Below are 57,671 nucleotides of genomic sequence, written 5' to 3'. Positions count from 1 at the left end.
AACTCAGCCACAGATAAGCAAATAAACTATGTCGTTTCACCCTCATTCCTCACACCGTTAACGGTAAATTACACCAAAAAGTAAATACTGTGAGAATAAGTAAAATTACTACTTATGTCAAACGACATCGTGTCAAACTATCCTAAATTAATCCTCAATTATGGGAGAGAAACAAGATACCCAACTTATTTGAGAAGTCGGGTATCTGAACAACAGGATTTTTCATTAATCCATGTAAAATCTCACCAAAATGTATCCTATTAACCTTGACAATTCATCATTTAAATTTCTCTGGGTACAAGGCTTGAGCTAATATTTTAACTCCTTGAGCAAACCTGACACCGGATGTACTGTAGCTGTAATCAATAACGATGAATTTATCTTTTTGAACTGCACTAATTTTTCCATAGGCGGGATTTGTGAGAAATAATTGTCGCTGTTCTTTCGCAGGCGACCAACTCGCATCACTGAGAATAATTGTTTCGGGATTGTGGTTAATTACATCTTCCCAATTAACTGTTATATAAGTACCATTCGCTTTTTCTTGAAATATATTCCTACCACCCGCCAATGACAACATTTTATTTGGTAAACTATCAATAGTAATTGTATAAGGTGGACTTTCACTGGCGTACCAAAATACAGATTTAGGAGGATTAATTTGTCCTAGCTTTGTTTGAGTATCTTGAAGTTCTTGTTTTAAATTGTTAATTAATTTAACAGCGCGATCGCTCACTCCAAAAATCTGACCAATTTCTGCAATTTCATTGTAAATATTCTCTAGCAATTCCCTTTTATTCGGACAAACTTCGATAGCACCTTCCGCTAAATAGGAGTTAATTCCTAAACTCAGTAAATCTTTACGTCCACTAACTGCATCCTTACCGAAAGCACCAGGAAATGAACCATAGACGAAATCTGGTTCAGCACCTAATAAGACTTCTTTTGAGGGATATTTATCGGCAATGACAGGAATTTGCGAGTAGGTTTTTTGGTATTCTGGCAGAATGCGATCGTCTAAATAAGCTGTACCAACCATCTGCGTCTCTAAACCCAACGCTAACATGATTTCAGTTGCAGGTTGGTTGAGAGTAACTACTCTTTTTGGTGGTTGTTTGTAGGTAATAGTAACACCACAATTCTCAATCGTCACTGGGGTAAAATTAGCAGTTATAGATGGCAAATTTTTGGGATTTTCTAACCCCATTTGACAAGCAGCAATGATTACTAATAAAGTAGTCACAAAAAAAATTGTATAGCGATTTCGCCGCCAAGTAAAACCAGGAAGTTTCATAATTAACCTCCTTAAAAGTCAAATGACACTGTTCCTTGGACTGTAAACGGTGCGGCGGGGTAAATAAAGTAACCATCTAAAGTGTAATATTTGACATTAGAAATGTTTTTGAAGTTCAACCCAATTTTATAGTTATCCCGACGATAGAAAATAGCAGCATCGGCTCTGACATAAGAAGGTAGCGTTAAAGTGCTGGGTAATCTAGTTTCTTGTTCTCCTACAAAAGCAAGTCCTAATCCCAACCCTAAACCTTGCAAATTACCGCTTTGAAATTGATAGGTCGTCCACAAACTAGCACTATTTTCAGGTACACCATACAATCTACTACCAACAGGAATACTCTCGTCTTTTGTCACCACAGCATCGGTGTAGGCGTAGTTAGCAATAATATTCCAACCTGGTAAAATTTGTCCTGTAATATCTAACTCTACCCCTCGGCTTCTTTGTTCCCCTGTGGTGATACTAAAATTGGGATCAATGGGGTCTGGAGTCAATACATTTTGTCGAGTAATTTGATAAAATGCCAAAGTAGCCGAAAGTCGGTCTTTAATCAAATCTTGCTTGATTCCCACTTCAAATTGTTCGCCAATTTCTGGTTTAAACTGCTCATCTGTGCGGCTTCTAGCAGAATAATTAGGAGCAAAAGAGTTTGACCAAGAAAAGTAGAGCGAAGTTGTTTGACTAGGCTGATAAACAATACCAACTCGCGGGGAAAAGCGCGAATTTGACTGTTCATTAATGGTCGTGTTGGTTACTGTATTATTTCTAAATAATTCATTGTTGTCAAGGCGACCACCGGCTAATACTTTCAGGTTAGGGAGAACTTCGATTAAGTCTTGGATGTAAATAGCTATATTGTTTGAACCATATTCTCTACCAAAAGTCGGTGAGGAAGGAATGATAATATTTGCATCATACTGTGGGTTAAAAATATCAATTCTGATATCATTGCCAGTCGTAAAATTGTAATTAAATTTATATCGAGAAAATTCTATACCAAATAGCAGATTATGACGCAAAGAACCTGTTTTAAACTTGCCAATAATTTCATTTTGCAGAGTTAAATTATCATTTACTTCATCAGATGCACTAGGGCTAGTATTCGCAGTTTTCCGGTCATCTTCTAGAGCAAATAAGAAGGTAGATTTACTATTTAAGTTAGCCTGAACTAAGTTAAACCCTTGGCGAAATTTCCAGTTATCACTAAATTGATGTTCAAACCTATAAGTAAATGCAGTTGAATTAACATTACTGTCATTAAAATCAGGTTCTCCCAAAAATCTATTTCTGGGGAGTGTTAAAAATTCCGGTTCTGGGAGGAAGCCGTAATTAAAGTTGAAATTATAGTTTTGGTATTCAAATTCTATAGCAAGATTTGTACGCGGGCCGATTTTCCAGGTAAATGCAGGGGCGATAAAAAAACTATCATTTCTTGTAAAATCGCGGAAACTATCTGCATTTTCATAGGCAATATTCAGCCGATAAAGCAGTGATTTATCCTCTGTGAGTGTCCCAGTCAAATCAATTGTAGGGCGGAAAAAATTATAACTGCCATAGGTAATACTAGCGTTATAGTAAGGCTGTTCGAGAGGCTTTTTTGTGACAGTATTGACTACACCACTGGGAATCCCAGAACTAAACTGACCACCTCCATACAAAACTGAGGCTGGCCCTTTGAGGATTTCAAACTGTTCGACGTTGGCGATATCGCGGGGGGTGACATAGCCGAAATCTTGAAACCCATTGCGTAAGTTGCCAAAATTTGTTGTAAACCCGCGAATGCGAAAGCCTACGGAGGGTAGAGAACCATAACCTGGTTCTTGTTGGACACCAGCGACATTATCAGCTAAATCGTTGAGTCTAACTACACCTCTATCTTCAATTACCTGACGGGGGATGACTTGAATAGATAAAGGTAAATCCCGTAGCGGTGCTTCTATTTTAGTGCCGGTAGTGGCGGTGGGGACGTTATACCCATCTCGTTCTCCTGTCACTGTTAGTTCAATTGGTTCTTGATTCTCTGCTGATGGTTGCGTTGCTGGTGTTTCGCTAGTCGGTTTATCTAATATTTGTGGTTGCTGTGGTTGTGATGTAGAGGAAGTAACTGGTGTAACGACAAAAATCAAACCCTCATCGCTGTCATCTAAATCAACTTTGGGGACACCCTCCTCACCTGTTACTGTCACCCGAATACTATTTGCATCTTGATTTGTAACTACTAATTCTGTAATTCCTGTAAATGGTTTTTCTTGACGAAATGAATTTCCATTAGGTAAACTTAACTGCGCGTTAGGAATATCGACAATAAAGTTATTTTCCTCACTCTTATTGGTAACTTGTAACTTATCAGATGCAGGAGTTTCTAATATTATTTCTAAGCTCTTAGGAGTTTGATTGATGCGTACTCCTGTCACTTGAATAACTGGATTTTGTTGCTGGGCGAATAATTCTTTAACGCTTGTGTAAGGAAGCTGTATCTCGCTTAATTGAGGAATGTCTTTGATAGCTATTTCTTGCGAATATGCGGGGAAGGCATTCAAGATTGATATGGTAGAAGTTAGCCATATATAAGCGAATAAACTATCTTGTTTCACCCTCATTCCTCACACCGTTAACGGCAAATTACACCACAAACTAAATACTGTGAGAATAAGTAAAATTACTACTTATGTCAAACGACATCGTGTCAAACTTAACTTGATTTATATTTTCAGGGAAACTTGTGATTTGGCTTTGCTGATGTTATTGTCACTTCTCAATACCATACTAGATGAGAGCAATTTCTAACTGCGATGAGAGTTGTTGTTGTAAATTTTTCAGTAGGTTTAAAGTTTTTTCGTAGTTTGTAGTTGCTCCTTCTTGGGCAAAGTACTCTACAGCCTTTTGTAAATCTGCGATTGCTGCTTGTTCATAACCAAGTTGATGATCAGCTATACCTCGATTCAGATAGGCTTGGGCATTGCCAGGCTGAAGCTGAAGTGATGCTGTAAAATCTCTAATGGCACAAGAGTTATCGCCGCTTCTACCGCAAGCACAACCACGATTATAGTAAGCTCTATAGTCATGGGGATTGAGATGAATTGCCTTGGAGAAATCATCCATAGCACTTGGCAAATTTGATAACTCAAACCAAGCCAATCCTCGGTCGTTGTAAATATCTGCAAGACGTAAAGTAGATGTTTGGGGAATAGTGATTAACGCTAGATTGTAATCAGAGATAGCTTGTTGATGATTCCCCAACATTGCCTGGGCTATACCTCGGTTGTAGTAAGCTCTAAAATCATCAGGCTTGAGAACAATAACTTGGTTATTGTCAGCGATCGCTTGCCTATATTCCCCTAGTCTGTAGTATGCTAGTCCCCGATTGAGGTGGACTTCAATATTATCAGGGGTCAATTTGAGAGCTTGATTGCAATCAGCAATGGCACTTTGATAATCTGCTAATTCTAGATAAGCTAGACAGCGATCGCTATAAGCCGGCGCAAAATCCTTTTGTATCTCAATCGCCGTATTAAAATTTTCGATAGCTTCTTGGTAATTACCATGCAACAATTTCTCTATTCCTGACTGGAGAAATACACTCGCTGCATTTGGCTCTTTCACTGTAGATAATGAGTGTGCAGGTGCAGCGAAAACAAGATATGCAAACGTCACAGCAATACTAAAACTCAAGATGAATCGGTTCATGAAATGAAGAGAAACAACAGCCGATCAACTACACAACTTTATTTTCATGTTCATCCCTAGCATAGTCAAAAGACAACCTGTCAAATAATGTCAAAATTAACGAGTTAAACGCTTCTCTACTTTGACAATTGGTCGTTTGACAGCAGATCATCCATTACTGAGAATTGGAAGATACCTTAAACCAGTTATCAGTCCTAACAGCGTATCGGCGTAGGGTTAGACCCGCCACCAACGCCTTTCACCAATTGGTGTGGTGTTTCGTCAAGGATTTAACTGATAACTGTTTACTGTTCACTGTTAAACGCATAGGTGAAATGATGCAGTTGTCTGCGAAATTAGCGGTATTGACATTAGTCACAATTCCCTGCACCGCAATTCTGGGGAATTATGCTATCGGTTTAGCTTCTACTACTGAAACTCAAGAAGTCACAATTAGATTTAATAGTAAAGTTGCTCAACAACCCTTTAAATGTGACAAAACCTACACTTTAGGTAAACCAGCCAAAGAATTTACTCTCTCTGACTTCCGTTTCTATGTATCTGATATAGCTTTAATCGATGCTAAAGGTAAAGCTGTACCCCTAACCTTAACCCAGGATGGTAAATGGCAATACCAAAACGTAGCTTTAATAGACTTTGAAAACAAATCCGGTGCTTGTAGTAACGGCACAGTAGAAACACGTAATCAAGTGATAGGTACAGTACCTAAAGGACAATATCAAGGACTGCAATTTACTCTGGGTATCCCCTTCAATCTCAATCATGAAGATTCTGTCATCGCCCCATCACCCCTAAATTTAACCTCCCTCTGGTGGAATTGGCGATTTGGTTACAAATTTGCTCGCATTGATTTAGAGAAGCATAATCATACTAGCGCACGCGCGAAACATGATGAACCCAATCATCAAGCACAGGGTTTCCCCATCCATTTGGGTAGCACTGGTTGTCAAGCTCAAACAGGTAATCAAAAACCCTCATCTTGTAAAAATCCCAATACCGTGAAGGTTGTCTTAACTAAATTTGACCCCAACAAAAATATCGTGGTTGCAGACCTAGCCGCGTTGTTAAGCAACACAAATTTAACCATCAACCAACCAAATACCGCTCCAGGTTGTATGTCATCTCCCGATGATGGCGATTGTGTGGGCATTATGACTAATTTTGGTCTCCCATTTGGCGATCGCCCTGCTTCTAAACAGAAATTTTTCAGAGTGGAGTGATGGGAAAATAGAGAATGGGGATTGGGCAAGATGCCTCCCCTGCTTCTTCCTAGCCTTTAACTTGCTCCGAATTCCCAGATGAAATTAATTCGTTTGTTTACCCTCGCAGTAATTTGTCTGTTGTCAATTTGTCTCTCAATGGGGCTAAGTAAAGCATTTGGCACATCACCGACTTCAGAATATGACTGGCATCTCCCAGCTTGGATGCCGAAGCCAATTGTCCCAGCCGATAACCCCATGAGTTCGCCAAAAGTAGAGTTGGGACGGCATCTTTTCTATGAGAAGCGGTTATCAATCACGGGTGAATTCTCTTGTGCGTCTTGCCATATTCAGTCTTTGGCTTTTACTGATGGGAAAACGGTGGCGGTGGGAGCAACTGGCGAAAAACACCCCCGTAACTCCATGAGTCTCGCTAATATTGGCTACAACCCGGTATTAACTTGGGCTAACCCTTTGATGACAAAGTTGGAAACTCAAGCTTTAGTGCCAATGTTTGGCGAACATCCGGTAGAAATGGGTATGGTAGGAAGGGAACAACAAATATTAACAATGCTGCGGGATGACTCCAAATATCGACAGATGTTTGCCGCAGCCTTTGGAGAAAGTCAGGAAGCAATTAGCTTGAGTAATCTGACTAAAGCTTTAGCAGCATTTGAACGTACTTTGATTTCTATGAACTCTCCCTATGATCGTTATCGCTTCGGTGGTGACTCTCATGCTATTTCCAAAGCTGCTCAAAGAGGGGAAAAGTTATTCAACAGCGAACGTCTGGAATGTTTTCATTGTCATGGTGGCATTAATTTTAGCGATTCGGTGATGCACGATCGCCTGGCTTTTGTGGAAATCGCCTTTCACAACACTGGCCTATATAATATTGATGGGAAAGGAGCTTATCCACCAGATAATACTGGTGTTTATGAAATTACTACCCAACCCTCCGATATGGGACGTTTCAAAGCTCCAACTCTGCGAAATATTGCTCTGACTGCTCCCTATATGCACGATGGTAGTATCCCTACTCTAGAAGCAGTTATCGACCACTATAAAGCAGGTGGGAGAACGATTCATACAGGAAAGTTTGCAGGAGTAGGAAGCAAAAATCCTTTCAAGAGTGAATTTATTAGCGGTTTTGAATTAACTGAAGCCGAAAAAAATGACCTGATAGCTTTCCTAAAAAGTTTAACTGATGAAACATTTATTCATAACCCTGCTTTTAGTGATCCCAACTAATTAGGAATCTACCTAACTTTTTATCCCCAATTACTGAAGATAGTTGCCCAAAGTGTTCCTGTTACTCCTACAGCAATTAAAAGGTTAGTGAAAAAATTGCCTAATTCAGCTCCTTGTCCCAGTCCTTTATCGTCTTGACCTGCGGTGAAAAATAATGACCAAGCTTGGTTGACATTAATTGTCTCAAAGTTATTAAAATCACGGCGAAACACAACGGGGCCAATTAAATCTTTTTGGGTAAACGGATTTTACCATCTCAAAGCTCATCTCAGAAAATACTATCTGTTCAGTAGTTATATTTACCTTTCCCCAAGAATGAATCTCTTTGAGAGTAGAACCAGATAAAGCTTCATCTCGCTCGTTAGCCACAGTGACTTGAATCGTATATTTTGTGCATACTCGTGCATCTACGAGGGATAACAAAACTGTCCGGTTAAGGCGGCTTTTTACGGACAGTTCTCTCAACCAAACTTTGTAAACATTTCTAACAATAGGGGTCAGCATCAAGATTTACAAGCATTTTGGCGATGAGGTAAACAGATTTTACCTTCAATCACTTACAATGCTTGGGTATTAGTTCCACAGTGCAACGAAGGGCGATCGCTGCTATGGTTAACAATACTCAGCTTGACAACCTACCGCCAATCAAGTTGATCCACATTCAGGATCAAGCGCCATCAACCCTACAGGGACAATCTAGAAGCAGGGCAAGAAAAACATCTTTACCCACAGACATAAGGTGGATCAAGGTACTGGAGTTTTTACGCAGCACAAATCTTGCGCCAAACAGCCGAAAATTGTACGAACGCGAACTTAAGCGATTCTTGGGATGGACACAACTGCATTATCATGAACTACGCCCACGTCACCTTGGGTTGTACAAGGAGTATCTACGCGACGAAGTAAAAACTGATTCAGGAAAACCCCTGTCAAAAAGCAGTATCAATGCGGGGGTTGCTGCGCTCAAAAGCTTCTTTAAATGGATGTGTTATACATATCCAGACATAATTGCAACTAACCCGACACTGGGGATAAAGCTAGAAAAAGTACCACTGCCACCAGCCCAAAGCTTAACTGACGAGCAGATGGAGCGAGTGTGGTCAGCTTTAGAATTGTTAGGAGAAACAAAACAACGGGACACGGCACTTGTCCACATTCTCAGCCACGGACTCCGCGCAGGGGAAATTGTACAGTTAAATGTTGGTTCATTTGATGGCAAGCTGCTGTTCTTGCCAGATACCAAAACCAATGAACCGCGCTTAGTACCATTACGGAAAGAAAGCCGTGACGTGTTAGAGGCATATTTGCGATCGCGCCGCGAACAGGGGGAAGAACTAAATAGCCTCACCCCGTTGATGATTTCACATCACGCTTCATACAAGGGCGATCGCTTGAGTTACCACGGGATATACTTTGCGGTGGAAAAAATCGGTGAACTGGCTGGCATTGAAGATTTGCACCCCCACCAATTTCGGCATACCTACGCCACGGAGTTGTTACTGTTGGGTGTAGACCCCAGCCATGCACGGAAATTGACCGGGCATCAAAGCGAGAAGGCGTTCAGGCGCTATACTTTGCGGAGTGAACAAGAAGCAGCGATCGCTGCTTATTACAGAGCAATAGGTGAAGAAAGGGAGTAACCCATGCCCAAGCCGCTAGATCCCAAATGCCAACTATGCGCCAAGTTGCCAACATCTAAAGCTAAGGTGCTGCATGGGCCAGAGGGTGATGGCTGCTGGAATCCGAAGGTTTGCCACAATCGTCGTTCCTTCTACCGGAATCGAAGTAAAGATGATTCTCTTGAGATTGAAGCGATCGCTGTTGAGCCGCCAGAAACATATTTTGCCGTACTGTATTTATATAAAGAGCCAGGGGATAAACCCTTGCACGCTTTAGGTGCAGAGTTATGGCTGGGTCAAAAGCCTGTCTGCCGCCTGGAGCCGATTCACTGTTTTGGACTGACGGCTGGTAAGATTCGGGCATACACCGACAAGGTTCTACAGGCGTTTGCGGCGGAGTATAGTGTTACGCTGTACCAGTATAAAGAATTGTTTGAAATCAGTCCGACCCACTGCCCTGTGCGCCCTTGTCCCCTGCACCCTGAGTGATCATCATCTTAAGGGATGTCTACGACAAGGCTTGCGCCTACGCTTTCGATTCACTTGCCTTAAGTTCCTCAAAATGAACCAACTCATAAGCTAAAAAGCTTATACTGTAGGCTATATAAAACTTTTGTTATTGTGATTCTTTGCTCTCTGAAATTACCATGACCAGTACACCACATCAGCCAAGTAGATTAGACCGAATTGAATTACTGGCAATACAAAATACTGAAGCCATAGCAGCTTTAACCAGCAAACTCAACAATCTAACTGACAAGGTAGATAACCTGGCTGATAACGTTAGTGAGCTAACCAGTAACGTTAACTCTGTATTGGCTAGGGATGCAATTTTAAATGATGTACTGTTAGAGTTACGAGATAGCCACGAAGAATTAAAACACAACTTTGAACAACATCAGCAAAACTTTGAGGAAAATCAGCGAACCACTAACGCGGCATTAAACCAACTTGGGGCTATTTTAGTACAGTTAACAAGAATTGATCCTCAAAATTAAAATGGTGAGATAGTACAAACGTAAATTTACAAGGCAGTGCGCCCTTGTCCCTGAGCCATGACCGTTTATCGCCAATTAACAATCTGGGACATTTTAGATGAGATATCCGAAGCCCCGCCCACCTCTTCACTCGCTGCGGTGTGGTCATGTTTAGACACTGAGCTAGAAACTTTATCAGTAGAGGCACAATTAGCGATCGCTGCCACCGCCTTTTCTCAAATCGCAGATATTTTGAAAACTCGCGCCCAGTTATTGTTAGAAGATGTCCGCGCTCAGACTGATACAGATGGGCCAGTCATCAGCACAGATATCTTTGCGGGGCTGGTGCGGACAACTATGCAGCTAGACTTGGATGACTTAATCGAAGAACCACCACCGCAAAGCTTTAGACCACACGGGCCGCATCAATTTACTCATCCTGTTAATAAAAGTGACTCAGTAGCCGCACCTGTGGAGAAAGAGAATGTGCTGGCAATGCTGGATATTCAGACGGTAGAAGATGTCCATCGTCTGGCAGGGGATGAAGATGTAGATAAGTGGCGGGGGGCGATCGCTCAATATTTGATGAATGTGAAAGATGAAATTACGTTGCCGAAGTTACAACGCAAGTTGAAGATGCCGATGGTGGAAGTGTGGCTGGGGTTGCTGCTGGGTGGGTTTGCATTAGAACAGCGTGGGGACTTTTACGATAATGAAAAAATTTGGGTGAGAGGAGATGGTTCTGGGATTTGATAAAGATGTAATCGTGCTTCACATACTACCGACGTTACACTGAAATAAAAATCCATGACTGAATCAGATGCAATCTATCGACACTCAAACTCACAACAGCCAAGAACAGTCTAGCCAGCAATCAGAGAATAGTAATTTTTTCCATGCGATCGGTGTGATCAGTGGAGAGGTTAACATCACAGGTAATTTGCAGGCTACCATCACCATTTAAGGGCGCGAGTACAACTTAAGATGCCAGCCCAAGAATCATCAACTATTCACCGCGTTGAAATATCGGATTAAGAATACAGGCACGATATTTCAAACACTAATCGTATATCCCAAGGCAACGCAAAAGTAAGCTTTCCAAGATGCCATCTTTTGTGAGCATAAAGAAAAACGCAAGAAGTTACGCCTCTGTTCTCTGTGAAAGGAATCCTGCTCTCGCGGCATTTCATCAAAAGTACAGAGAGCAGATGCTTGGAAAAAACAGAAACGTCATTAATTTATAAAAATACCTATAGTTTTTCCTTGCCAGCATTAACTAAAAGTGCGCTCGTATTTAAAACGTTCATGCGAATCACTCCATCTTTTGAGCAGCTACCCCAGGTTTGCTTTTCCTGAGAAAGTTTAACTGGCAGTGTCTGGACACTAAAATAACCATAATAGTATGCAGAACGTTCAAAATTTTTATAAATTATAATTATTTTAGTAGGTTTAAAATTTTTGTTGTATGAGTTTTTACTGCGTTTACTGTAATAGAATCAGAAGTGGAAAGAAACAATCAGAAGAAGGAAAAACAAAAGAGCATTTTGTTCCAACAAGTATTGGTGGTGGTCGCAGTTGGCATATTCCAGCTTGCAAAAACTGTAATGAGTTATTAGGAAAAACTTATGATGATGAATTATATCGATTAAGCTGGATGTTTGAATTTTATAAAAACAGGTCTATTAAGAGAACAGGGCGGGCTATATTACAAAACGGACACAAAATTGATGTTAATTTTTCATATTCGGAAGTATTTTCTAGTCAAAACAGAAATTTTCAATTGGAATGTTATGACTCAGATTCAGGAGAAGAAATCCCCCGAATAGATATTAGAAGAATAGAATTTGAATTAGAAACTAAATCAAAAATTATAAATAGTTACCCTTCAATTTTGAAAATTGCTTTGGGTGGCGCTCACTATTTAAACACAAGATATAAATTAACTAATAAAACTTTTTTTTCAGATTTAGCGTTTGCTAAAATTCGTGAAGAAATTTTGGGAAAAAGAAATTTCAACCCAGGCAGCAATGGTATATCTAGTCCCGTAATATGTGAATTGCTCTCAACTCAAGAATCTGAAAATATTATAACAAGATGTGAAAACGAGAAAACTAAACTTAGGCACATAATTTCCATAGAAAAAGAAGATGAAAACTTAGTAATAAGTGTATGCTTATTTAGTTTCTTTTTTTGGAGAGTTCTTATACCAATGAATAACAATTTAAAGATTTCTAAATTTGAAGACGAACTTATACTACATGAACTAACAGGAACTACAAGACTCATTACATCCTCAATAATGCAACATGAAAGCCCACCCACAATTGTTATTTTAATTAATAAAGATTAATCTTTAATTTCATACAAATGTAAGAATTAAACTCAAGTTTACATTCTATACATTTAGATTTAATTATTCTAGAAAAATCGTTGTATTAGTATTGGAATTAAAAACCCAGTCGCAAGCACTTCTTGTTTTCCTCCAAAAGTTAATCTAATAAGTTGCATAAGACAACCTACAATAATAAATAAAATAACCCATCCGCCAGATACTAAAGCTCCTTGTAACACTAAAAGAAAAATACCTATCTCACGAGCCGGTTTTAACCAAGCAGGAATATTTAACATTACTAATGCTATTATCATGCTTAAAATTACTACAAGCCAGATAGAGATAATCATAGCTGAATCAAAAGGATAACGCCCAGTACCAAGTTGTTGAACAAGTAACCAACTCAACATTGTTTTACCAGTTGTTTCTCCTGATAAGCATATACGCAATGCCCAACCCTCTACTCCAGCGCTAAGTGCTGCTAACCATATACTTCTTGTGTAAGTAGCAGGCAGTAAGCTATTACTTATTAAAGAGAAAGAGAAGCCAGGAGTTATCCAGGTCAAAACTAAAATAAATCCACATCTGATCAATCCTGGTGCAATAAGAACAGGCGATAGAATCTCACCCTTACCAACATCACTCATTAGCAATCGGCATACTCCCATGCTTGCTAGTAATGCTGGGGTTAAATTTGCATCAAAGGCAAATCTATCTGCTATGAAAAAACATATTCCGAACAAGACTGCTTGAATCAAAACTGTTAGCAAATCTGCTGTTAAATTATTACTAATAGATATGACTAGCACGATTACTAATATTACTAGCAAAAATCCTTCTATATATATTGTTGGCTTACCTATTGGTAGAAGCATGAACAAGAAAAAGATTCCCATTCTTAGTAGCATAGCGATTAACACCATACTTCTACTAGGGTTTATTTCTACACCTGCAAGTGTTGTCTGTAAGTCAATAGAAAGCCCCGCTACCTCAAAGGCAGAGTATACCCAATAACTTGTACAGTATGCTGCAACGCATAGAATTATTACTTTGTTTAACGGCAGGTGTAGGGAAATACTTAAACTAATGGTTGCTGCACTAGCTATATAAGGAGATATGCCAAGTTTACTAACAATAGCTGCAATAAAACATATAGTGATGATTAAAGCTAAAAATACCACCTGTTACACTCGCATCTTATTAACAAGTAATTAATTTTTTTTACAATTAATGACACTAGCCCAACCAGTCATTTTGCCATCAGGCGTGCTGACATAAATACTGCCTACCTTAACGACACCACTACGCCAGTCTATACTAAGATGTTCAGCACATACTTTTGTAGCACCACTAACATAGTCTTTTTTTACAACAACTCTATTACGTACCTGTACCCCCCGCCATCTAGATTTCGGAGGTAACTTGGTATTAAGTACATACTGCTTACCATCGCTTGTCTGTACAATACTTGAGTAGTTATCTGATCTCAGTACTATCATTTCGTCTATGTATCCATAATTAGGTAAATGTCGCTCGTATTCATCTAATCTGTTTCTATAAATAGATGAATAGTCTAATTCTGGTACATTCTGAAATATAATACCTAGCAGTCCTGCACAAATAACAAATTCTACTCGCACTTATCCCTCACCCTCGCTTTATATCCATCCCATTTAATGTAGGATGTGGGTTGAGTACAAAGATCAGAATATTTATCAAGATATCCATTAAATATTTGTCCATCTGGAAGTTCTAGTTGAAGACAATAAATACCACAAGTTACTCCGGTTTCCTTGGTTTTAGTTTTATATGTGCCAATTGGTAACTCCCATAAGGGAATGCCTTTAGGATAAGAACGAACCCCACCTTTAATTACAGGACTTGCGATAAATACAATTACAAAATAGCTTATTCCTGCTAGTAGTATTGATACTTTGTCTCTACCATTAGTTAACAAGTTCATAAATTAGGATCTTCGGGGAAGATGATTCAACTATTGCACAAAGTTTATTTTGGTGATATGAGTAGAGCCAATAACTCTTCATCATAGGTGGCTTAGACATAAATCATATCATTTTACAAATATAAATCTACTTTTAATTAATTAATAACTAAATTATTTATTTCCTATAAAATACATAATATTTTATCTATGTAACTATGGAAAACATTAGTTGTAAATCTGCACTTTGCTTGATATTTAACATTTATCGCTCACCTTGTAAACTTGAGATTTAAAAGTGAAGTTTTTCTCCACCACAACTTCATCATTCAAATCTTTTAATAGTAAATTCACGTAAGGTATATTGTTTAAGTTACGAAAATTGATAAGATACTTCTTGTCTAAGCTCATTTAAGCAGGAGCATTACAATGCCTGTAGGACTGCCTGAGTTTGTGGAAAATCCAGAAAATCGTTGCCCAGTAATTTTATTACTTGATACGTCAGGTTCTATGTCAGGACAGCCTATCCAAGAGTTAAATCGTGGGCTTGCTACATTTAAAGAAGATGTCATCAAAGATTCACAAGCATCGTTAAGTGTTGAAGTGGCGATTATTACATTTGGCCCTGTACGATTAGTGCAAGACTTTGTAAACATCGATCAATTCACACCTCCGCAATTGGAAGCAGAAGGCGTAACCCCTATGGGTGAAGCAATTGAATATGCTTTAGATTTATTGGAAACCAGAAAGTCTGCATACAAAGAGAACGGCATTTTGTACTATCGCCCTTGGATATTTCTGATTACAGATGGAGCGCCAACAGATTATTACCATTTGGCAGCACAAAGAGTAAAAGAGGCTGAAGCTAATCGCAGATTATGTTTTTTCACCGTTGGCGTACAGGGGGCTGATTTCAACAAACTCAGACAGATTGCACCAGCAGAGCGTCCGCCAGTGATACTCAATGGATTAGATTTCCGCTCACTGTTTGTTTGGCTATCTACTTCCATGAAACGAGTTTCTAGCGGCAAGATTGGGGAAGCTGTAGCGCTACCTCCTGTCGGATGGGGTCAGATTACCACTTAGAATTTCAAGGATTTATTGTGGGTTGGAAAGCAATTGCTCGTTCTGCGATGGGAACAAGCCATCAAATTCAAAAAATCTCTTGTCAAGACTACGGATGTTATCACATCTTTAATGATGTAATCGTAGGCGTTGTTTCTGATGGTGCTGGTAGTGCTAAGTATTCTGATATTGGTTCAAAATTAGCTGTAAAAACAGTAATTAAGTGCTTTTCGGAAATTAATAAATTTCCTAACAAACAAGAAGAATTAGAAAAAAAATTCTCTCAACCACTATCTACACCTGAAGTTGAACAGTTTTTTATTAAAGTTGTAGCCCAAGTTCTTCAAGAATTAGAAAATCATGCTAATAACGAAAATTATTCCATTAATGATTTAGCCTGTACTCTTTTAGTGTTTATAGCCACTCCATACTGGCTTGCGGCTATGCAAATTGGTGATGGGTTTATTGTTGTACGTCTCCAAGATTCAGATTATCAACTATTATTTGAACCAGATAAAGGAGAATTTGCTAATGAAACAACATTTCTTACCTCAAAAGATGTAATTAAAGAGATGCAAATAAAGGTTATTTCAGGTGAACAAAGTTTCATTTCTGCTTCTACTGATGGGCTAGAGAAAGTAGCAATTCGCTTAAGAGATTGGCAACCTTTTACACCATTCTTTAAACCTTTGGAAGAATATTTGCAAGAAACAGCTAATCCAGAGAGTGAAGATCATTACCTTGTAAATTTCCTTAATTCTGAAAGATTAAATACTCGCACGGATGATGATAAGACTTTACTTCTATGCCTATTTAATAGGAAATAAAATTCAATGGCAGTTCTTATCTGTGATACTAAAAATGAACTAATTACTTTATTGGGGGAACCTATACAAAGCGGTGAAGCACAGGTTTGGCATACAGATCGTCAAGGATATTTAGCAAAGATATATCATTTGCCAACTTCTGAGCGGTTAGAGAAGTTAAAAGTGATGATTTCATCTCCACCCCAAGAACCAAATTCTCACCTGAACCATATTTCTTTTGCTTGGCCTCAATCGTTACTAAAAACTACTCAAGGTGAGTATGTAGGATTTCTAATGCCAGAGATTAAGGGAGCAAAAGAACTCATTGACTTATATAACCCTCAACGTAGAAAAAAGCTAAAACTTGAGATAGATTGGCGTTTTCTCCATACAACAGCACTTAATATTGCTTCAATAATCGAAGCAATTCATTCCTTTGGCTATGTTTTAGGTGATATTAAGCCACAAAATATTCTTGTTAATAACCGTGCTTTACCTTCAATTATTGATACTGATTCTTTTCAAGTTAGACACCTCAATAATAGTAAAGTTTATCGGTGTTTGGTTGGTTCTCCAGGATTTACACCCCCAGAATTGATTGGGAAGGATTTTTCTCTTATAGATCAAACAGAATTGCATGATCGCTTCCGCGTAGCAGTGATAATTTATCATCTTTTATTTGGCGGTGAAAGTCCCTTTGGTGGCAAATGGATAGGCACAGGTGATTTACCAGAAGTCAACGAGTTAATCCGCCAAGGTTTTTGGCTGTATGGCGTAAATAGCCTGATTCAATCAACTAACAGAACTATTGATTTTAATATTATTCATCCAGAAGTTCAGCGTTGTTTTTTGAAATGTTTTAATGAAGGGTATCAAAATCCTAATTTACGTCCCACTGCTAAGGAATGGGTAAAAGCGCTTAGGCTGGCTCTTGATGATTTAACTGTCTGTAGTAAGGCAGATAGCCATTATTACAGTCGAATCTATGGTCAATGCTATTGGTGCGAACGCACCAATAATCTTGGCATTGATATTTTTCCATCAACATCAAAGTCACAAAAATTAATAGAAAAAAAGGAAAAAAATTCACTCATTGGACATTCTAATTGGGTTTCCTCAGTCACTTTTAGTTCAGATGGAAACATGGTTATCAGTGGAAGTTATGATACTACTATCAAAATATGGAATTTAACCACTGAAAAGCAAATTTGTACACTTACTGGGCATACTGATTCTGTCCTTTCTATTGCTATAAGTCCGAATGATAAAATCATTGCTAGCGGAAGTTCTGATAAAACTATCAAGTTGTGGAATTTAGTTACAATGCAGCAAATTTGTACTTTGATAGGTCATACTAAAGGCATTTCTTCAGTTACCTTTAGTCTCAATAGAAATATACTCGCCAGTGGAAGTTATGATACTACTATCAAGCTGTGGAATTTAACTACAAAAGAAGAAATCTGTACCTTGATAGGTCATGCTCAAGGTATTTCTTCAATTGCTTTTAGTCCTGATGGAAATATACTTGCAAGCGGAAGTTATGATACTACCATCAAGCTGTGGAATCTAACTACAGGAGAACAAATTAATACTCTCATAGGGCATTCCCATTTTGTCCTTTCAGTTGCTTTTAGTCCTGATGGTAAAACTCTTGTTAGTGGATGTTATGATGCAACTATCAAATTATGGGATTTAGTAACAGGAAAGCAAACTCGCACTATAACTGGACATGGTGATTCTGTAACTTCTGTCATTATAAGTCCTGATGGAGAAACTTTTGCAAGTGGAAGTTTTGATGAAACTGTTATATTATGGGATCTTGTTACTGCAAAAGAGATTCATAGATTTTATAAACATTATAATAATGTTAATTCAGTTGCTTTTAGCACGAATAGTAAGATTATCGCAAGTGGAAGTGATGACAACACTATTCAAATTTTTCATCTTTCATCACAGAAGTTTAATAATAAAATATCTATAAATAAAAATACATCTAAAAATAACTTAATCACTTTATATTATTATTTTATATATGCTATGTTAACTATTTTACTCCTCATTTGGATATTTTTGTAATAATTTTACTAATACTATTTTCTATAAAAATCTTAGATATAAATGCAAATTTTTAAAAAATATTGTCTACTTTTTGTAATTATTAATAATACTCTTACTTAAATAAGCCAAAAGGCTAATTAAAGGGGGATATTAGCTCGCCTCTAACTCAAAAAATACAAAAAATATTTAATTTGGTAGGGGCTGAAATCCTTTTAAGCTAGACAAAATGCTTTATGATACAAAGGAAGATTCCTTACTAATTTTAAAATAGTATTTAGATAACTATTTATATAGCTCCGTTCAATACCAAATTTTCATGCTTGCCTATAAAAATTTGCCACCAGATAAACACAATAAGTTGGCGCTGATGTAACAGGCTGATTTAATATTTAAAGATTGAACACCTAAGTAAAAAGAGGATAATCAATGCTAGAAAATATATTTAAGACGTTGAAAACTGAGGCTTATGTTGCTCATTTGGAAGGAGGATTACGAGCAATCAGTAATCCCGGTTCACCAGTTGAGATTGTTCCACATCTTATTGATAAAGCGTCTGTAAATATTGACATCTCTAGTTCTTATTATAAGGATATAGATTTCATTGATGAACTAAAAAAATTAAATTTGAGTATATTAGGATTGGACTACTATAACAATATTGAATCTATCGGACAAATGTATCCTCCTAATTGGCGTACATTAAGCCAAATTAACAATCTGGATAATCCTATCAAGCTTTGGGATAATTTATGTATTGAAGGTCATACCAAGCAAGATTATTATCTTGTAGATATTTCTTCAAGAATTAGTTTCGGTTTTAAGGCCTGTGAGACACGGTTGCGTGATTTATCAGAGTGTTATTTTAGAGAACTATATTCTCAATGTCAATATAGAGATTTTAAGAATGGGAGAAAATTCCGGTCTTCAAATACATTTAACATCTATCTTGCTTTACATTCCTTTTTGGTTGAATCTTGTCTTGTAAGAGACTATCTTGCTGAATTTATGCACGTATACATTTTTAATAAATACGGCAAAAATCCAATAACTACAATGGGTTCTTTGATTAAATATGTTTTAAAGAAACTGAATAATTATGATGATTTTAGCTTAGAAATTATTAATATAACAAATGTTGAATTAGCAGCATCTTGGCTAGCAGAGCTTGGTGAATACAGGGATTTAGTTATACACTCTACTCCAATTGATCAAGTAGAAAGTAGCTCTTTTATTGTTCAAAAGATTATTAATATAAATGAGAACCAAGGTGTACCATCTATTGAACTGCCACTGCCAAAGAATCCCCATCACATTTTTAAAAGACGGCGGAAAATTATTGAAAGTATCTGTAAGGGCATAAATTCTAGTTTTGAGGAATGGTTCGTGGAAGTACCTGAAAATACTGATACAAGTGAAACAGTAATAGATGCTTTAAAATATTGCTCGTTTGCTCATGAAAAGCTTATAGAATTTGCAATAAAAGTATTTAATAAACATAAAGAACTAATAGAAATATCTGACTGAATATTAAAGCTATCGCACCCGCTATATTTTCCCAGTAGTGCTTGACTGTACGCTGAATCTCAGAATTTAGACAGAACTGTAGCGTATGGGGTATAGGGCATTTCTCGCAACTGCTGCAAAACTTCCTGAACCTCTGGATGGTTGCTATTTCTCCCATTCAATTAACTGCCCATCCACAACCACATAACCCCACTGCGGACACTTCTGCACCAGCCCCTTAATCACAATCTGCAAAGCGGGGTCATCCTGCCAGCACTCCATCAGAAAATCTAACCCAGGATTTTCTTGGAGTAACCCTGCCATTTTTAACTTTTCCATCCGCCAGGGTCTAGCCTTTGACCTTTTGGCGATCGCCTCACTCGACCATTTGTCCTCATCTGGGATGCTTGGCACGGAACCCGTACCTTCATGACTGGTTCCCGGCTCATCACCCAAATCCTGATTCTCACTCAACAACGGAGCAGGTTGGCTATATTCTGCGGGTTCCTCACTGTGAGTTACCAAATGTTCAAAACCAGGGGCAACAGGCGGGGCGGAAATATGGCCTTCATGACTGGTTCCCGGCTCAACACCCAAGTCTTGTTTCTCATTCAACAACGAAGCGGGTTGACTTTGTACATCATCCACTAGCGTCAGCGTCGTGCAGTCCGTTACCGTAGGTAACTCTTGCTTTTGTTCTTCCACGCTTTCCACGGTCTGAGGCGACGCGCCCCCCAAAGGCGCGTCAGCCGTCTCCTCACCGTGCAAATTTTCCTTTGGCGTGGAAGAACTAACTACCATACCAACACCAACATTAGTTGGTTGTTGGTAGGTAGTTAACGGGTTGTTAGAAACGTTGTTAGGTTTCTGTAACCCTTGCAAATCCTGACTTTTTTGAACATTCTTTTGGAATTGTTTCAAATCAGGCTGGATTGGTTCCACGCCGGGGTGGTTTTGGTTCGGTTCTGCGTGGTTAACTTTCCCCTCGGCGTGGACAGCTTTCTCGTCACAAGAATTAGTTTCGCCTGATGTAGACGACTCCCAATAGAATCGATTGTAGTAACCATGCAAATTACGTACACGATAGCCAATCAACCCAGGTCTACCAGAAGGCAAACGGCCAAACACTTCCTCATACTGAAACAACCCCTGAGCCGTCAACGCCGCACACGCTTTTTGTAGCGACTTGTAGGTGAGACTGGTATCTAATTTGTGAGCAGCCCCACCAAACTGTTCTGCTGCAACCGAGTCCAACCACAACTGCTGCACACAGGGCGCTTGCTGTCTAACCCAGTTGATATCCTCTATCGAGATTTTGCAGTGGGGTCTAATTGATTTTTCGTCTGAGGGTTTTTGGCGGTCGCCTTGCTTATGTCCACCTTTAATCGCTTTTAAAGCTGAAGCCATATTTTCTCCTAATTTTGAGCATGACAATATCGGCGGCGTTCTATCCGTGCCACATCTGTTGAGTGAGATATTTGTGTGTTAGCTGTTATTAGTCCGACAACAGGCGTAACTCGTCTTTGAAATAGCGGTCAGTCTTTTTCGGGCGCTCTTTCCAATGCTCCCAAGCCACCCAGACCTCATCGCCCAAGTCTTCTATAACCTCTCCCCTTGCTACATATAAAGCGCAATACTGATCAGCATGGGCAACGATAGAACCTACTTCTATAACTTTAGGTAATGTGGATTTCTCTAGTGCAGTAATTAACTTAATTTCGTCGGGGGTTAGCTCTGACCAGTAATCTTGTTTGATGACCTCATACTCTTGGGCAACTGTTAAATAATCAATCCATGTACACCCAAGCTTGGACAGCACCGCCCGAATATCGTTAACAGCCTGGGGTAACAATTGCAGTTGCTCGGCACGATAAGCGATCGCGCTTGGTGTCGGTTCACTGCCTAAGATTAACGCCGCAGCTTGCAAGGCTTGGGTGTTGTTCATGGCACTGGCGAGATTACCCAAAGCTATACCCATCAATCTGAGACACTCCTCGGCATTTTCCTTGGGTGCTTCAACTGCCAGCGATCGCAAATCAATAGTCTTATCTAAAGCTTGCTTGACTCTTTTATTTAGTGCCTTAGTCGCCTGCTTGGTTAGAGTATTTCCCCATTGTTGGGTGGGATGTTCTTGTACAGCGTTCTCTAGCTCCTGAATACGCTGTTTTAACTGTTGATTTTCGTATTCCAATTGCTTTAAAGCTTCCATTTCATCAAGCTGTTGCTCTAGCTGTATGTTCTGCTCCTTCTGCTGCTGAAATAGTTGTTGCAGGGATGTCAGTTGTTCTTTTACCTGTTCTTCTGCTCTGGCGGTGGCTTCGGAGAGTAAGCCAATTTTCAAATCTTGCTCCAGCCGTTCCAATTCTTGCTGATGTTGCTGTTTCAATTGCGTGATCGCTTCGGTGTATTCTGGGGGGTATTTGCGCTCGGTAGTAAATGACTCAATTGCGTCATTACTTAAAGAGGTCAAATCATCATTATTAACCAGCAGTTTCTCACCATGAGTAAACGTAACTATCTGCTGGGTCGGGTTCGGTGCGTCTGCCTCAATGGTTCCTTCATCTCCATATCTAGGGTGTGAAGGTAAGGTAACTTTGACCCTATTGGAATTGGGAACCATTGGTTCCTGAACCGGGGCTTTTTGGCGTGGTTGTCGAGGAACCACTTTCTGAGCCGCAGCTGCAAAATCCGATTCACTTGGGGAGGGGTTTTCTTGAACTGCGATCGCTACAGCTTCCCTTAGCTTCTGTGGTTCCTTAACCAGTCGGAGCAAGGGAAGGGCTTGACGCTCATTCTTGATGTGTTGCCCCAACTCGCCAACTGAGTCGATGACTTTCTTTGCCCCTAGCAGTTGGGAGATTCTCCGATAACCACCCCAGGCTGATAACTCGCGCTGGCAGTATTCTTTAAAATCAGCGTAGCCAGCTTCAATGTAAAGTTCCTGATCCCGCATTTGGAGGAGTTCGCCTACAGCCTGCCACTCGAAGCGGTCTAGAGAGGTGAAAGTTTCTTGAATGCTGCTGTTAAGAATGCTGTAGCTGGGTGCTGATGTTGTTTCGCGGTCTAGTGTCAGCATGATGATTGCTCACTATGGGGTGCTAAAAACAGCTAAGGGTGTCATAAACGCCAAAGTGAGCATCTAGCCTGATTTTAGACCATGCCAAAATTGTGTCAGCATAATAATTAGCTCACTTTTTCTTGAATAGATTGAGCGAAGCGATCGCAATGCTTCCAGGCGGGCGATCGCTTTCAATTTGAGCGGATACTTTTAGTATCCACTGCTGTTAATATAGCACTGAGAGTATCTAAATGGGGAAAAAATTTATGCTGATTTTGGCATCAGCTGCTCCGTATGTTAGTTGGGGGGAGGGAAGAGCAAAACTATTAAAAGCCTTACTCAAAGCAAAATTTGGCACAGATATTTCTTCGTACCAAGTCCACAAAATTTTAGTAGATGCCGAGTTAGAAGGAATATCTATTGCTTATACTAAAAAGCTTTTAGGCGATAGTGGTAAAAATAATATTGCTCAAACAGTAGCTTTAGAAAAAGTAATAAAGATGTGCAAGGTATTGGAAATACCCGTAGATGAGTTAGTGCCTTTATTTGAAATAGAAGCACCAACAAATTTTATAGATCCGCTTGACTTGGATACTAGTAGTAGCTAAAAAGAAGTACAAAAACAAAGACGACCGCCTGCCTGAGAAACATTGCGATCGCCTTTTACCCTTTGATAAGGACTTCTATTATGCCTTACACCACATATAGACAGCAAGCAGTAGATGAGCAAACCCTAGCTCAAACAGAACTCAATCAGTACATTGCTGACCAAGCCCAGGTTATTGCACCAGAAGAATATACCAGCGTTGAAATCAATTTCTACTACCATGAAATTTATATCAGTAGTCAACTAATAGCTCAAATAGCCTACGATCACAACGAATTTGTCACCCAAAGGTGGCTTGTATTGGTCAACGATAAAGAAGAGTTCCGAGCTAACACTTGGGCAAAGTGCTACCGCTACATCTGCACACATCATAAAGACGGCTCATTACCTGTGCAAGAACGAGAAACCCCAGCCGCTACAACGGGTAACGAAATCATGGTACAGATTGCCGACGAATGTGAAAACCTGGGGCTGGAATTGCTAGAGGATGGGATTTACCGAGGCGACCAGAAATTAGGCAAAGCGGGACAGACCAATGGTAACTGGTGGTTTATCCGCACAGATGACGCTACACAACAGCAAAGATTTTGTAATTCTGCTTCAGATGCGATGTGGTTGGTTTCAAGAGCAGAGTTGCCAGAGTATACAGATACCCTTAATGAATACTTGCAGTACAGACCACTTGAGCAAATGCCTTCTGTGGAGTTGAAGCACTTGCTGGATAGTGCGGAGTTAACAGCAGCGTAACTCAAAACCCAGGAGCCAGGAGTCAGAAATCAGAATAATTCTGGCTCCTGAATCCTGACTCCTGACTTCTACTTAATCATTCATCAATCACAACTATGGAATCTACAATATCAATTCCACAGGGCTGGCAATGCCCCTGGTTTACCTTTGGTCAACGTACCCAGCAAGGGCCAATTATAGGACTGAAGTATTACCCGGCAGGCACATTTCTCGCCAGTGAATATGGTGAAGGATGGCGTTATATTCTCATGCCTGATAAACGGTATGAGGATGAAGAACACCGTGTTGAAGACGAGGTAAAGCTACTCACACCAGAGGAACTACAAACACAAATTCAGGCAGAGATAGACCACCACTCACGCCAGCTTGAACTGCTCAAGTTTGAATTAAAAACAATCCCTGTAACTGTAGTGACGGCTGAATCTGAGGAGCAAGAAGAAGCGCCCATTCAGCAACAACAGAAGTCTTGGGATTCTCCACCAACTCTACAGTCATTTATCGATGCGGCTCAACTCATCCTTCGGGAAATTAGCAAACACCCTGATTTTGTCACGCTGGAGTATCAACCGGATTTAACAATTACTGATGCCCAAGCTGCACTGTCTTATCTGCAATCAGGGCTTGAGGAAAAGGAAAAGTTTGACATTACCGCAAATATCTTTCCTGAAGGCTAAACACTCCAATCACGCTAATTCACAACTATACAACCACTTCACTTAACAAGTAATTCAAAATCATGGAAACTATCAAAATCAACAACAGCGTTTTTCTGATTCCTCCCAGCCAGCCAAAACTACAAGCCAACTGCGCCGAGGAATACGGGCAATTTCTGCTCGACTGCCCACCGAAGCTAACAATTCTAGAAGCACAACAAGGTGGATATCTCAAAGGGAACAAAGCTGATTTTGCGATCGCCGTTTCTCGCCCAGACCGTCTACTTACCATCAACGAGAAATTCACCAACGAAGCATTCACCGAACTATGGGTGATTCCTGTTACTGGCGGACTCAAAGACCAATTCAAGGGTCAGGCTTCCATGCTGCTTTCTTTTCTGATGCACCGCCGTAGTAAGGATTCCTTTGCCGGACTGTACAACCATTTCGCCCATCGTGCGTTTCAGCAGTGGTGCGAGGAAGGGATGCCCGGAGATCCAAAAGAGTTTTGTTATACAGCGATCGCATCTGTCCTGAAAAACTACATCTTCTGTGCCGAGTTTCAGAAGGTTGAGGGGGCGCTGGGTACATATTGGTTCATTCAGTGGTCGTACCGTAACCCACAGTCAGATTTTGAGAAGGACGCACTCGAAGCAGCAGAGATGATTCGTAGCGGTGCAGAGTCAGGGGCGACGCTTCACTGGGTGGTTAATGATACTTACGAGCGTTGGGCGCTGAATGCAGAAGTTGCACCCGCACTAACGGGAGTATCTGAGGCAGAAGCACGGGCATCACTGCAACCGCAAAACCAGCCAGTTGTACCTACTAGAAGACGGTAGCTATATCAATTCGCAATTCGCAATTCGCAATTCGCAATTAAAAAACTTAAAGAGCTTTAAACTATGAAACCCAAGAAGAAAAAAAGCAAAGAAAAACCACAGCATAAATGTTCATCTTGTGGGCATCAATTAACCCTGCCTGGAGGTTATGAGGACATGGGTTTATGCGGTGTATGTGCTACTGGTTCTAGTGCAATGCTTGATGAGTTTGGTGAGTCTTGGTAAGACTTTGCCCAAAGTTTTCAAAAGCTAAAAGTCAGAATTAATCAGCTTAATAGTTATAAATTCTGACTTCTGGATTCGTAAGGATTCAGGTCTAATATTGCGGAAGTAAAGAGGGGCGAGAGTGAGAATTATTAGAATCAGCAATTAGAGCTTGCACAAAAAAATCAATAACAGACCTACCTTGACGGCGACAAGTCTGCACTACCGTCAACAAATTGGCAGTATGTTGAAACCGCTTCATCGAGCGTGAACCACCACTAACCTTACGTTTTGTCACAGCTAAACGCAGCGAGCGTTCAGCGAGATTATTATCAGGAGGAACTTCAGGATGGTCAAGGAAATACCACCATTGGCTTGCTTTATCGCGCAAAGAACGTAAAAGGTTTCCAGCCGTAGCTCCTGCCAAGTTAATCCATTGATCAACAGAAAATTGCAACTTGAATTTGAATTGATTTATCCAATCGTTATAACTGTTTGAGTCAAGAGTTTCAAACCATTGAGCATAACTTCTGAAGGCTTCATCAATTAAATTGACAAAGGTTTCGCCGATAGCTTTGTTGTGAAGACCGGGAAGTTGAATCAATTTTTTGAAGTGACGACGTAGATGAGCCAAACATTTCTGTTGGGCAACAGCTTGATAGCCATTATAAACACTAAAATCATCGCTGCTGAGTACACCTGTATACTCAGTCCCTAAAATTGCTTCTAGTTCGGCTCTAGAACGAGTATCAGCCGCAGTAAACAGGCAGAATTCAGAATTAGCCACTACCCACAACCATTCTTTAACCCCTTTAACTGACCAAGGTGTTTCATCTACATGGATGTTAGGTTGTGTCTGTTTTACCCAATTACTTAACTCATGAATACTCGGTTCAATTGCTTGTTGTATTCGTTCATTGGTGGCGACTAAAGTTCCCAATCCAATTTCAATCTCACCAAGTTCCCAAAGCATTTCCTGCTGTTTTTCGTAGGGCATATGTGCATAGTTATTTGTCCACCCTAAAAATGCTTGTAACGACGTTCCTAAATCTTGTCCTGGAATAATTTCTTGGGGCCAGGCTGCTGTTTGTATATTTCCACAGCATTCACACACGCACGTATGGCGTTGATACTCAACTATTTCTATGGGACATTCTACTAGTTGCGCTACCGCGTGTTTTTCTACTTTTACTGCTAGGGGTGCAAATGCTTTTTGACCACAGTAAATGCAATCCGTTGGACGTAAAATTTCATAGCGATCTACTCTGCCAAAACCCTTTCGAGTTTTACCTTGATGTCCTGGTTGCCCACCTGGTTTCTTTTTCGGTGGGTTCTGGATTCTTCAAAAAGACACATTAATTTGCTGTTTGCCTGAGATTTTGGAGAATGAATGATGAGTATTAAATGGACTGAAGAAGAATTAGATACCCTGGAAGAAATGGCGGAAATGTTCACAGTAAAACAAATTGCTTTCCGCCTCAAAAGACGAGGATATTATCGTACAGAATTAGCGATCGCTTGCAAATTGTACAAACTTGGTTACTCTATCCGTCCCACTCTTGATAATTACAGTTGCAGCGAAATTGCAAAAAGCCTTTGTATACATCCTACGACTATTACTAAATGGGTGAGACAGGGCTGGCTTAAAGCTAAAAAACGTTCTATTCATTGTTATCAGGTGAGAAGCCAAGACTTAAAGCGATTCTTCCAGAATCCACCTGCATCAATTAGAAAGCGAATTGCGGCGATAGATCCGCAAGTTATCAGCTATTTGGTGGGTTAGCTAATCTTTTCAACCACAGTAGAGGAATTGCAACAATGCGAATAACCTACCAGTACCGTTTACGTCTGACCAAAAAACAAATAGCTACATTTGAACATTGGATTGAATTATGCCGTCGCCAGTACAATTACAGGTTAGCAGAACGGTTTAACTGGTGGGAGCAAAACCGATGTGATATTGACCGATGCTCTATAGTTTGTTGCAGTATTGCACCCTTAAAAGATAAACCTAATAGGTGGTCACAACAAAAAGATTTAGTAAATAGTAAAGGGCTATTCCCTGAGTATAAGGAATTAGTTTCTCATACATTACAAGACGTAATTGCTAGGGTAGATAAGACTTTTGAACGTTGGCTTAAGGGTGATTGTAATGGGAAAAAATCTGGTCGTCCAAGATTTAAACCTCAAGGGCGTTATCGTTCGCTGACATTTCCTGACCCCATCAAGCCAGAACACATACAGGGTAAGTTTATCCAACTGCCCAAAATCGGCAAGGTGAAGATGATTTTGCACCGTCCAATTCCTGACGGCTTCAAAATCAAAACCGCTATAATTACCCGTAAAGCTGACGGCTGGTACATTAGCCTCAGTCTGGAATATGTGACTGTACCTAACATGAAAACAGATGTCACGCTTACACTGAATAACACTCTCGGCGTTGACATGGGGCTGAAATCATTCTTGGTGACAAGTGACAATCAGACGGTAAAAATCCCCCAATATTACCGCAAAGCCGAGAAGCGATTAAAGCGGTTACAGCGTCGATTATCTCGCAAAAAGAAGGGGTCAAACCGTTGCAAGAAAGCGGTTAAACGTGTCGCTAAGGCTCATTTAAAAGTTGCTAATCAGCGCAAAGACTTTCACTATAAAACTGCAATATGGTTATTACATCAATCCCAGGTCATTGCACATGAAAACCTAAATATCAAAGGACTGGCTAAGTCTATGCTTGCCAAGTCCATAGCCGATGCTGGATGGGGTCAATTCCTACAGATACTAAACGCCAAGGCTGCAAGTGCTGGGTGTTTGGTTGTGGCGGTTAACCCTAATGGCACTTCTCAAGAATGCTCTGATTGTGGTGCGACAGTTCCGAAAGCACTATCCGATAGATGGCATAGTTGCCAGTGTGGTGCTAGTTACGACCGTGACCACAATGCAGCGCGAAATATAAAATATAGGGCGGCGGGGCATCCCGTCCTTCTTCAAAGCTCAGTTAATGTCCGAGGGGTTGCCAGGAGTCGCTGAGAAGCCCCCGCCGTCCTAGAGGGCGGTGCGGGGAGTATGTCACATTCAGACTGTGGAGGATGTCCACTCTTTGGCGGGTGATGAGGATGTGGACAAGTGGCGGGGTGCGATCGCTCAGTATCTAGCCCAGGTGAAAGATGAAATTGCCCTACCGAAGCTGCAACGCAAGTTGAAAATGCCGATGGTGGAGGTATGGCTGGGGCTGCTACTCGGTGGATTTGCATTAGAACAACGGAGGGATTTTTATGACAATGAAAACATTTGGGTAAGGGGTGATGCTTCTGGAGTTTGATCCGCAGAAATGATATTCTCAAGGTGAGCGTCAAGGTAAGTGACATAAAAAGGTTAACGGGCTTGTCCTTACGTACCTAGATATGAGCAATACGGGTAAGGGGAAGAAACTAGCATCCTTTAACTGCGACCAAAAGATGTGGGAGCGGTTTATTCTTCGCTGTCAATCTAAGGGAACAACAGCCACAGCGACACTGACCCGTTTTATCCAGATGTACCTTGACGGTTCTCTTGATAACCTTGATGCAGTTGCTGATCATGACTTGGAGAAAAACGGGCTGGCTTCTAGGATAAAAGAGATTGTCGAGGAATACTTACAACAAAATTTAACTGACAATTTAAGTAGTGGTGATGCTGAAACAATATCAGCAATTTCCTCTCGACTTGACGAGATTGAAGCTCAAATTGAAAATAAGTCAACTGGTATTGAAACACCGTCTAACTGCCAACCCGATGATTTGGTGCAGAAAATTGAATCGATGGCAACACGAATGACGCAGCTAACAGATGCGATCGTCAAAATTCAAAACTACTTAAACAGCCAGCCGAAGCAGCGCAATAGAAACTATGGTAGAAACGCATACTCTCAAGCTTCTACTCCCAGAATGAAGCCGTTAACCCAAGAAGGTTTAGCCTCTCGTTTAGGTGTCAGTGTAGAAACTCTGCGCGAACAGACAGCAAAGTTGCCGCCACCGCTTTTTGTGGCATGGTGCAAGGGGAAAGATAGTTCGAGTATGGGGTGGGAACTTAACGAAGAAACAGGTTTTTATCATCCAGTTAGCTAAATTTTACAAATCGAAATCTAGTGTAAATGTATCTTCATCAGGTTTTTCCGGTGTTTGGGGTGTAGTGGTAACTGGCTCCGGTTCTTGGGTCTGGGGTTGATCTTGAGTAATAGTTACCAGAGGGGCAATTGATGTTTGCACCCCTCCTAGTTGCAGAGGAAACGCACCTTTCTTGAAGGCGAAATAGCAATCAATAATAAAATGCAGAGTTTCCTGATAACTTTTATCCAGGTTTTGCGATTCCATAAATATGCGTTGGCGATAGCTGTCTCTGATACGAACTCTCTCTGGTGTGTTGTCTTGTTCTTTTCTCATGTTTTTCACCTCACACTGAACTTACTAATTCTTGCTTGCAATGGTTTTCGCCATTTCTAGAAGCCCTACGACATTCGCTTCTACTGGATTATCCAAAACTTTGAACCCGTTTTTTTCCAGCAGCTTTGTAAATCCCGGTAACAGACAACCACCACCGATAGCCCAGAGTTCGTCACCAGAATGCTTGGCATCAAGTGCCAGATTCACTGCTTTCTTCAAGTATTTTTCGTACCAGTCTTTTAGGCAAGCAATGTAAATATCTTTGATATCGATATCACGGTTGTAACGAGTATGTCCCTTCTCTAGGCAATAGCGAATTTTAGCTGGATCTGCGACTTTACCACCATTGAGGTGCTTCATCTTTTGGGCAATATCGTCGATGAGAACTTCAACACCTGTTGGGTATGGGGTATGTACTTCTCGTTTACCCTGGTTGTAACGCGAAAACAAAGTTGTACCATTGCCGAAGTCCAGCACAGTCAATTTTTTGGGTAGTGGCTGTCCAAATAATGCTCCCATTCCTTCAGGGATCACCTTCAGCACTTCTACTTTCACTTCTGATGGTTTACCTGCAAGTATCGGCTGATATTCACCATTAAGCACTTGCTTTAATTCTTCTGCTAAACCGACATCATGTAAGCTGACCACCATCTTCAAATGCCATGCTTTGCGGTGTGGCAAATGTGCTAATGCTCCCAGCAAAGTCGTCAGCGCATTCTTGACTTTGTTTTCGTTGCTGTCGGTGTTGCGTTCAAAATGGGTTCCAGCACGAAAAGCTGATTCGCCAACAGTGTAAGCCTTGCCTTCAAACTCCACTCTCCCTGGCACATCTTCCATGTCGGCCGTAGAGATGTAGCTGGGGATGCGGACAACATCAAAGCCATCAACAAGCAGTTTTAGATTGCCGTAGCCATTATCGAACCCTGCGGAAAATATTTTTTGTAAACCGTGAATGCTTGTCATCAATGTTAAATAAGATACGAAAGTTAATAACAGTAAAAATAGCCTAAAAGCCATCTAAATATACCCTATATGGGTACTAAATTGAATCAAAAAGTTTTTAATTATATTTGGGGTACATTTAGTACCTATATGTACCCTAATAAAAATATTTGCTTTTCAAAATTTTAAAAGCATGGTAAACGTGTTACTAATTCTCTACTCATACCTTCACAGAATTACTTAAAGCATCCTGGAACTGTTGGGGTGATAGCGAATCATAACAAGCTCAAAAGTTGTCGAATTTTAAAATTCGACATAAAACCGAATATAAGTAATTGCAAAAACTAAAGAGATAAAGATTAAAAGACTTGTTTTAAGTTACTGAAATAGTATTGATATACTGAGGTGTTTCAATGTCACAAGTAGTAATAGCTGTTTTAGCAAATGCTGGTGGGGTAGGAAAAAGTACTTTATCAGTACACTTAGCTTATGAAGTAAGTCGGCGTAAGTTAAAAGTGGCACTGTTAGATTTAGATCCGCAGCGATCGCTTGATGTGTTTTGTGGATTAGAAGCCGCAGAAGCCGAGAAGACAATGTTTAAAGTATTATCAAAAGATTTTATAGGTGATTGGGCTTTAGCATCAGCATGGGATGAACCCCGAATAGAGGTTTGCCAAGGACATCCATTACTCGCAGAAATAGCTAATGAGTTAGTAATTCGTAAGAGAGGAGAATATATGTTAGCAGACAGATTACAAAAATATTCTTTACCCCATGATCTAGTTATTGTAGACTGTCCTGCTACGTTGGGAATGCTTAACGTCAATGCTTTAGCTGCTGCAACCCATATTTTAGTACCAATACAACTTGAGATGAAAGCAATTTCAGGTTCAGCAGAATTGGTAGAGTGGTGCATGAATACATCTGAGGAATTACAATTAACTCCCAAACCTCAGATTTTAGGTTTTGTACCTAGTATGTATGATGAGACAGTAGCCATGCACAGACAGTATCATTCGCAACTGCCAGAAATTGCCCTACAACTAGATATAAAACTTTATCCCAAAATTCGCAGTTCTAATGAATTCAAGAATGCCAGCGCTCATGGGCTACCTTTGCATAAATACCGAAATAAACATCCAGCTTGTAAAGACTTTAAACAAATTGCTGATGATGTGATTCAATTGATCAAAAACAAGTAAGGAGTATTCATGGCACGAGGTTTGCCCCAAATAGGTGAAAAATTTAAAGGTGCAGTTCAGAAAACTGACCAAGAAAAAAAAATTGCTCAACTGCAAGCAGAAATAGAACAACTGAGAATTAAGCAATCCCCAGAACTGGAAGCTGAGTTACAAATACTACGGGAAAAACTCAAAAGTAGTGCGGGAGAAGTAGAGATTGAGCTTGAATTAATAGATCCTAATCCTCATCAACCCAGGCAAACGATAACGTTAGAATCCATTCAAGCTAAAGCTAGACTACTGAAAAAACATGGGCAGATTACCCCAATAATTCTTGTAGCTCAAGAAGATGGTCGTTATATCCTGTTGGACGGTCAACTGCGTACTGAGGGAGCAAAGCTACTAGGATGGAAATCCATTCGGGCTGTTGTAGTACCTATGCCCAAGGATTTGACACAATCATCATTAATTACATTTCTAGGATTTGAAGACTTAAACCCATTAGATAAGGCGGAAGCTGTAATTCAAGAGGTGACTAAAGCAACTGCATTAAGTTCTGAGGAAATTACTACAGCACTGGCAACTGTACTCAAACGTATTGAACGCGACAGTAACATCAAAGAATTGGCAAAATTGACAAGTTTAGATGTAGATGAGCAAAAACAAGGATTAGAATCACTGAGGATTATAGGTGAAGAACAAAATTTGTTTTTATCATTGTTGGAGTTGGGTTTAAATCCGGCTTCAGTCAAATCTAATTTAATACCTATGCTGTCCTTACCTGATGATTTAAAAAATGCGATTCGTCAGAAAGGGCTGAAAGGGGCGCACGCGTTGGCACTATCAACATTATCAGCAAAAGCTTTAGATACATCTGAAGAAAAGGCTTTAAAAGAGCGAACTATAATTACTCAAAAAGTTTTAGCAGAAAATCTTACAGTACCTGAAACACGCGAACTTATTAAAAAAGTTAAGGCTGAATATATAACAAAAACTGAATCTGAATCAAAAGAGGTGAAATCTATTATTCAAAAAATCAGCAGTATTTCTAAAGAGTCATTAGTAAATGTAAGTAGTAAGCAACTTGAGGAGCTTAAAATACTTTTACAACAAAAACTGGTTGAGATAGAAGAATTGAGTCGCCAACAGAAAAATATATAGTATTAAGGTACTATTTCTTAATTCGCTGTTAGTTGGGTAAATTAACTAGCAGTGTTTACTTTTTATTTACTTGAATAAAAGCGATAGTACTTTCCCAAAGAATTGTTTGATTCAGCAGATACTGTGCAAATATTGCCTTAACCTTTTGTAGCTCTTCTGGTGTTAGATTTCGTCCAAGACGTTGTGCGTAGCTTGGACGATCATTATTATCTGTAAATAAACGCTCCAGGAAATGGCTACTAATGTGCATTTGCGTTGAATTTAGCTCAACAATTACATCTGCCTCTAGCCCGGCTAATTTAAAAACATCACGCAAATCATCCATATCCCAATTGAGCATGGGGTCGGAGCCGTCATCATAAATTGCTTCTTCTGCTGACATTAAGCTTTTGTATAACTTGCTATCTAGTGGGTAATCTTCTAGTAGACGGTAAAGCCGTTGAGCGTAACGCGGTACAGTCTCTGCCAATATGAGCCTTCCTCTTTGTGGTATTATTTTTGCTAGATTTTGAACCACATTTGACTTATCAAGCTCAGAAACTAAAACATTGCGGCCAATAATAAAATCAAATTGGACATTTGCTGCTTGTTGAGTTATCACCTCAACTAATTCAGGAATTGAGGCTTGTAAAATTTGTGGACGTATCAGTTCTTTTAGTGACGCTGCTTGTTGGGATAGTGCATTCGCATCTTTACTGGCACGAACACAGGCATAAACTCCACCTTCAGGAGTTTGCCTTACCGCTTCCCACGTTAGCAAACCACTTCCAGCATTGAGTTCTAGTACAACATGGTGACGTTGCAATTGCGCTAATTCAAAAATGCGATCGCGCACTGTGGCTAATTGTGTGCCTACTTGAGAAAGCGTCCTTTGCAACCAACGCTCACTAGCTCGGTCAGGAGTAGCGTAAGTTAATATCTCTAGCGGAGCGATCGCATTTCCTTCGACTAATGCCGCCAGTTGAGCTTCTCGACGGCGAGACACTTCGGTACTGATTTGTCGTTCTCGTCCTTGTAGTGAAGGTTGATAGAATACTTGTCCTTGCAAAGTGGCGGGTAAATATTGCTGTGCTACCCAGTGATCTCGATAAGCATAAGGGTAAAGATAACCAGCCCCATGTCCAAAACCTTTCTTGTCGCGGTTCGCATCTTTCAAATTGTTGGGAACTTCTGCCTCTTTTTCTTGCTCAATCGCTGCCAACGCATCAAAAAATTCCATCACACTGTTTGACTTTGCTGCTGTGGCTAAATACAACGCTGCTTGTGCCAAATGATAACGACCTTCTGGCATCCCTACTCGGTCAAACGCTTCATTACAAGCATTCACTACCACCACAGCATTCGGATCAGCCAGTCCTACATCCTCACTTGCCAGAATTAGCATTCGCCGGAAGATAAATCGTGGGTCTTCTCCGGCATAAACCATTTTTGCTAACCAGTACAACGCTGCATCTGGATCTGAGCCACGCAAACTTTTGATAAAGGCACTAACCGTATCAAAATGAACATCACCTTCTTTATCATATAAAACTGCTCGTTGTTGAATTGACTCTTCTGCTACTGCTAAATTGATGTGAACTACTCCAGTTTCATCAGGTGGTGTTGTTTCCACTGCTAATTCCAACGCATTTAGTAGTGAACGTGCATCTCCGTTAGCAACATTTACTAAGTGCTTTAACGCTTCATCATCAATTTTTACTTTTAAGCGACCATAACCTCTTTGTTCGTCAGTTAAGGTTTGCTCTACAACTTTGTACAAATCCTCGTCATTGAGTGCTTTGAGTTGAAAAATGCGTGAACGACTTACCAAAGCCTTATTAACTTCAAAGTAAGGATTTTCTGTAGTTGCACCAATTAATATCACCGTCCCATTTTCTACCCAGGGTAACAGTGCATCTTGCTGAGATTTATTAAAACGATGAACCTCATCCACAAACAGAATAGTACGTTGGTTATGAAATTTACGTTGTTCTTGTGCTGTGTCAATCGCGGCTCTAATTTCTTTGACACCTGAGAGAACTGCATTTATTGCCAGAAAATGAGCGCGAGTTGTATTGGCTATCACACGCGCTAGAGTCGTTTTTCCCGTTCCTGGAGGGCCGTAGAAAATCAGCGACGATAGCTGGTCTAAACTGATTGCTCGTCGTAACAGCCTACCAGGGCCAATAATATGGTCTTGCCCAACAAATTCATCCAGTGTTCGCGGACGCATCCGCGCGGCTAACGGCGCTTGGGTTTGAATTTGGTTGATTAAATTTTGGTCAAATATATCCATGATTTAGAACATCGATGAACCAGGTTCATTGGCCATCAATACTACTTTAATTCAGTTCACTCATCACTCATGTATGTTATGGCTCTGAGCTTACCCTTCTTTAGAAGTGGGGCGACAAACTTCTTAAAAGCCTGCGGCGGACAGCAGGTTTCACAGTTCACAGTATAGATGACAGCCCTCAAGCCAAATACTCTCGCATCTGCGGTTGCTGACGATGCAAAACTTTTATCGCCTGTTTTTGAGTTGTCCCAACTTTTGCTTGTTTTATGTTGAGTCTTTCGGCAATTTGTTTGGTCGAGAGCTTGTCAACACTACCCAAACCAAAGCGCAACATCAGCACCTGTTTTTGCAGTGGCTTGAGTGTGATCAAACAATTCGCCAAATCTTGTCGTAGAAATCCTTCGTCTAGGTATTCATTTGGGGAAGTGCCATCAGCAGGCAGAATTTCCAAAAAGTCAACTTCATCCTCTTGACCCATTGGCCGATCTAAAGACAGAGGATGGCGAAACGCTATCAAACATTCTCTCACTTGATTTGGCTCAAGTTCAGCAAATTCTGCTATTTCTGCAATATTTGGCTCCCGACCCAGGATTTTTACTAGTTCTCGTTGTACTTTTTTGAGTTTAATCAAGCGGTCATTCATGTGACTTGGTGTTCTGATTGTGGTCGATTTATTGGCGATCGCCTTTGTGATTTCTTGCCGAATCCACCAGTAAGCACAGGTCGAAAACTTGTACCCGCGATTCGGGTCAAATCTCTCGACTGCTTTTTGCAACCCAATAGAACCTTCTTGCACTAAATCCAAAAATTCTAGTTGACTCCACCGATACTTTTTGGCGATCGCTACCACCAACCGCAGATTAGCTGCAATCATCTTTTCTTTTGCTTTCTGCCCTAACCGCAGAATCTGGAATACTTCGGTTTCGCTTTTTCCCATGTCAGCAGCCAGTTGCTGTATATTTAGCTGTTGATGTAGTTGCTCTTCGAGAACTTGTTTATGCTGTTGAACTACTGTCATCTGCTTTACCTGTCTGGCCAAAGTAATTTCTTGCTCTGGAGTCAGCATGGGATATTTAGAGATTTCTCGTAAGTAGATGCCTACGCTATCTGGCTGGGGGGACATTCTTCTATTTTTCTCTAAAAGCCTGAAATTACTTTATCGGCATCAAATGTCAAAATAAAATGTGCTTTACAATTTGCAAAAATTGGGCATTTTTGTCCTCTTGAATCTAATTTCTACAATAATACTGACCTGCTTTTTGATTGACAATTAGTTCAACTGACCAAGTATAGAAGGACTTCGATTTATATAGTACTTTTGAACTATTAATGGCTCCAATCGTCCAAACTCAATCACACTCTTCGGCTTCTGGTAAGTAATTCACCAGAAGCATTTTGTTTAGGGTTAGCGATCGCCCCACAACTATTTCTTAAAATCCACATCACTCTTATAAACCTTAGCCCTCGGCTTGGCCTTCTTGGGAGGTGCGGCGGCAGACTTCTTAGGAGCCGAAGGTGGGCGGCAGATTTCACAATACAGAGGGCGTACTCCAAACGTCTCCCGGCTTGTCGGTTGATCACATTGCTTACACACAAAGTTGAATGTGCGGGTGTGTATTGTGCGTTGGTGCGCTCTGACGGTGTACTCTCTGACTTGGATTTCTTTGCTTGCCATTACTTATTTCAATTTATTGACTTTTTGGATCTTAGCTTTTAGTAGCAAGATTTCAATGCTTTAGGTAAACATAATCACTAACTTTTTGAACTAGATTTTCATAGCTACGCCAAAGCCAGGAAGACAATCTGATGAGTAATTGTCATCCTATTCGTGTTAAATCGGATGGGAGTATTTTCTCTTGATCATCGCTTTAACAACTAGATGAAAACGGCTACGCCGAAGCAAAGCGTGAGAGTTGCAGCGACCAAACGCTTCAAACCCAACTGCAACTCCTCACCATATTCAACCAGTACAAATTTTTGGAGTTAATCATGGATATTCAAAATACCCTCACCCTCATGATTCAAGCAGTCGTTATGGGCATTGTTTCATTGATGGTTTTCGATTTCGTTAGCGGCTTGTGGGTTGTACCATTACCTCCAGCCGGATGGCAACCACCCGTCATTGAACAGCCTACAGTTTCCGCCGTTGCACTACAACCCACTCCACAGCCCCAAATCGAACAATCCACTCCCATAATCGCTTTTGAGGAAATACCCGACCCCTGGAATCTAGAACCGCAATCCTCTCACCATTCTGCGCCAGCACCAGCAGTTATAGTTCCATTTCCTAGCCTACGACTGCTACCACCAGTAATTGCTCAAGAAGTACAATCGACCAAACGCAAGTCCAAGGGAGCAAAATCGTCCACGCCTCGAAAAGGAGCCTCTACTCCTAAACGTCAGTCCACCAAATCGCGCACTCTTACTGCTTAGTCCCCAGCGATCGCACCGACTACGCTTCACGGTGCGATCGCTTTTGTGGATGTCACAGAGAAAAACGGCTACGCCGAAGCAAAGTGATGTATTCATATATATAGATATGGTCAGTCTCATCGCTACACAAGGGACTCTCTTTGACCTGCAAACCGTTCTTGACTATGGGCAATCTATCTTGAACGTTGCAACTGAACTCAGCAAATCACTCATTGAACACCGACCACTGACCACGAAAACGATTCAAGCCCAGATGAACCGCCACTTCCACGGTACTGCGGCAGAGGGCGCGTGGTTATGGAAAGATGCTTACGAATCTGTGGAAGTGGCAGCGATTTTGTACTTGCGGCATAAGGGATTGCCCACTAATCCACTAGAACAGTTGCAACTGGTTGAATCACTCTGCCCCACGCACACCCGCCGCAGCGAAGAACAATTGCAGCTTCAACAGTTTTCTACTCCGTTGTCTTTGGCATATCTGGTTTCTGTTGCCGTACAAATCACAACTAATGATTTAGTGTTGGAGCCATCTGCCGGAACCGGCATATTAGCTCAGTTCGCCAAACTTCAGGGTGCGAGTCTGATGCTCAACGAAATTTCGTCCGACAGAAGCAAGATTCTCCGGCGGTTGTTCCCTGGTGTTCCGCTATTCTCCGTCAATGCCGAACAGATAAATGACTATCTGGCTGGAAAGACTCAGCCATCTGTTGTGCTGATGAATCCACCGTTTTCAGCATCACCCAAAATCAACAGCCGCAATCCAGATGCTACCCCACGACATATCAACTCGGCGTTGCAAAGACTATGCGATCACGGGAGACTGGTAACAATTTCCGCCAACTGGTTTTCACCAAATAATCTAACTTGGCGAGATACCTTTATCAAAATGCAGGAGAAAGCAACGGTAGTTCTTTCGGTTGGCATTAACGGTAAGGTCTACAGTAAACACGGGACACAGATTGACACCCGGTTGACGGTGATCGACAAAGTTCCGGCGGCTGATCCACAAGAAATTCCTTGTATTGCGGATACCGTTGAACTAGCAGAACTCGCAACGCTGATTGAGCAACTACCACAGCGACCAGTTTGGGAACGAATTACTCAAACTGCTCAAACTGCCGTATCAAAAGCAATTCGTTTAAGTCCTGTTAAGCCTAATTCTCAATCAGCACCAGTTACTCAACCATTATCCGAATTTCTTAATATCGTTGAGCTAGATTATGAGATTGTTGATTGGGCAGCAAATGACCAATTGAAAGATACTCTCTATGAAACCTATCGCCCACAAAGAATCCGAATCAAGGACGCAAAACCACATCCGTCGCTACTTTGCGAAAGTGCAGCCTTAGCCCTTGTATCTCCCCCGGCTCCCACATACAAACCCCATTTACCTCAGCACATCATCACTCAAGGTTTGTTGTCAGAAGCACAGCTTGAAAGCGTTATTTACGCAGGTCAAGCTCACTCCGAATATCTATCAGGGTCTTATACTGTTGATGATTCTTGGGATAATGTGACTGTCTCGGCAACTAGCTCGGAAAATGCTGTTAGATTTCGCCGTGGCTGGTTCCTTGGTGATGGGACTGGTGCGGGTAAGGGTAGACAGTGCGCGGGAATCATCCTCGACAACTGGTGTCAGGGACGACGCAAAGCTATCTGGGTATCGAAAAGTTCTGCACTGATTGAGGATGCCCGTAGGGACTGGTGTGCTTTAGGCGGTAATAAAAAGAACATTATTGACCTAAGTAACATCAAACTAGGCGATCGCATTCCATTTACCGAAGGCATCTTGTTCTGCACATATTCCACCCTGCGTTCTCAAAAGAACGGCAAAAGTCGGCTTAAGCAGATTGTTGAGTGGGCGCTCAAGGACTTTGAGGGTGCTATATGCTTTGATGAGTGCCATTCAATGGGCAATGCAATGGCGCAAGAGGGAACACTCGGCTTGGTGAGTGCATCACAGCAAGGTATTGTCGGACTGCGGTTGCAAAACGCATTACCTTTGACACGGGTGGTTTACGTTTCTGCTACTGGTGCAACCAAAGTCTCTAACCTCTCCTATGCTAATCGCTTGGGATTGTGGCAGACTGGGGATTTCCCGTTTACCTCACGAGAGGATTTCGTGGAGTCCATTGAAGTCGGTGGTATCGCCGCGATGGAAGTGGTAGCACGAGATTTGAAGGCGTTGGGGTTGTATCTGGCGCGATCGCTTTCCTTCGACGGTGTGGAATATGAGATGTTAGAAATCGAACTTACTCCTACCCAGGAAAGGATTTACGATAATTACGCCGATGCCTTTCAAATTATCCACAATAACTTGCACAAAGCCTTAGAAGCCTGCAACATCACTGGTGCGAAAACTTACAATCGTGCAGCTAAGATGTCTGCCATGTCTCAGTTTGAATCGCATAAGCAAAGGTTCTTTAACCATTTGCTGACCGGAATGAAGTGTCCCATGCTAATCAAAGCAATTGAGAATGATTTAGCTGCGGGTAATGCTGTTGTTATTCAAATCGTATCGACTAATGAAGAATTGCTTAAGCGACGACTCAATGAGGTTCCGGCAGAGGAGTGGAAGGACTTAAACCTTGACCTGACTCCACGGGAATATGTCATGGACTACCTGCTAAGCGCGTTTCCTGTACATCTGCATGAGATTCACTCATCATCTGAAGCCGAGGAACGCTCCGAACCGGCTTTCGATGCCGATGGCTCACCTATTGTTTCATCTGAAGCTGTGGCTTTGAGAGATGCCTTGGTTGATAAGTTAGCAAGCCTTGACCCAATACCAGGAGCTTTAGAACAACTGCTATGGCACTTCGGCCACAAGCAAGTGGCTGAAGTTACTGGTCGCAGTAAGCGAGTTCTTAAGGATGATTCTGGACGCTTGTTTGTTGATTCGCGGGGTTCTGGCGCTAATATTGCGGAAACTAACGCTTTTATGGCGGGAGATAAGCAGATTCTCATCTTCTCTGATGCTGGTGGTACAGGTCGCAGTTATCACGCGGATCTCAACGCTGTGAATCGTCGGCGGCGATCGCACTATTTGCTCGAAGCTGGTTGGAGGGCTGATAATGCAATTCAGGGGCTTGGGCGATCGCACAGAACAAACCAAGCATCAGCACCAGTGTTTAGACCTGTGACTACTAATGTGCGCGGTGAACGCCGATTCATCAGCACTATCGCTCGACGGCTCGACAGTCTTGGCGCACTCACCCGTGGTCAGAGGCAAACTGGCGGTAACGGCATATTCGATACTAAAGATAATCTAGAATCTCAGTACGCAGAGTACGCTTTGTATGAGTTATTTAAACAGATATTCCAAGGTCGATTCTATGAGGTTCCACTAGGGACTTTTGAAGCCATGACTGGACTATCGCTAACATCTCATGAAGGCGGTATGAAAATAGATTTACCACCTCTGCGACAATTCCTTAACCGACTGTTGGCTTTAAGGATAGGAATGCAGAATATCATCTTTGAGAGGTTTGAGTTGTTGTTGAGTCAGCAAATCGAAACTGCGATCGCCGCAGGTATCTTTGAAGCTGGAGTAGAAACGCTCCGTGCTGAAAGGTTTACTATCGAAAGCTGCGAATCTGTTTACACGCACCCAGATACTGGGAGTGTAACTAACTACCTGAAGGTCGAGCAAGTTCAACGAAATAACATCAGAACTGCTGTCGAGATGCTTGAGTTTGCTGCTAAGTACCAAGGACAACTCATGGTAAATCAGAAATCCAGTAACGCGGCTGTATCCATTCCTACGCACAGTATATTCGACTGTGATGGTGGTGTTGTGCCACGGGTTTTACTCGTCCGTCCACAGAAAGAAACTCGTGTACCAGTCGAACAATTGGAATCATCCACTTGGCAGCAGGTTTCGGCTGAGGCGTTTATCGCTGCTTGGTCAAAGGAGGTGGACGCACTGCCCAAGTTCACCACTGATTATTTGCATCTAGTCACCGGAATCCTGCTGCCAATCTGGAAAATTCTGCCTCAGGAGAACAGTCGAGTGTTCCGATTGCAAACTAGTGATGGACAGAAGATTCTTGGTCGGGTGGTCAACGCAGTAGATATTCAGTCTGTGACGGAACAACTTGGGCTAAAGAATCAGTTGTTAAGTCCCACAGAACTTGTTTGGTTAGTTCTCAACGAGGGGTATTCACAGCAACTCCCAGGTGGCGTAACGTTGCGTCTTTCTTATGTTGCTAATGAACCTCGCTTGGAATTGGTTGAGGCTCTTTCCCTGGCTGATCGGCTTGTGGCTGTTGGATGTTTCACGGAAATCATCCAGTGGCGCAAGCGGATATTCATTCCCACTGGCAACAAGGCTGCGTCAATTCTGGCGGACGTGATTGGGATTTTGGGTTAGTAATTTGAGCCACTCTATTAGAGAGTGGCTTATTTTTTCTAATTTAAATTGCTCCAAAGTTATTACTCTGAAGATTTATTTATAACTTTTTCATCCAACACCCCCATTCCTCTCGCCGCCAAGCTAACGCTGTGGCGGCGAGAGGAATGGGGACGAGCGAGAAGCTTCACCCCTGAGTCTAGTTGCTGCAAAGCAGTAACAGACGACGGGGTGAGCGACGAGTGAGTAATTAAACTTTGGTACATAGCGGGTTGTACGTGTTTCACAGATTTTGTGTTGAAGAAGGCATTTGGTGGGGTAGCTATTTTTTGTGAGTAAAAAAAAGTAACTAAAGCTACAAAATGCGTTGTTTGAGCCAAAACGATAAAAGTGGTAATGCCACTCGATACCCGGCTTTTGCTCCATAAATTAATCCTTTGAGTTCCAATCCTGTAAGAGCGCCTTGAAAACCACCTCCTCGTGAAAATTGGTGTTTCTGAAGATAGGAACGTGAATGAGGGCTATCGGTAGGATCGATCGCTAAACTTTCCAGTACTCGTGCCTGAATAGGAGGCAGCAGTAAAAGGAGAGACTCAAAGGTAACAGACAAATCTTCAACCAATCGTAAAGTGCTGCAATGTACATGATGAAGTTGGATGAGATTTGAGGAGGATGGGGACGCAAAAGAAGTTTGTTCATCCTGATAGAAGCAACGATAGTCGCTCCAAATTCGCCGCGCCAGGGCAATGGCATCTCCAACATGTCCTTGTGAATAGTCCAAAAACAGTTTCAAGGCATCCACTTCAAACTTGAGGTCGGCTACTGCCATTGCTTCAACAACCCAGGTTTGAATTTCCTGATGTTGCACAGGGAACAAGGAGACAAATTGAACCGAGCTATCTTCCACCCAAGCTTCTGGAGTTGTTGCCAAAACAACGTAGCTGACACGGTTTTGCCGTTGAATTTCTTGTCTCAAATAAGATTCCCATCGACCTGCTCGATCCCAAGAGCGAATATGCGGGAAATTCTGAAAGACAAACACTACCCGGCAGCTTAAATATTCTGCCATCACCTGAGGTAAGTTCAATAAGGCTTGCAGAACCAACCATTCATCATTTTGGGAAACCTGCCAAATCAAGCGGGGTTGATATGGGGATAGTTGTTCTAATTGCAAGGGATAGCCACAAGCCCACTGCTGAATAAAGGTTCGTTCTGCCTCTGTTGCAAAGATGTGCAGAATTCCTGAAGCCATCAACTGTAAAAAGCGAGAAGAGGTGGTGGCTCGCAAGCAATCGATCTCCAAAATTCTGGCTCCAGTTTGCTGGGCGGCATAACGAATCAGCGCTCGTCGTCCGCTTCCTGTAACACCTGTGAGCATCAAATCTTGGTCATCTGCCAAAATTTTACAGATTTGCTCTAGCTCACGCTGTCTACCAATCAAACTCCGTGGCTTAAAAGCATCCTTCGTCATTATCAACCAGTCCTCCTCACTTTCAGCCAACCTCACCTGATAAACTATCTACTTTTCTCTAACAATCCCAAAAGAAATTTCGATGCAGGTCTGCTTGCACTATTTTATAGTGCAGTGTAATGATATAAGAACTATTTTTTAGTACAATTCATTTTACCCATGTCTGCTAATTTATCGCACCCTCAAATTCCTCAACCCTTTGAGAGTAGATCGTGGCATACTATCGAGGCTCAAAAAACTCTTTGGCTGCTCAAGAGCGATCGCACGCATGGTTTAACCCAGGAACAGATTGACGAGAATTTACAGCACTATGGTACAAACGAACTGGTCGAAATAAGTGGGCGATCGCCCTGGGAAATTTTCTGGGATCAGTTTAAAAACATCATGTTACTAATGCTGATCGCCGTGGCCATTATTTCGATGCTTCTGGATGTGCGTGAATCTTTGGTAAAGGGACAGTTCATTTTTCCCAAGGATGCGGTAGCAATCTTTGCGGTGGTATTGCTGAATGGTTTACTGGGCTACCTCCAGGAGAGTGGAGCCGAAAAAGCATTGGCAGCACTGAAAAACATGGCATCGTCCAAAGTGCGGCTGATCCGCGAAGGTAAAGTAGTGGAGGCGGAATCTAAAGAACTGGTGCCTGGGGACATTATGCTGCTGGAAGCTGGGGTTAAGGTGGCAGCAGATGGGCGCATCCTAGAAGCAGCAAACTTGCAGGTGCGAGAAGCAGCACTCACCGGAGAGGCACACGCGGTTGAAAAACAAGCCAATGCCATCCTACAAGAAGATGCGCCTCTGGGCGATCGCATCAATTTAGTGTTCTCTGGAACAGAGGTGGTGCAGGGACGGGCAACAGTGGTAGTCACCAGCACTGGAATGCAAACCGAATTGGGCAAGATTGCAACCGCGCTGCAATCCGTCGAGACAGAGCCAACACCTTTGCAAAAACGCATGGCCCAACTGGGCAATACGTTGGTTACAGGATCGTTGATTATAGTAGCGATCGTGATTTTAGGGGGGACATTGTTCAACCCCTCACTGTTTGAGGAACTAGTCAAAGTCTCCCTCAGTATGGCGGTTGCGGTGGTACCAGAAGGCTTACCCGCCGTGATTACCGTTACCCTGGCATTGGGTACGCAACGCATGGTGAAGCGGAACGCCCTGATCCGAAAACTGCCTGCGGTGGAAACCCTCGGTTCTGTGACGACCATCTGCTCGGATAAAACCGGAACTCTAACCCAGAATAAGATGGTGGTGCAGGCAGTACATACCGCTAGTTACGCCATTCGTGTAACAGGGGAGGGATACAGCTCTGAAGGCGCGTTTTATCAGCAGGCCAATACCGGAGTAGGACAAGAAATTGTAGTGGAGGCAGTGCCAGAATTGCGATCGCTACTTCTGGCGTGCGTACTTTGTAATGATGCCGTATTGCATAAGGAAAATGGCGACTGGGCAATCTTAGGCGATCCCACCGAAGGAGCGTTACTAGCAGTTGCCGGCAAAGGAGGTTTTCGCAAAGACCAGGAGGAGCAAACCTTCTCCCGTATTGCTGAGTTTCCCTTTTCATCCGAACGCAAGCGGATGAGCGTTGTCGTGCAGGATACGTCCAACCAACTGGGAGAGAGCGTGTTTATCATGTTTACCAAAGGCTCGCCCGAACTAGTTTTGCAACTCTGCACCCACATTCAGCAGAGCGATGGGTCTCAAATGATCACAACACAACAACAGCAACAGATTTTAGAACAGAATAATCAGCTTGCCAGCCAAGGGTTACGGGTCTTAGGTTTTGCTAGGAAGAACGTGACAAAATTATCAGACCGCGATTTTGAAGATACGGCTGAAACTCACTTGACTTGGTTGGGATTGGCGGGAATGCTGGATGCTCCCCGTCCGGAAGTGCGGGATGCGGTGGCAAAATGCCGTACCGCAGGCATTCGTACGGTGATGATTACAGGCGACCACCAGTTAACCGCACAGGCGATCGCCCAAGACTTAGGCATTGCAAAAGTAGGCGATCGCTCTCTGACTGGGCAGGAACTCCAAAAGCTCACCCAGCCAGAACTGGAAGTACAAGTGCAACAAGTTAGCGTCTATGCCCGCGTTACACCAGAGCATAAGTTACGAATAGTCCAAGCTCTCCAGTCCCAAGGACAAATTGTTGCCATGACTGGGGATGGAGTTAACGATGCTCCAGCCTTGAAACAAGCAGATATCGGTGTGGCAATGGGCATTACAGGCACGGATGTCAGTAAGGAAGCCAGCGACATGGTGCTACTGGATGACAACTTTGCCACAATTGTCTCGGCAGTTGAAGAAGGAAGAGTTGTTTACATCAACATTCGTCGCTTTATTCGCTACATCCTCGGCAGCAACATCGGTGAGGTATTGACCATTGCGGCTGCGCCATTGCTGGGGTTGGGTGGCGTACCGTTGTCTCCCCTGCAAATTCTCTGGATGAACTTGGTAACTGATGGACTTCCGGCTTTAGCACTGGCAGTAGAACCCGGTAGACCAATCGTCATGCAACAACCTCCAAAAGATCCAAAAGAGAGCATTTTTGCCAGAGGTTTAGGGTCTTACATGGCGCGGATTGGCATTATTTTGGCTGTAATAACTATCTTGATGATGGTCTGGGCATACGATTACACTGCCCAGTTACAAAGCGAATTGTTAGATCGCGATCGCTGGCAGACTATGGTGTTTACTACGCTTTGTTTAGCACAAATGGGACACGCACTAGCAATCCGTTCCAACACGCGATTGATGTTAGAGGTAAATCCCTTCTCCAATCCTTACGTTGTTCTATCTGTTACCGTCACCAGTATCCTGCAACTGATGCTTATTTATGTTGAACCACTCCGTTCCTTCTTCAATACTCATTACCTGAGTGGATTAGAGCTATTAGTTTGTATTGGATTTAGTTCTCTAGTATTTGTCTGGATTGAAGCAGAAAAGCTATTTATCCGATGGTATACCTTTCGTAAATACTCCAAAATATGAACAAAACAGCTTCACCTTTGGGTGTTCAAACTTACTCCCAAGGTCAAATCAAAATTGACCTGGAATCGTGCATCTATGAACAATTACAGAAACAATCTGTCAGCCCTTCTGAATTTATCCGCAGGTTAGTTCATTTCATCGCTACGCTAGAAAACAATCCACAGAAATATAATATCAATCCTTACACCGAGAAATTCCATAGAGGAATCCACATTTTAGGTTGCCATGATTATAAATTAGGAGTGTTTCCTGATTCAAATCTGGCACTGAAATGTTCAGAAGGTCGCCCTTGTGCAGAAAATCCCAGAAAACAATTTTTTAGGAGCATACAATTAGCCTGGGAATTTGAAACCAAGTTAAACGAGCAACAGAAAGAGCTACTTCAGATTTGTCCCGCTTACTTACATTTCCAAACTGGTGTCAGAAGTGCCTTATTTAAACGAGTACTCTTTATGCCAAAAATTGAGGGTATTCCGTTGGGGAAAACAGAAACTGGATTCAGTCCTGAATTCTGCCAGGCATTTAACATTCCTGATTTTTCGGAAATCCTTCGCAAATTCAGGTTCTCCTGGCATTTTTTCCTCGACCCCGAACAAAAGCGTCAACTGCTCAAAATTCAAACTACATACTTATTTCAACGTTTGTTTGATCGTGGAATTAAAATTTTTAGCTTGAATCAGAAAAACATTCTAGCCACGTTAAATATTAGTAGTAACTCTGTTAGATACGTCATTATTGATCCGATCGCAGATTATTATTTACCGATTTCTCCTGTCTATAATGTCTTGACTTCTCAACTATGCAAGTTTAAATAACTTTACTCTTGGATCTGAAAAACTGAGTTTTGAGTATAGATAGAAGCCAATTTTTCATTTACGGTAAGTTTTTACTGATGAGTGTCAGGGAGAATACTAACAGCAAAATTATCAGAACCTGCATGATGATTAACTAAAGCAACGGCTTGTTTGAGTGCTTCTAAACGATCTACAAACATATGATGTAGTGGAACAAACCCGATAATGCCAAACTTTTCTAAGCGCTGTTTAACTTTGTTAGATGCACCAACAATCAATACATAACAACCTTGTTCGCTACTTTCTTTAATAGCATTTTCAATTGCTAAAGAAGCGGTCACACCCAAAAATGGAACATTGCTTAAATCTACTATCAACACATCATAGTTTACCATTGCTGAATGTTTACGAGCGATCGCTTTAGATACTCCGAAAATCATCGGCCCGCTTAGATGAAACAGCACAACGCGTCCATGAGCTTGTTTTAGCAATTGTTTCTCTTGTTCATTTAAAACAATGGCATCATCAGTATCACTAATCATCCTGACATCCTCAGACTGTAACTGAGAAAGACGTTCGATAGTTAAGATATTGGCAATGAAGACTCCCACGCCAACAGCAACAATTAAGTCCACAAATACGGTTAAGAACAAAACACTGTACATAATGATTGTGGCTTTGAATGATACTTTATGAGCGCGTTTGAGGAAACTCCAGTCGAGAATGTCAATCCCCACCTTAAGAGCAATACCAGCTAATACTGCCATTGGGATAGGTTGAGTTATACTCGCAGCCCACAGAACGACAACTAATAAAATTAATGCACGAGTTAAACCCGATAAAGCTGTTCTAGCACCAGTTTGAATATTCACCACTGTACCCATTGTGGCACCAGCACCAGGTAGTCCACCACACAAACCAGATATTAAGTTACCGATACCTTGACCAATTAATTCTTTGTCAGGTTTATGTTCAGTGCGAGTCAAACTCTCAGCAATTACCGCCGTGAGTAGCGTATCAATACAACCCAACATTCCTAGAATTGCACCATCAACAATCATTATTGTGATTTGGGATGGGGTAAAAGTTGGTATTTGTAAGGTGGGTAATCCTGCTGGAATTTCTCCAATACGTCTGATATCCGCAGCGCCGAAAATGGTGAGAGAAACTATCGTTCCGACAATTAATGCTACGAGTTGAGGAGGGGCAAATCGCTTGAGTTGGCGCGGCATGAAGAAAATAATTGCCAGTGTCAGCAAACCTAAAGTTGTTTCAACTGGATTAATCTGAGTTAACAACTGAGGTAAATTTTGTACCATCCCCAATACACCACCTTTAGGGCTAGGCTGCCCCAGAAAAGGAGCAATCTGTAAGATAACCAGAATTACCCCAATCCCAGACATAAAACCAGAAATCACACTGTAAGGCATGAGGGTAATGTATTTACCCAGCTTGAATATTCCGAATAATATTTGAAATATTCCCGCTAGCATGACTACTGTAAATGCCATTGCCAAGCCGTCTTCTGGATTGCTGGCAGTCATGGAACTGATAACAGCAGTCATGATGACTGTCATTGGCCCGGTAGGTTCAGAAATCAGGGTAGGTGTACCACCAAATAAAGCGGCAAAAAAGCCGACGCAAACTGCACCATAAAGACCAGCTACAGCACCAGCACCAGAGGCGACACCGAATGCTAATGCTAGGGGTAACGAAACGATGGCAGCAGTTAAGCCACCAAATAAATCGCCTTGTAAATTTCTAAAATGAATACTATTAGTTAATGACATATTGATGTTTTAGTTACAAAGGCAGTAAGATTTTGTTACTAAAATTTATTAGTAACTGTAAGTAATCTACCTTTTTTACTTGCATAAAAAAATAGGTAAAAAAGCCTTATTTTTTATTTATTAGTAAATAGATTATGTTTAAATTTAGCTATCTTGGAAATAAAAATAATTTATACAATCTCTGCTTTTAAGTAAAAAAACATTTACATTCGTTAAAGGTCATAGCTAATAAATAAATAGGTGATTGTCTTTTAGCATTACCGATTACTAGACCTCACAGATATTAGGGACTTCTGAATAAAAAATATACATCCTCTCGGTAAGCAGTAGCACAAGAAGGTGTCATACCAATTCACAATTCGCTTCGGGGCTAAACGCCCCGCTACCGTTGGCGCAGCCTCTGTCTACGACACGCTCCGCGAACGTAGAGAAGGGCGCAATTCGCAATTAAAAAACTTAGATGCAGCAAAGCTTTCGCGATTTACATCTGTATCAGTTTTTTCGTGAAATGGTATCAAAAAAGAAATTACCAAACATAAAGTTGCTGACTATCCAATTTTTTATTGCCTACTATATAATACAGATGTATTCTTTATTCCTTAATTAATTATGGTACAAACAATCCAAGCGTGGGATATCAGTCTTTACGAACTAGAGGAAACTTTTGGATTAGAGTTAGTTACCGATAGTAATTTTTTCCCAGAATGGAGAGAAAATTTACCGTTACTAACTGATATTGAAAAAGCATCTTTAGAAAGAGTAAAAAGCAATTATTCAAATTTAACTAAACGCCGCCCCATGTCTGAAGAAGTAGTGAAGATGGTTGTGTTGTCACCACTACTTGATTTAGCTGGTTTTTATCAACCCAGTTTCGAGATTGAAACAGAAACTTCCACGGAAATTTCTGCTGTAGATGAAAACGTTATTGTTAAAGGTAGTATTGATGTTTTAGTTGTAAATAAAAGACTGTGGATACTTGTTATTGAATCTAAAAGCACTAAATTCGATGTGATATCTGCACTACCTCAAGCACTTGCTTACATACTCGACACTCCCAATGCTGAACGACCAACTTTTGGTTTGCTTGTCAATGGTAGAGAGTTTGTTTTTATCAAGCTAGTTCAGGCAGAAAATCCAAAATATGCTCGTTCTGATGCTTTATCTATAGAAAAACCAAATGAGATTCAACAAGTTTTAAGTGTACTAAAAAAAATTAGTGAATTAATTTTGCTGTAGCAATTGTGAGTTGTTGGCTAGTGCAATTTGCTCCTAAATTTTGTATCCTTCTTTAATATCAACTGCGCTCCCACACCAAAGAAACTATGCCAAAAAATTGGGCTTTGAAAATAGACCAGTTTTTCAATGCAACTTCCAATTGCATTATCGCTACCGTTCACGTTGACAGCTTTCCCGCCGACCTACCCCTAGAACCGAATATTCGGGAACCAAACAAAAAAAGTTCGACATACAGACAAATTTTTGACTCACTGACCACCGAACCCGAAAAGTTCTTCGAGCGGCATAGCGGAATTGTATTGTGTGCCAACAAGGTCAAGCCCAACAGTAAAAAGACACAACTAGAATTAGAGATACTTGAGGCATCCGAGGGTGGTAGCGACGGCATCATTAATGGTGGGCATACAGTTTTAGCGTTTGAGCAAGCTAGAAATTATAAATATGACCTAACCGAAGCCAGAGTCAAAGTCACAATTCATATTGGCTTAACAGAAGATGAGGCTAAGGATATCGCTCTGGCATCAAACACATCTGCCCCTGTGGATGCGCGTTCTAAAGTCAACGCCAGAGGCGACTACAAATTCCTCAAGCAGTTTTTAGCGCAATTGGAACGTGAGCAAAAGACAAAGTTCAGAATTGCGTATTACCAGAACCAAAGTGGTGCGCCTAAGAGTCCGCAGTGTAACGTCAACCATTTGATTAAGTTGATGAACTGTTTGGATAGGAATAAATACAATCCAGACTCTAAAAGCAGAACCAAGCACCCACCTGTGAGTAACACCCCATCATTGAGTGAGACGGAAAGACAACGGTTGTCGAAATTGTTACCGTTATTGTCCAAGGGGTTATGGATTGAGCAACGACTATTTCAGGTAATCGAGGAGCATATTACCAAGCCTAAAAGAAAGGGAGTTGTTGACCTCGCCTCCATCGACCCGCGCAAGAATACACTACTGCCCGATAGCAGATATTCCTTCGGCTTTTCTGCGCCGGCTGATATTGCTATGCCTATTGTTGCTGCCTATCGGGTGTTTTTGGATGAACAGTACAACTGGATAATACCTTTTGATGACTTTGCTGAAGATTTTTTACAGCATTTGTGGAATAACTATTACCGCAAGTATTTGGTGTCAGAAAAGTTGGCAGGCAATACAGTTGGCAGCAAAATCTGTCGTAATCCCGTCATTTGGGATAACCTCTACGTTTCGGCGCAAAGTTATCTTAATCAGCAGTTGCTTAAGATGGTTGGCTCCAGCACAAAGCGTGAAGAATTGAAGCTGGTGAATTGACGATAATTATTGCTCTATCTTAATGGAGCAAGAGGACTCCCGTTACAGTCGCAAGACTTAACGGGATGATGAATTGCGACCAACATAAAAATTGAGCGCAGCGAATCATTGTTTTGGTTGTTCTTGGCTCTCAACGTAATTCTTTAATTGCTCAACCGTGACACCACCACAACTAGCCACAAAATACGCACCAGTCCAAAAGTAAGGCTTGTTGTAGAAGTATTTTTTAGCCAACCAGGGGTATTCTTTGCGAATTAATCTACTACTCACCGTTTTGATATTTCCAATCAGTGTTGAGAGTGGCTTGTCTGGTTTGTAGTCAATTAATAGATGTACATGGTCTGCTTCGCCGTTGAACTCCAGCAATTCACAATCCCATTTTTTAAGGGTATCCGTGATTATTTCTTTCAACCTGGTTAGTATTTCTGCATTGATAGCTTTTCTGCGGTACTTTACAACCAAAACGATGTGAGCGTTAAGCTTGTACATAGACCTGAAACCGTGATGATACATATATTGACAAGACATAGCGGTAAATAGTTTACTATCATAATAGTTTCTCAACAATGTATTGATGTTAGACGTACTGAAGGTCAGAATTTATCCAAACAAAGACCAGGAAACATCCTTAGCTAAAAGCTTTGGATGTTCCCGCTTTGTTTGGAATTTTTACCTCAATAAAACTAATACTCAATACGAAGAAACAGGTAAGGGTATGACTTACCTTAAGATGGCGAAAGACCTTACCCAATTAAAGAAACTAACTGATTATGAATGGCTACAAGAACCAACTGCTGCTGTTCTACAACAATCACTCAAGAATCTGGAATCAGCGTTTAAAAACTTTTTTGGAAAACGCGCAGGATTTCCAAAATTCAAGAATAAGCATTCTAAACAGTCAATCCGATTCCCTGAAAGTTGTTCAATTAAAGAGGGTGGCTTAAAACTACCCAAGCTTGGCATTGTTAAAGCTAGTCTTTCAAAAAGCATCAATGGCAAGATTAAATCTGTAACTGTTTCTAAAATAAGTACAGATAAATATTTTGCCGCAATATTATTTGAAACCGGAGATTTAACAAACACCAAGGAAGGAAAAATATCAGGAATTGACCTTGGGTTAACCAGTTTAATAACTGTGTTTGACGGTGAAACTTGTTACAAGGTTGACCCAATCAAGCCTACTAGAAAATATGCTAAACGACTGCGAATTAGACAGAAAGCTTTGTCTCGTAAAGTTAAGGGGTCTAATAATAGGCGTAAAGCAGTTAAAGTAGTTGCTAAAGTTCACGAAAAAATATCAAACACAAGACAAAATTTTCTCCATAAACTCTCACGAAAGTTATGTGATGATAACCAAGTCATAGTAGCTGAGAACCTTTGTCTTAAAGGATTGGCACGTACCAAATTAGCCAAGTCAATACATGATGCTGGTTTTGGTATACTGCTTAATTTCGTTAGCTACAAACTAGAGAGAGAGAGGGGTAAATTTATCCAAGTTGACAGATTCTTTCCCAGTACAAAGCTTTGTTTCTGTTGCGGATATAAGAATGATTTGCTGAACTTAAGTATCCGCGAGTGGATTTGTCCAAGTTGCCAAACAACCCATGACAGAGATGAAAATGCTTCACGGAACTTGAGAGCAGAAGGGATAAGAATACTGTCAACAAATACTGTGGGACACACAGAATTTCAAGCTTGTGGAGAAACAGTAAGACTCGTTGGTACTTGTGCCAAAAAGCGTGTTTCTGAGAAACAAGAATCTCCCGCTACATTGCTTTAGCAATTAGCGGTGAGAGTGTCAATTCCAAATTGATACCTATGCAGAAGCTAGAAAGCCTATACTGTAAGGTATCTGCAATTTTTATTATTTTAATTCGCTCCTTATTAAAATTGCCATGACTGATACACCAAGTAACCGACTAGACCGGATTGAGGCAATTCTAAGCACAGTAGCATCTCAACAACAGTTAAATACTCAGGCGATCGCCCAACTGACAACAAAACTGGATAGTCTCAGCGATAATGTTAACGACTTGACTAGTAATGTCAATTCTGTATTGGCTAGGGATGCCATACTAAATGATGTGCTGCTAGAACTACGTGATAGTCACGAACAGCACCAACAGAATTTTGAAGAACACCAGCGAACTACTAATGCTGCCTTAAACCAGCTTGGGGCTATTTTGGTACAGCTAACAAGGATTGACCCGCAAAATTGAACCTTGTCCCAAAAAGTTCTAAATTTCTCTAATTTTCTTTTCTATAGACAACTTGGCTGTTGAATATCAAAGTTTAGTCAATCCAGCTTTCTTAAGCCGGGAGAGTAACCCTGAACGAGTGCTGTAGTCCTTCTGTATTTGTTGAATACTAGCTTTAAATTCCTCTAATGACCCTTGATATTCCGCCAAATCTCGTAAGTCAATGAGATATGCAACTGCTTGCTCGTAAGGTTTAGATTGCTTCAGTTCTATTAATCTATATACCTCCAACCACACCTTATCTTCTTTTAAAGCCAGTGATTCTAACTTACGTACTTTCTCTTGTTGTGCTATTAGCAATTCCTGCTTAGTACGGTGTTTATTTTGCTCTTTAGCACCTTTTAATAATTCAGTTACAGAGCGTCTAGGAATATTATCATAACTAGAATTTTTTGAAGACTTAAATATTTCCCTTAATCTTTTTATCAGCTTCAGCTTAACATTAGGTTCATCCTTGACTATTTTGAGGAGAAATTCATTTTTTTCTGAAGATGATAAAGCTTGAATCCATTCTTCTATTGGTTCAACTTCAGATTTTTGAGAAACACTTAGCTCAGTTGCGGATGTTATGAGATCCTGATCGATATCAAAAAATTCTATAAAATCCTCTAGATAGACTGGTAGTTTTTTTAAATTTGCCGGAACAGGTGGTTCCAGCAAATCTTCTTCTTCCTCAGTGATGGATATAGAAGTAGCTTTTAACCACGCAAGATATAAAGCTCTTAAATCTCCCTGCAAAATGTCGTCTCGAATCTGTAAGAACTTACTTAAGCAACCTTCACCTTCTATCCAAGTCCGATATTCTTCATCATCAATATTAATATCTAAAATTACATAGCTTGAGGTTGTAGATACTGTAATTTGCTCAGGTAAACAGTAAGGAGCAAAAACTGATGAATCAATCACCGATTTTGGCAGCCGAAATACTAATTGTCTAGTACCCCAATTTGCCATATATAACATAACGTCAAAGCACTTTTCTAAAAGCTCCTTGGGTTCACCTCTAAAGTCACCATAACTGTAAGTGAAAATTGCACTTCTTGATGTTAGTTGTACACGGCTAGAGAGACTACTAATATACGTTTGCTCTGATGTAGTTAATGGACGATCTAATGCTTGAAATTCGTAATACTGATATTCGCTCATCGTCTTTATTGATTATTTTTATATCACCGCAAAATAAAGTTAAGTTCTAGCTAACTTTCTGCTCTGCAAACAGTGACAACTGCCCAGGAGAAACGTTGCCTCTACTAAAACAGTGGTAGGACAAGTGACAGCCACTACATAGACAAACTAAGTTTTCTAAGCGATTATCAGACGGGTCTCTGTTCCAATGATGTACTTGTAACGTATGGGCTTTGCGTTCAGAAAACGTTAAATTATCGGGTTTTTCCCCTGGACGCAAGCACACTCTACCGCATTTGGCACAGCGCCAGTTAGAGGCCGCTTTCAAAGCTGTGGCTATTTCTTTCCAGTTGTTTGGATAAAGATCCTGACTCATAACAGTGTTCTTGCAACTGAGGAAGCTGGTAAATGGCTGAATCACTACAAAAGCTTACCGCATTCATCAAGGCAATTCAAATACTGTTGCGATGGCAATGGCGATCATAAGAAGGCGATCGCCATAGTTCACTTCACTGAACAAGGCACTTGCTACAATCGAATCAATTGAAACTGCCAAATGTTTTTTGCAGATATGTCCAGTTTTTGGTTTTGGGAACGGGATTCAGTAGAATACGAGATATTCAAGAAATATGAACGGGCATTAGTTACCATTGGTGTAAACTTTTCTCTTGAGCAAGTTAGTGAAGCCCTAGAAGGTTGCACTTGTGGGCTAGAAGATGCGTTTAGAAGCACCATCGACTATGCGCTGTGGTTGCAAAAGAATGAAAAACAAGTTTACCCAAACGCAATTTTGATTCGTGCTTTACAGGAACAATGGAAGCCGATGGCATGGTCTGATGACTACCTGGAACTACCAAGCTTAGAATCACCTGGACAAAGGTGGTGGAATGCCGCCGCTAAATTATGGGGGTACGATTTACGTAATCAACTTGTTGCAGATGTGTTTTATGATGACGGCACAGAATTTATCAAGTTCACCAACGGCAAAGAAATTACTTTAGAGACTGCATGGCGTTGGGAATGGGAACGAGTGCTGGAATATGCGACTAATTAATAACTGAGGTTGCTAATGGAACAGCTCGTAGTTTAATGAGTCGAGTCAGATAGTAAGCTTAAGGGATTCCCCGGCTATGACTCTCAACCGTATTTTGTGGAATTACCTAATAGCCCCAACAGTAATCACTATTGCTGTTTGCGGTTGCACTACACAGACTCCCAACACTCAGGATTTAATTGCTCAGTCGCCAAAAGATAGCCAATTAGTCCGTACTTTATCAGCACGGTCTGATTCAGGTTATTCGGTTGCGTATTCTCCAAGCTCTGTGGGAACAATTCTTGCTAGTGCTGGTGCTAAAAGCATTAAGCTTTGGAATCCTAACACGGGTAAACTATTGCGTACTTTATCAGGACAAGCTTTTACTGTCGGCTTTAGCCCAGATGGTCAGATTCTCGCTAGTGGTTCTCAGGACGGCAGCCTGAATTTGTGGGATGTTCAAACAGGGAAACTCATCCGTACACTCCAACACTCAGAACCAGTGCTTGGTGTAGTCTTTAGTCCAGATGGACAAACTCTGGTTAGTAATCTTGATCTCGGATCTATCATCAGGCTGTGGAATTGGCGTACTGGAGAAATCATCCGCATAAAGGATGACCCTGACGCTTATCAAAAAGGATTTGAGAACTTCAAAACTCAACCAGCCACTTTTAGCCTGGATGGTCAGACCTTATTTGCTACAAGTGGTTCTGGTTCTCTGCTCCAGTCTTGGAATCTGAAAACTAGTAAACGAACAGGTAGTTTCGAGGCGAAATCATCAATTAATGCTGTCGCTATCAGCCCAGATGGAAACACCCTAGCTACTGGCATTCGGGATAATGCAATTAAGCTGTGGAATATTAATGATGGTAAACTCATTCACACTTTAACTGGTCATAAAGGTCAAGTCAGAACTGTTGCCTTTAGCCCAGATAGAACATTACTGGCTAGTGGTAGCTCTGATGGCACTGTCAAATTGTGGAATGCTACTACTGGTAAAGAAATCAACACTTTTACAGCACACAAAGAACAAGTTTGGTCTGTGGCTTTCAATCCTGATGGCAAAACACTTG

Annotated in this window: 55 protein-coding genes and 2 pseudogenes (2 of these 57 running past the window's edge); 34 read left to right on the top strand and 23 right to left on the bottom strand. The window is 41.2% G+C overall.

Going from position 1 to position 57,671, the window contains the following annotated elements; all coding sequences use genetic code 11:
* The 4 genes from GSQ19_RS27190 to GSQ19_RS27175 form a co-directional block, all read right to left on the bottom strand.
* A protein-coding gene (locus GSQ19_RS27190) for a TonB-dependent siderophore receptor (protein WP_011316445.1) crosses the window boundary here: on the bottom strand, positions 1-46 show its start. Its footprint begins 2,486 nt before the window's first position; only the first 46 of its 2,532 coding nucleotides appear in the window; its start codon is at positions 44-46; its stop codon lies off the left edge, out of view.
* Positions 47-277: 231 nt separating this feature from the next.
* The gene (locus tag GSQ19_RS27185; protein WP_011316444.1) at positions 278-1,294 is read right to left on the bottom strand and encodes an ABC transporter substrate-binding protein; all 1,017 of its coding nucleotides are present in this window, start codon (positions 1,292-1,294) and stop codon (positions 278-280) included.
* Between the two features lie 11 nt (positions 1,295-1,305).
* A complete protein-coding gene (locus tag GSQ19_RS27180; RefSeq protein WP_011316443.1) occupies positions 1,306-3,894 on the bottom strand; it encodes a TonB-dependent siderophore receptor in 2,589 nt (862 codons plus the stop codon).
* Between the two features lie 166 nt (positions 3,895-4,060).
* On the bottom strand, positions 4,061-4,981 hold the full coding sequence (locus GSQ19_RS27175) for a tetratricopeptide repeat protein (RefSeq protein WP_011316442.1): 921 nt from the start codon (positions 4,979-4,981) through the stop codon (positions 4,061-4,063).
* Positions 4,982-5,145: 164 nt separating this feature from the next.
* On the opposite strand from GSQ19_RS27175, the gene GSQ19_RS27170 reads away from it, so the two are divergent.
* Both GSQ19_RS27170 and GSQ19_RS27165 read left to right on the top strand, forming a co-directional pair.
* A complete protein-coding gene (locus GSQ19_RS27170; protein WP_224312113.1) occupies positions 5,146-6,201 on the top strand; it encodes an MbnP family copper-binding protein in 1,056 nt (351 codons plus the stop codon).
* A 78-nt stretch (positions 6,202-6,279) separates the two neighbouring features.
* Positions 6,280-7,431: a methanobactin export MATE transporter MbnM gene (locus GSQ19_RS27165; protein ID WP_011316440.1), complete on the top strand. Its 1,152-nt coding sequence runs from the start codon at positions 6,280-6,282 to the stop codon at positions 7,429-7,431.
* A 20-nt stretch (positions 7,432-7,451) separates the two neighbouring features.
* Here the strand turns inward: GSQ19_RS27165 and GSQ19_RS27160 are convergent, their stop codons facing one another.
* Positions 7,452-7,643: a hypothetical protein gene (locus GSQ19_RS27160; RefSeq protein ID WP_011316439.1), complete on the bottom strand. Its 192-nt coding sequence runs from the start codon at positions 7,641-7,643 to the stop codon at positions 7,452-7,454.
* Positions 7,630-7,821 (bottom strand): annotated as a pseudogene (locus GSQ19_RS30170) (deoxyhypusine synthase family protein); the annotation flags it as partial. The pseudogene GSQ19_RS30170 and the gene GSQ19_RS27160, both read right to left, overlap by 14 nt.
* A 218-nt stretch (positions 7,822-8,039) precedes the next feature.
* On the opposite strand from GSQ19_RS30170, the gene GSQ19_RS27150 reads away from it, so the two are divergent.
* The 6 genes from GSQ19_RS27150 (at position 8,040) to GSQ19_RS27125 (ending at position 12,377) form a co-directional block, all read left to right on the top strand.
* Complete coding sequence (locus GSQ19_RS27150; protein ID WP_011316437.1) at positions 8,040-9,071, top strand: tyrosine-type recombinase/integrase; 1,032 nt, start codon at positions 8,040-8,042, stop codon at positions 9,069-9,071.
* Between the two features lie 3 nt (positions 9,072-9,074).
* Positions 9,075-9,539, top strand: a complete 465-nt coding sequence (locus tag GSQ19_RS27145; RefSeq protein ID WP_011316436.1) for a hypothetical protein — start codon at positions 9,075-9,077, stop codon at positions 9,537-9,539.
* 158 nt (positions 9,540-9,697) lie between these two features.
* Positions 9,698-10,048, top strand: coding sequence for a hypothetical protein (locus tag GSQ19_RS27140; protein ID WP_011316435.1), 351 nt, complete (start codon positions 9,698-9,700; stop codon positions 10,046-10,048).
* Between the two features lie 57 nt (positions 10,049-10,105).
* Positions 10,106-10,780, top strand: a complete 675-nt coding sequence (locus GSQ19_RS27135) for a hypothetical protein (RefSeq protein ID WP_011316434.1) — start codon at positions 10,106-10,108, stop codon at positions 10,778-10,780.
* 67 nt (positions 10,781-10,847) lie between these two features.
* The gene (locus GSQ19_RS27130; RefSeq protein WP_153228506.1) at positions 10,848-10,991 is read left to right on the top strand and encodes a hypothetical protein; all 144 of its coding nucleotides are present in this window, start codon (positions 10,848-10,850) and stop codon (positions 10,989-10,991) included.
* 501 nt (positions 10,992-11,492) lie between these two features.
* Entirely contained in the window at positions 11,493-12,377 is an 885-nt protein-coding gene (locus tag GSQ19_RS27125; protein WP_011316433.1) for an HNH endonuclease, read from the top strand.
* Positions 12,378-12,445: 68 nt separating this feature from the next.
* Here GSQ19_RS27125 and GSQ19_RS27120 read toward each other — a convergent pair whose 3' ends face one another.
* Genes GSQ19_RS27120 through GSQ19_RS27110 form a run of 3 tightly spaced genes read right to left on the bottom strand, consistent with a single transcriptional unit; the run spans position 12,446 to position 14,322 of the window.
* A complete protein-coding gene (locus tag GSQ19_RS27120; RefSeq protein WP_041457308.1) occupies positions 12,446-13,540 on the bottom strand; it encodes a hypothetical protein in 1,095 nt (364 codons plus the stop codon).
* A gap of 30 nt (positions 13,541-13,570) precedes the next feature.
* Positions 13,571-13,999 (bottom strand): hypothetical protein, encoded by a 429-nt coding sequence (locus GSQ19_RS27115; protein ID WP_011316431.1) that lies wholly within the window; start codon positions 13,997-13,999, stop codon positions 13,571-13,573.
* The gene (locus GSQ19_RS27110) at positions 13,990-14,322 is read right to left on the bottom strand and encodes a hypothetical protein (RefSeq protein ID WP_011316430.1); all 333 of its coding nucleotides are present in this window, start codon (positions 14,320-14,322) and stop codon (positions 13,990-13,992) included. Before GSQ19_RS27110 ends, GSQ19_RS27115 begins: the two co-directional genes overlap by 10 nt.
* A 408-nt stretch (positions 14,323-14,730) precedes the next feature.
* On the opposite strand from GSQ19_RS27110, the gene GSQ19_RS27105 reads away from it, so the two are divergent.
* From GSQ19_RS27105 to GSQ19_RS27090, 4 genes are all read left to right on the top strand, one after another.
* Positions 14,731-15,387: a vWA domain-containing protein gene (locus GSQ19_RS27105; protein ID WP_011316429.1), complete on the top strand. Its 657-nt coding sequence runs from the start codon at positions 14,731-14,733 to the stop codon at positions 15,385-15,387.
* 17 nt (positions 15,388-15,404) lie between these two features.
* A complete protein-coding gene (locus GSQ19_RS27100; RefSeq protein ID WP_011316428.1) occupies positions 15,405-16,193 on the top strand; it encodes a PP2C family serine/threonine-protein phosphatase in 789 nt (262 codons plus the stop codon).
* A gap of 6 nt (positions 16,194-16,199) precedes the next feature.
* Positions 16,200-18,248, top strand: a complete 2,049-nt coding sequence (locus GSQ19_RS27095) for a protein kinase domain-containing protein (protein ID WP_011316427.1) — start codon at positions 16,200-16,202, stop codon at positions 18,246-18,248.
* Between the two features lie 408 nt (positions 18,249-18,656).
* The gene (locus GSQ19_RS27090; RefSeq protein WP_011316426.1) at positions 18,657-19,754 is read left to right on the top strand and encodes a hypothetical protein; all 1,098 of its coding nucleotides are present in this window, start codon (positions 18,657-18,659) and stop codon (positions 19,752-19,754) included.
* Positions 19,755-19,898: 144 nt separating this feature from the next.
* Here GSQ19_RS27090 and GSQ19_RS30165 read toward each other — a convergent pair whose 3' ends face one another.
* Positions 19,899-21,140 carry a hypothetical protein gene (locus GSQ19_RS30165; protein ID WP_011316425.1) on the bottom strand — a complete coding sequence of 414 codons (1,242 nt, stop codon included), beginning with the start codon at positions 21,138-21,140 and terminating at the stop codon, positions 19,899-19,901.
* 88 nt (positions 21,141-21,228) lie between these two features.
* Positions 21,229-22,809: a hypothetical protein gene (locus GSQ19_RS27080; protein ID WP_011316424.1), complete on the bottom strand. Its 1,581-nt coding sequence runs from the start codon at positions 22,807-22,809 to the stop codon at positions 21,229-21,231.
* Positions 22,810-23,042: 233 nt separating this feature from the next.
* Between GSQ19_RS27080 and GSQ19_RS27075 the strand changes: the two genes are divergently transcribed.
* From GSQ19_RS27075 to GSQ19_RS27055, 5 genes are all read left to right on the top strand, one after another.
* Complete coding sequence (locus GSQ19_RS27075; protein WP_153228508.1) at positions 23,043-23,399, top strand: hypothetical protein; 357 nt, start codon at positions 23,043-23,045, stop codon at positions 23,397-23,399.
* Positions 23,400-23,479: 80 nt separating this feature from the next.
* A complete protein-coding gene (locus GSQ19_RS27070) occupies positions 23,480-24,145 on the top strand; it encodes a hypothetical protein (protein WP_011316422.1) in 666 nt (221 codons plus the stop codon).
* Positions 24,146-24,240: 95 nt separating this feature from the next.
* The gene (locus GSQ19_RS30475) at positions 24,241-24,819 is read left to right on the top strand and encodes a hypothetical protein (RefSeq protein WP_011316421.1); all 579 of its coding nucleotides are present in this window, start codon (positions 24,241-24,243) and stop codon (positions 24,817-24,819) included.
* A gap of 62 nt (positions 24,820-24,881) precedes the next feature.
* Complete coding sequence (locus GSQ19_RS30155) at positions 24,882-25,637, top strand: hypothetical protein (RefSeq protein ID WP_011316420.1); 756 nt, start codon at positions 24,882-24,884, stop codon at positions 25,635-25,637.
* A gap of 63 nt (positions 25,638-25,700) precedes the next feature.
* Positions 25,701-25,862, top strand: a complete 162-nt coding sequence (locus GSQ19_RS27055) for a hypothetical protein (RefSeq protein WP_153228509.1) — start codon at positions 25,701-25,703, stop codon at positions 25,860-25,862.
* Between the two features lie 91 nt (positions 25,863-25,953).
* On the opposite strand, the pseudogene GSQ19_RS27050 reads toward GSQ19_RS27055, so the two are convergent.
* Positions 25,954-27,174: pseudogene (locus GSQ19_RS27050) on the bottom strand (IS66-like element ISAva2 family transposase); the annotation flags it as partial.
* Positions 27,175-27,231: 57 nt separating this feature from the next.
* Between GSQ19_RS27050 and GSQ19_RS27045 the strand changes: the two are divergent.
* From GSQ19_RS27045 to GSQ19_RS27030, 4 genes are all read left to right on the top strand, one after another.
* Complete coding sequence (locus GSQ19_RS27045) at positions 27,232-27,624, top strand: MerR family transcriptional regulator (RefSeq protein ID WP_011316418.1); 393 nt, start codon at positions 27,232-27,234, stop codon at positions 27,622-27,624.
* A 35-nt stretch (positions 27,625-27,659) separates the two neighbouring features.
* Positions 27,660-28,868, top strand: a complete 1,209-nt coding sequence (locus GSQ19_RS27040) for an RNA-guided endonuclease InsQ/TnpB family protein (RefSeq protein WP_011316417.1) — start codon at positions 27,660-27,662, stop codon at positions 28,866-28,868.
* 52 nt (positions 28,869-28,920) lie between these two features.
* Positions 28,921-29,160 carry a hypothetical protein gene (locus GSQ19_RS27035; protein ID WP_224311719.1) on the top strand — a complete coding sequence of 80 codons (240 nt, stop codon included), beginning with the start codon at positions 28,921-28,923 and terminating at the stop codon, positions 29,158-29,160.
* An 82-nt stretch (positions 29,161-29,242) separates the two neighbouring features.
* Positions 29,243-29,944 carry a hypothetical protein gene (locus GSQ19_RS27030; RefSeq protein WP_011316415.1) on the top strand — a complete coding sequence of 234 codons (702 nt, stop codon included), beginning with the start codon at positions 29,243-29,245 and terminating at the stop codon, positions 29,942-29,944.
* 3 nt (positions 29,945-29,947) lie between these two features.
* Here GSQ19_RS27030 and GSQ19_RS27025 read toward each other — a convergent pair whose 3' ends face one another.
* Entirely contained in the window at positions 29,948-30,259 is a 312-nt protein-coding gene (locus GSQ19_RS27025; RefSeq protein WP_153228422.1) for a hypothetical protein, read from the bottom strand.
* 24 nt (positions 30,260-30,283) lie between these two features.
* A complete protein-coding gene (locus GSQ19_RS27020; protein WP_041457336.1) occupies positions 30,284-31,222 on the bottom strand; it encodes a ParM/StbA family protein in 939 nt (312 codons plus the stop codon).
* Between the two features lie 392 nt (positions 31,223-31,614).
* On the opposite strand from GSQ19_RS27020, the gene GSQ19_RS27015 reads away from it, so the two are divergent.
* Positions 31,615-32,403: a ParA family protein gene (locus GSQ19_RS27015; RefSeq protein WP_011316409.1), complete on the top strand. Its 789-nt coding sequence runs from the start codon at positions 31,615-31,617 to the stop codon at positions 32,401-32,403.
* Between the two features lie 9 nt (positions 32,404-32,412).
* A complete protein-coding gene (locus GSQ19_RS27010; protein ID WP_011316408.1) occupies positions 32,413-33,543 on the top strand; it encodes a ParB/RepB/Spo0J family partition protein in 1,131 nt (376 codons plus the stop codon).
* Between the two features lie 55 nt (positions 33,544-33,598).
* Here the strand turns inward: GSQ19_RS27010 and GSQ19_RS27005 are convergent, their stop codons facing one another.
* The 3 genes from GSQ19_RS27005 to GSQ19_RS30150 form a co-directional block, all read right to left on the bottom strand.
* Positions 33,599-35,818, bottom strand: a complete 2,220-nt coding sequence (locus GSQ19_RS27005; RefSeq protein ID WP_153228423.1) for an AAA family ATPase — start codon at positions 35,816-35,818, stop codon at positions 33,599-33,601.
* Between the two features lie 178 nt (positions 35,819-35,996).
* A complete protein-coding gene (locus GSQ19_RS27000; protein ID WP_011316406.1) occupies positions 35,997-36,941 on the bottom strand; it encodes an RpoD/SigA family RNA polymerase sigma factor in 945 nt (314 codons plus the stop codon).
* Between the two features lie 300 nt (positions 36,942-37,241).
* Positions 37,242-37,493 (bottom strand): hypothetical protein, encoded by a 252-nt coding sequence (locus tag GSQ19_RS30150; protein WP_011316405.1) that lies wholly within the window; start codon positions 37,491-37,493, stop codon positions 37,242-37,244.
* A gap of 314 nt (positions 37,494-37,807) precedes the next feature.
* On the opposite strand from GSQ19_RS30150, the gene GSQ19_RS26995 reads away from it, so the two are divergent.
* A complete protein-coding gene (locus GSQ19_RS26995; protein ID WP_011316404.1) occupies positions 37,808-38,251 on the top strand; it encodes a hypothetical protein in 444 nt (147 codons plus the stop codon).
* A gap of 49 nt (positions 38,252-38,300) precedes the next feature.
* On the top strand, positions 38,301-42,623 hold the full coding sequence (locus GSQ19_RS26990) for a strawberry notch family protein (protein WP_011316403.1): 4,323 nt from the start codon (positions 38,301-38,303) through the stop codon (positions 42,621-42,623).
* Between the two features lie 62 nt (positions 42,624-42,685).
* Here the strand turns inward: GSQ19_RS26990 and GSQ19_RS26985 are convergent, their stop codons facing one another.
* The gene (locus GSQ19_RS26985) at positions 42,686-42,982 is read right to left on the bottom strand and encodes a hypothetical protein (RefSeq protein ID WP_159368361.1); all 297 of its coding nucleotides are present in this window, start codon (positions 42,980-42,982) and stop codon (positions 42,686-42,688) included.
* Positions 42,958-44,073 (bottom strand): P-loop NTPase family protein, encoded by a 1,116-nt coding sequence (locus tag GSQ19_RS26980; RefSeq protein ID WP_011316402.1) that lies wholly within the window; start codon positions 44,071-44,073, stop codon positions 42,958-42,960. Before GSQ19_RS26980 ends, GSQ19_RS26985 begins: the two co-directional genes overlap by 25 nt.
* Before the next feature lie 159 nt (positions 44,074-44,232).
* Here GSQ19_RS26980 and GSQ19_RS26975 point away from each other — a divergent pair, with 159 nt between their 5' ends.
* Both GSQ19_RS26975 and GSQ19_RS26970 read left to right on the top strand, forming a co-directional pair.
* On the top strand, positions 44,233-47,073 hold the full coding sequence (locus tag GSQ19_RS26975) for a cation-translocating P-type ATPase (protein WP_011316401.1): 2,841 nt from the start codon (positions 44,233-44,235) through the stop codon (positions 47,071-47,073).
* Positions 47,070-47,888 (top strand): hypothetical protein, encoded by an 819-nt coding sequence (locus GSQ19_RS26970; protein WP_011316400.1) that lies wholly within the window; start codon positions 47,070-47,072, stop codon positions 47,886-47,888. The genes GSQ19_RS26975 and GSQ19_RS26970 overlap by 4 nt, the downstream gene beginning before the upstream one ends.
* A 71-nt stretch (positions 47,889-47,959) precedes the next feature.
* Here GSQ19_RS26970 and bicA read toward each other — a convergent pair whose 3' ends face one another.
* Positions 47,960-49,657: a bicarbonate transporter BicA gene (gene bicA, locus GSQ19_RS26965; protein ID WP_011316399.1), complete on the bottom strand. Its 1,698-nt coding sequence runs from the start codon at positions 49,655-49,657 to the stop codon at positions 47,960-47,962.
* Positions 49,658-49,996: 339 nt separating this feature from the next.
* On the opposite strand from bicA, the gene GSQ19_RS26960 reads away from it, so the two are divergent.
* The 3 genes from GSQ19_RS26960 (at position 49,997) to GSQ19_RS26950 (ending at position 52,182) form a co-directional block, all read left to right on the top strand.
* Positions 49,997-50,164 carry a hypothetical protein gene (locus tag GSQ19_RS26960; RefSeq protein WP_153228425.1) on the top strand — a complete coding sequence of 56 codons (168 nt, stop codon included), beginning with the start codon at positions 49,997-49,999 and terminating at the stop codon, positions 50,162-50,164.
* Between the two features lie 102 nt (positions 50,165-50,266).
* Positions 50,267-50,893: a type I restriction endonuclease gene (locus GSQ19_RS26955; protein WP_011316398.1), complete on the top strand. Its 627-nt coding sequence runs from the start codon at positions 50,267-50,269 to the stop codon at positions 50,891-50,893.
* An 86-nt stretch (positions 50,894-50,979) separates the two neighbouring features.
* A complete protein-coding gene (locus GSQ19_RS26950) occupies positions 50,980-52,182 on the top strand; it encodes an AIPR family protein (protein ID WP_011316397.1) in 1,203 nt (400 codons plus the stop codon).
* 105 nt (positions 52,183-52,287) lie between these two features.
* Here the strand turns inward: GSQ19_RS26950 and tnpA are convergent, their stop codons facing one another.
* A complete protein-coding gene (gene tnpA, locus GSQ19_RS26945) occupies positions 52,288-52,710 on the bottom strand; it encodes an IS200/IS605 family transposase (RefSeq protein WP_011316396.1) in 423 nt (140 codons plus the stop codon).
* Positions 52,711-52,756: 46 nt separating this feature from the next.
* Here tnpA and GSQ19_RS26940 point away from each other — a divergent pair, with 46 nt between their 5' ends.
* Positions 52,757-53,962 carry an RNA-guided endonuclease InsQ/TnpB family protein gene (locus GSQ19_RS26940; protein WP_011316395.1) on the top strand — a complete coding sequence of 402 codons (1,206 nt, stop codon included), beginning with the start codon at positions 52,757-52,759 and terminating at the stop codon, positions 53,960-53,962.
* Between the two features lie 115 nt (positions 53,963-54,077).
* Positions 54,078-54,401 carry a hypothetical protein gene (locus GSQ19_RS26935; RefSeq protein WP_011316394.1) on the top strand — a complete coding sequence of 108 codons (324 nt, stop codon included), beginning with the start codon at positions 54,078-54,080 and terminating at the stop codon, positions 54,399-54,401.
* A gap of 66 nt (positions 54,402-54,467) precedes the next feature.
* Here the strand turns inward: GSQ19_RS26935 and GSQ19_RS26930 are convergent, their stop codons facing one another.
* Together GSQ19_RS26930 and GSQ19_RS26925 are read right to left on the bottom strand one after the other, a co-directional pair.
* Entirely contained in the window at positions 54,468-55,586 is a 1,119-nt protein-coding gene (locus GSQ19_RS26930) for a hypothetical protein (RefSeq protein ID WP_011316393.1), read from the bottom strand.
* Positions 55,587-55,632: 46 nt separating this feature from the next.
* On the bottom strand, positions 55,633-55,941 hold the full coding sequence (locus tag GSQ19_RS26925) for an HNH endonuclease (protein ID WP_011316392.1): 309 nt from the start codon (positions 55,939-55,941) through the stop codon (positions 55,633-55,635).
* A gap of 180 nt (positions 55,942-56,121) precedes the next feature.
* On the opposite strand from GSQ19_RS26925, the gene GSQ19_RS26920 reads away from it, so the two are divergent.
* Positions 56,122-56,619, top strand: coding sequence for a hypothetical protein (locus GSQ19_RS26920; protein ID WP_011316391.1), 498 nt, complete (start codon positions 56,122-56,124; stop codon positions 56,617-56,619).
* Between the two features lie 76 nt (positions 56,620-56,695).
* Positions 56,696-57,671 carry the 5' portion of a WD40 repeat domain-containing protein gene (locus GSQ19_RS26915; protein ID WP_011316390.1) on the top strand. Its footprint extends 53 nt past the window's final position, so the window shows 976 of its 1,029 coding nt (coding positions 1-976); its start codon is at positions 56,696-56,698; its stop codon lies beyond the right edge, outside the window.

It is taken from the genome of Trichormus variabilis 0441, assembly GCF_009856605.1.
In the GTDB taxonomy this organism is placed as follows: Bacteria; Cyanobacteriota; Cyanobacteriia; order Cyanobacteriales; family Nostocaceae; genus Trichormus; species Trichormus variabilis.
The sequence above is the reverse complement of the archived record's forward strand: the minus strand, read 5'-3'. Positions and strand labels throughout refer to the sequence as shown.

Excerpts from the sequence above, each read along its gene's own strand:
- GSQ19_RS27080 (WP_011316424.1), bottom strand. The coding sequence starts at position 22,809 with ATGCTGACACTAGACCGCGAAACAACATCAGCACCCAGCTACAGCATT.
- GSQ19_RS27130 (WP_153228506.1), top strand. The coding sequence starts at position 10,848 with ATGCAATCTATCGACACTCAAACTCACAACAGCCAAGAACAGTCTAGC.
- bicA (WP_011316399.1), bottom strand. The coding sequence starts at position 49,657 with ATGTCATTAACTAATAGTATTCATTTTAGAAATTTACAAGGCGATTTA.
- GSQ19_RS27150 (WP_011316437.1), top strand. The coding sequence starts at position 8,040 with ATGGTTAACAATACTCAGCTTGACAACCTACCGCCAATCAAGTTGATC.
- GSQ19_RS27000 (WP_011316406.1), bottom strand. The coding sequence starts at position 36,941 with ATGTCCCCCCAGCCAGATAGCGTAGGCATCTACTTACGAGAAATCTCT.
- GSQ19_RS26975 (WP_011316401.1), top strand. The coding sequence starts at position 44,233 with ATGTCTGCTAATTTATCGCACCCTCAAATTCCTCAACCCTTTGAGAGT.
- GSQ19_RS27010 (WP_011316408.1), top strand. The coding sequence starts at position 32,413 with ATGGCACGAGGTTTGCCCCAAATAGGTGAAAAATTTAAAGGTGCAGTT.
- GSQ19_RS27025 (WP_153228422.1), bottom strand. The coding sequence starts at position 30,259 with ATGAGAAAAGAACAAGACAACACACCAGAGAGAGTTCGTATCAGAGAC.
- GSQ19_RS26955 (WP_011316398.1), top strand. The coding sequence starts at position 50,267 with ATGGTACAAACAATCCAAGCGTGGGATATCAGTCTTTACGAACTAGAG.
- GSQ19_RS30155 (WP_011316420.1), top strand. The coding sequence starts at position 24,882 with ATGGAAACTATCAAAATCAACAACAGCGTTTTTCTGATTCCTCCCAGC.
- GSQ19_RS30150 (WP_011316405.1), bottom strand. The coding sequence starts at position 37,493 with ATGGCAAGCAAAGAAATCCAAGTCAGAGAGTACACCGTCAGAGCGCAC.
- GSQ19_RS26990 (WP_011316403.1), top strand. The coding sequence starts at position 38,301 with ATGTCACAGAGAAAAACGGCTACGCCGAAGCAAAGTGATGTATTCATA.
- GSQ19_RS27090 (WP_011316426.1), top strand. The coding sequence starts at position 18,657 with ATGCTAGAAAATATATTTAAGACGTTGAAAACTGAGGCTTATGTTGCT.
- GSQ19_RS27105 (WP_011316429.1), top strand. The coding sequence starts at position 14,731 with ATGCCTGTAGGACTGCCTGAGTTTGTGGAAAATCCAGAAAATCGTTGC.
- tnpA (WP_011316396.1), bottom strand. The coding sequence starts at position 52,710 with ATGTCTTGTCAATATATGTATCATCACGGTTTCAGGTCTATGTACAAG.
- GSQ19_RS27045 (WP_011316418.1), top strand. The coding sequence starts at position 27,232 with ATGATGAGTATTAAATGGACTGAAGAAGAATTAGATACCCTGGAAGAA.
- GSQ19_RS27020 (WP_041457336.1), bottom strand. The coding sequence starts at position 31,222 with ATGACAAGCATTCACGGTTTACAAAAAATATTTTCCGCAGGGTTCGAT.
- GSQ19_RS26995 (WP_011316404.1), top strand. The coding sequence starts at position 37,808 with ATGGATATTCAAAATACCCTCACCCTCATGATTCAAGCAGTCGTTATG.
- GSQ19_RS27040 (WP_011316417.1), top strand. The coding sequence starts at position 27,660 with ATGCGAATAACCTACCAGTACCGTTTACGTCTGACCAAAAAACAAATA.
- GSQ19_RS27185 (WP_011316444.1), bottom strand. The coding sequence starts at position 1,294 with ATGAAACTTCCTGGTTTTACTTGGCGGCGAAATCGCTATACAATTTTT.
- GSQ19_RS27015 (WP_011316409.1), top strand. The coding sequence starts at position 31,615 with ATGTCACAAGTAGTAATAGCTGTTTTAGCAAATGCTGGTGGGGTAGGA.
- GSQ19_RS27165 (WP_011316440.1), top strand. The coding sequence starts at position 6,280 with ATGAAATTAATTCGTTTGTTTACCCTCGCAGTAATTTGTCTGTTGTCA.
- GSQ19_RS27135 (WP_011316434.1), top strand. The coding sequence starts at position 10,106 with ATGACCGTTTATCGCCAATTAACAATCTGGGACATTTTAGATGAGATA.
- GSQ19_RS26980 (WP_011316402.1), bottom strand. The coding sequence starts at position 44,073 with ATGACGAAGGATGCTTTTAAGCCACGGAGTTTGATTGGTAGACAGCGT.
- GSQ19_RS26940 (WP_011316395.1), top strand. The coding sequence starts at position 52,757 with ATGTTAGACGTACTGAAGGTCAGAATTTATCCAAACAAAGACCAGGAA.
- GSQ19_RS27145 (WP_011316436.1), top strand. The coding sequence starts at position 9,075 with ATGCCCAAGCCGCTAGATCCCAAATGCCAACTATGCGCCAAGTTGCCA.
- GSQ19_RS27125 (WP_011316433.1), top strand. The coding sequence starts at position 11,493 with ATGAGTTTTTACTGCGTTTACTGTAATAGAATCAGAAGTGGAAAGAAA.
- GSQ19_RS27055 (WP_153228509.1), top strand. The coding sequence starts at position 25,701 with ATGAAACCCAAGAAGAAAAAAAGCAAAGAAAAACCACAGCATAAATGT.
- GSQ19_RS26935 (WP_011316394.1), top strand. The coding sequence starts at position 54,078 with ATGACTGATACACCAAGTAACCGACTAGACCGGATTGAGGCAATTCTA.
- GSQ19_RS27005 (WP_153228423.1), bottom strand. The coding sequence starts at position 35,818 with ATGGATATATTTGACCAAAATTTAATCAACCAAATTCAAACCCAAGCG.
- GSQ19_RS27070 (WP_011316422.1), top strand. The coding sequence starts at position 23,480 with ATGCCTTACACCACATATAGACAGCAAGCAGTAGATGAGCAAACCCTA.
- GSQ19_RS26920 (WP_011316391.1), top strand. The coding sequence starts at position 56,122 with ATGTTTTTTGCAGATATGTCCAGTTTTTGGTTTTGGGAACGGGATTCA.
- GSQ19_RS27095 (WP_011316427.1), top strand. The coding sequence starts at position 16,200 with ATGGCAGTTCTTATCTGTGATACTAAAAATGAACTAATTACTTTATTG.
- GSQ19_RS27030 (WP_011316415.1), top strand. The coding sequence starts at position 29,243 with ATGAGCAATACGGGTAAGGGGAAGAAACTAGCATCCTTTAACTGCGAC.
- GSQ19_RS30475 (WP_011316421.1), top strand. The coding sequence starts at position 24,241 with ATGGAATCTACAATATCAATTCCACAGGGCTGGCAATGCCCCTGGTTT.
- GSQ19_RS26925 (WP_011316392.1), bottom strand. The coding sequence starts at position 55,941 with ATGAGTCAGGATCTTTATCCAAACAACTGGAAAGAAATAGCCACAGCT.
- GSQ19_RS27075 (WP_153228508.1), top strand. The coding sequence starts at position 23,043 with ATGGGGAAAAAATTTATGCTGATTTTGGCATCAGCTGCTCCGTATGTT.
- GSQ19_RS30165 (WP_011316425.1), bottom strand. The coding sequence starts at position 21,140 with ATGGCTTCAGCTTTAAAAGCGATTAAAGGTGGACATAAGCAAGGCGAC.
- GSQ19_RS26970 (WP_011316400.1), top strand. The coding sequence starts at position 47,070 with ATGAACAAAACAGCTTCACCTTTGGGTGTTCAAACTTACTCCCAAGGT.
- GSQ19_RS26950 (WP_011316397.1), top strand. The coding sequence starts at position 50,980 with ATGCCAAAAAATTGGGCTTTGAAAATAGACCAGTTTTTCAATGCAACT.
- GSQ19_RS27180 (WP_011316443.1), bottom strand. The coding sequence starts at position 3,894 with ATGAGGGTGAAACAAGATAGTTTATTCGCTTATATATGGCTAACTTCT.
- GSQ19_RS27140 (WP_011316435.1), top strand. The coding sequence starts at position 9,698 with ATGACCAGTACACCACATCAGCCAAGTAGATTAGACCGAATTGAATTA.
- GSQ19_RS26930 (WP_011316393.1), bottom strand. The coding sequence starts at position 55,586 with ATGAGCGAATATCAGTATTACGAATTTCAAGCATTAGATCGTCCATTA.
- GSQ19_RS27110 (WP_011316430.1), bottom strand. The coding sequence starts at position 14,322 with ATGAACTTGTTAACTAATGGTAGAGACAAAGTATCAATACTACTAGCA.
- GSQ19_RS27175 (WP_011316442.1), bottom strand. The coding sequence starts at position 4,981 with ATGAACCGATTCATCTTGAGTTTTAGTATTGCTGTGACGTTTGCATAT.